This is a genomic window from Actinopolymorpha alba DSM 45243, assembly GCF_000373925.1.
Taxonomy (GTDB): Bacteria; Actinomycetota; Actinomycetes; order Propionibacteriales; family Actinopolymorphaceae; genus Actinopolymorpha; species Actinopolymorpha alba.
Genome location: NZ_KB892785.1, coordinates 1 through 47934, shown reverse-complemented (window position 1 = coordinate 47934; position 47934 = coordinate 1). Strand labels below are relative to the sequence as shown.

The 47934-nt window shown below is 69.0% G+C and carries 43 protein-coding genes and 1 pseudogene; 22 read left to right on the top strand and 22 right to left on the bottom strand.

Annotated features, from left to right (window positions below):
* Positions 1–56 precede the first annotated feature (56 nt).
* Together B141_RS43375 and B141_RS0128985 are read left to right on the top strand one after the other, a co-directional pair.
* Positions 57–701: a sigma-70 family RNA polymerase sigma factor gene (locus B141_RS43375; RefSeq protein ID WP_474775231.1), complete on the top strand. Its 645-nt coding sequence runs from the start codon at positions 57–59 to the stop codon at positions 699–701.
* A gap of 204 nt (positions 702–905) precedes the next feature.
* The gene (locus B141_RS0128985) at positions 906–1388 is read left to right on the top strand and encodes a carboxymuconolactone decarboxylase family protein (protein ID WP_020578696.1); all 483 of its coding nucleotides are present in this window, start codon (positions 906–908) and stop codon (positions 1386–1388) included.
* Positions 1389–1428: 40 nt separating this feature from the next.
* Here B141_RS0128985 and B141_RS0128980 read toward each other — a convergent pair whose 3' ends face one another.
* Together B141_RS0128980 and B141_RS0128975 are read right to left on the bottom strand one after the other, a co-directional pair.
* Entirely contained in the window at positions 1429–1614 is a 186-nt protein-coding gene (locus tag B141_RS0128980; protein ID WP_020578695.1) for a PspC domain-containing protein, read from the bottom strand.
* 183 nt (positions 1615–1797) lie between these two features.
* Entirely contained in the window at positions 1798–3462 is a 1665-nt protein-coding gene (locus B141_RS0128975; RefSeq protein WP_020578694.1) for a penicillin-binding transpeptidase domain-containing protein, read from the bottom strand.
* Between the two features lie 147 nt (positions 3463–3609).
* On the opposite strand from B141_RS0128975, the gene B141_RS0128970 reads away from it, so the two are divergent.
* Both B141_RS0128970 and B141_RS0128965 read left to right on the top strand, forming a co-directional pair.
* A complete protein-coding gene (locus B141_RS0128970; RefSeq protein WP_020578693.1) occupies positions 3610–4569 on the top strand; it encodes a LysR family transcriptional regulator in 960 nt (319 codons plus the stop codon).
* Positions 4566–5489, top strand: a complete 924-nt coding sequence (locus tag B141_RS0128965; RefSeq protein ID WP_020578692.1) for a serine hydrolase — start codon at positions 4566–4568, stop codon at positions 5487–5489. Before B141_RS0128970 ends, B141_RS0128965 begins: the two co-directional genes overlap by 4 nt.
* 46 nt (positions 5490–5535) lie before the next feature.
* On the opposite strand, the gene B141_RS0128960 is transcribed toward B141_RS0128965, so the two are convergent.
* Genes B141_RS0128960 through deoC form a run of 4 tightly spaced genes read right to left on the bottom strand, consistent with a single transcriptional unit; the run spans position 5536 to position 10092 of the window.
* Complete coding sequence (locus tag B141_RS0128960) at positions 5536–6798, bottom strand: hypothetical protein (RefSeq protein WP_020578691.1); 1263 nt, start codon at positions 6796–6798, stop codon at positions 5536–5538.
* A gap of 4 nt (positions 6799–6802) precedes the next feature.
* Positions 6803–7669, bottom strand: a complete 867-nt coding sequence (locus tag B141_RS0128955; protein WP_020578690.1) for an aldehyde dehydrogenase family protein — start codon at positions 7667–7669, stop codon at positions 6803–6805.
* Positions 7666–9111, bottom strand: a complete 1446-nt coding sequence (locus B141_RS0128950; protein WP_020578689.1) for an aldehyde dehydrogenase family protein — start codon at positions 9109–9111, stop codon at positions 7666–7668. The genes B141_RS0128955 and B141_RS0128950 overlap by 4 nt, the downstream gene beginning before the upstream one ends.
* 3 nt (positions 9112–9114) lie before the next feature.
* Positions 9115–10092: a deoxyribose-phosphate aldolase gene (gene deoC / locus B141_RS0128945; RefSeq protein ID WP_020578688.1), complete on the bottom strand. Its 978-nt coding sequence runs from the start codon at positions 10090–10092 to the stop codon at positions 9115–9117.
* 90 nt (positions 10093–10182) lie between these two features.
* Between deoC and B141_RS46285 the strand changes: the two genes are divergently transcribed.
* The 3 genes from B141_RS46285 (at position 10183) to B141_RS0128930 (ending at position 12545) form a co-directional block, all read left to right on the top strand.
* Positions 10183–10815, top strand: coding sequence for a hypothetical protein (locus tag B141_RS46285; RefSeq protein WP_020578687.1), 633 nt, complete (start codon positions 10183–10185; stop codon positions 10813–10815).
* Between the two features lie 223 nt (positions 10816–11038).
* Positions 11039–11827 (top strand): SDR family oxidoreductase, encoded by a 789-nt coding sequence (locus tag B141_RS0128935; protein WP_020578686.1) that lies wholly within the window; start codon positions 11039–11041, stop codon positions 11825–11827.
* A 16-nt stretch (positions 11828–11843) separates the two neighbouring features.
* A complete protein-coding gene (locus B141_RS0128930) occupies positions 11844–12545 on the top strand; it encodes a TetR/AcrR family transcriptional regulator (RefSeq protein WP_020578685.1) in 702 nt (233 codons plus the stop codon).
* Positions 12546–12589: 44 nt separating this feature from the next.
* Here the strand turns inward: B141_RS0128930 and B141_RS43365 are convergent, their stop codons facing one another.
* Positions 12590–13102, bottom strand: a complete 513-nt coding sequence (locus tag B141_RS43365; RefSeq protein ID WP_020578684.1) for a MarR family winged helix-turn-helix transcriptional regulator — start codon at positions 13100–13102, stop codon at positions 12590–12592.
* A 127-nt stretch (positions 13103–13229) separates the two neighbouring features.
* Here B141_RS43365 and B141_RS0128920 point away from each other — a divergent pair, with 127 nt between their 5' ends.
* The gene (locus B141_RS0128920) at positions 13230–13793 is read left to right on the top strand and encodes a carboxymuconolactone decarboxylase family protein (protein WP_020578683.1); all 564 of its coding nucleotides are present in this window, start codon (positions 13230–13232) and stop codon (positions 13791–13793) included.
* A 51-nt stretch (positions 13794–13844) separates the two neighbouring features.
* Here B141_RS0128920 and B141_RS0128915 read toward each other — a convergent pair whose 3' ends face one another.
* Together B141_RS0128915 and B141_RS0128910 are read right to left on the bottom strand one after the other, a co-directional pair.
* A complete protein-coding gene (locus B141_RS0128915) occupies positions 13845–15494 on the bottom strand; it encodes a phospho-sugar mutase (RefSeq protein ID WP_020578682.1) in 1650 nt (549 codons plus the stop codon).
* A 9-nt stretch (positions 15495–15503) separates the two neighbouring features.
* On the bottom strand, positions 15504–16388 hold the full coding sequence (locus B141_RS0128910; RefSeq protein WP_020578681.1) for a LysR family transcriptional regulator: 885 nt from the start codon (positions 16386–16388) through the stop codon (positions 15504–15506).
* A gap of 153 nt (positions 16389–16541) precedes the next feature.
* Between B141_RS0128910 and B141_RS0128905 the strand changes: the two genes are divergently transcribed.
* Complete coding sequence (locus B141_RS0128905) at positions 16542–17561, top strand: aldo/keto reductase (RefSeq protein WP_020578680.1); 1020 nt, start codon at positions 16542–16544, stop codon at positions 17559–17561.
* A 157-nt stretch (positions 17562–17718) separates the two neighbouring features.
* On the opposite strand, the gene B141_RS0128900 is transcribed toward B141_RS0128905, so the two are convergent.
* The 3 genes from B141_RS0128900 to B141_RS0128890 form a co-directional block, all read right to left on the bottom strand.
* The gene (locus B141_RS0128900; protein ID WP_020578679.1) at positions 17719–18525 is read right to left on the bottom strand and encodes a purine-nucleoside phosphorylase; all 807 of its coding nucleotides are present in this window, start codon (positions 18523–18525) and stop codon (positions 17719–17721) included.
* A gap of 50 nt (positions 18526–18575) precedes the next feature.
* Positions 18576–19559 (bottom strand): helix-turn-helix domain-containing protein, encoded by a 984-nt coding sequence (locus B141_RS0128895; protein ID WP_020578678.1) that lies wholly within the window; start codon positions 19557–19559, stop codon positions 18576–18578.
* Positions 19560–19664: 105 nt separating this feature from the next.
* Positions 19665–20117, bottom strand: a complete 453-nt coding sequence (locus B141_RS0128890; RefSeq protein WP_020578677.1) for a gamma-glutamylcyclotransferase family protein — start codon at positions 20115–20117, stop codon at positions 19665–19667.
* Between the two features lie 52 nt (positions 20118–20169).
* On the opposite strand from B141_RS0128890, the gene B141_RS0128885 reads away from it, so the two are divergent.
* Positions 20170–21576, top strand: coding sequence for an NAD(P)H-quinone dehydrogenase (locus tag B141_RS0128885; RefSeq protein ID WP_020578676.1), 1407 nt, complete (start codon positions 20170–20172; stop codon positions 21574–21576).
* A 472-nt stretch (positions 21577–22048) separates the two neighbouring features.
* Here B141_RS0128885 and B141_RS0128880 read toward each other — a convergent pair whose 3' ends face one another.
* The 3 genes from B141_RS0128880 to B141_RS43360 all read right to left on the bottom strand — a co-directional run bounded on the left by B141_RS0128880 (position 22049) and on the right by B141_RS43360 (position 25066).
* Positions 22049–22486 carry an SPW repeat protein gene (locus B141_RS0128880; protein WP_020578675.1) on the bottom strand — a complete coding sequence of 146 codons (438 nt, stop codon included), beginning with the start codon at positions 22484–22486 and terminating at the stop codon, positions 22049–22051.
* Between the two features lie 783 nt (positions 22487–23269).
* Positions 23270–24103 (bottom strand): hypothetical protein, encoded by an 834-nt coding sequence (locus tag B141_RS0128875; protein WP_020578674.1) that lies wholly within the window; start codon positions 24101–24103, stop codon positions 23270–23272.
* Positions 24104–24115: 12 nt separating this feature from the next.
* On the bottom strand, positions 24116–25066 hold the full coding sequence (locus tag B141_RS43360; protein WP_020578673.1) for a DMT family transporter: 951 nt from the start codon (positions 25064–25066) through the stop codon (positions 24116–24118).
* A gap of 123 nt (positions 25067–25189) precedes the next feature.
* On the opposite strand from B141_RS43360, the gene B141_RS0128865 reads away from it, so the two are divergent.
* Positions 25190–26110, top strand: coding sequence for a LysR family transcriptional regulator (locus B141_RS0128865; protein ID WP_020578672.1), 921 nt, complete (start codon positions 25190–25192; stop codon positions 26108–26110).
* Between the two features lie 158 nt (positions 26111–26268).
* Here B141_RS0128865 and B141_RS50420 read toward each other — a convergent pair whose 3' ends face one another.
* Positions 26269–26472 (bottom strand): hypothetical protein, encoded by a 204-nt coding sequence (locus tag B141_RS50420; protein ID WP_169512983.1) that lies wholly within the window; start codon positions 26470–26472, stop codon positions 26269–26271.
* Here B141_RS50420 and B141_RS0128860 point away from each other — a divergent pair.
* On the top strand, positions 26450–30133 hold the full coding sequence (locus tag B141_RS0128860) for a S8 family peptidase (protein ID WP_020578670.1): 3684 nt from the start codon (positions 26450–26452) through the stop codon (positions 30131–30133). The two genes, B141_RS50420 and B141_RS0128860, sit on opposite strands and share 23 nt — an antisense overlap.
* 247 nt (positions 30134–30380) lie before the next feature.
* On the opposite strand, the gene B141_RS0128855 is transcribed toward B141_RS0128860, so the two are convergent.
* From B141_RS0128855 to B141_RS0128825, 5 genes are all read right to left on the bottom strand, one after another.
* On the bottom strand, positions 30381–32138 hold the full coding sequence (locus B141_RS0128855) for an acetyl/propionyl/methylcrotonyl-CoA carboxylase subunit alpha (protein ID WP_020578669.1): 1758 nt from the start codon (positions 32136–32138) through the stop codon (positions 30381–30383).
* Between the two features lie 100 nt (positions 32139–32238).
* Positions 32239–34350, bottom strand: a complete 2112-nt coding sequence (locus B141_RS43355) for a vWA domain-containing protein (protein ID WP_020578668.1) — start codon at positions 34348–34350, stop codon at positions 32239–32241.
* A 91-nt stretch (positions 34351–34441) separates the two neighbouring features.
* Entirely contained in the window at positions 34442–35230 is a 789-nt protein-coding gene (locus B141_RS43350) for a class I SAM-dependent methyltransferase (RefSeq protein WP_020578667.1), read from the bottom strand.
* A gap of 410 nt (positions 35231–35640) precedes the next feature.
* A complete protein-coding gene (locus tag B141_RS0128840) occupies positions 35641–37881 on the bottom strand; it encodes a heavy metal translocating P-type ATPase (RefSeq protein WP_020578666.1) in 2241 nt (746 codons plus the stop codon).
* Positions 37882–38480: 599 nt separating this feature from the next.
* Entirely contained in the window at positions 38481–38894 is a 414-nt protein-coding gene (locus B141_RS0128825; RefSeq protein WP_020578663.1) for a MerR family transcriptional regulator, read from the bottom strand.
* A gap of 92 nt (positions 38895–38986) precedes the next feature.
* Between B141_RS0128825 and B141_RS0128820 the strand changes: the two genes are divergently transcribed.
* From B141_RS0128820 to B141_RS51795, 5 genes and pseudogenes are all read left to right on the top strand, one after another.
* Positions 38987–40144 carry an acyl-CoA dehydrogenase family protein gene (locus B141_RS0128820; protein WP_020578662.1) on the top strand — a complete coding sequence of 386 codons (1158 nt, stop codon included), beginning with the start codon at positions 38987–38989 and terminating at the stop codon, positions 40142–40144.
* 23 nt (positions 40145–40167) lie between these two features.
* Positions 40168–41715: an acyl-CoA carboxylase subunit beta gene (locus B141_RS0128815; RefSeq protein ID WP_020578661.1), complete on the top strand. Its 1548-nt coding sequence runs from the start codon at positions 40168–40170 to the stop codon at positions 41713–41715.
* 88 nt (positions 41716–41803) lie between these two features.
* Positions 41804–42064, top strand: a complete 261-nt coding sequence (locus B141_RS49810) for a GNAT family N-acetyltransferase (protein ID WP_202805957.1) — start codon at positions 41804–41806, stop codon at positions 42062–42064.
* A gap of 144 nt (positions 42065–42208) precedes the next feature.
* A pseudogene (locus tag B141_RS52995) lies at positions 42209–42781 on the top strand (DUF222 domain-containing protein); the annotation flags it as partial.
* Positions 42782–42916: 135 nt separating this feature from the next.
* Positions 42917–43384 carry an HNH endonuclease signature motif containing protein gene (locus tag B141_RS51795; RefSeq protein WP_237742837.1) on the top strand — a complete coding sequence of 156 codons (468 nt, stop codon included), beginning with the start codon at positions 42917–42919 and terminating at the stop codon, positions 43382–43384.
* Between the two features lie 86 nt (positions 43385–43470).
* On the opposite strand, the gene B141_RS49805 is transcribed toward B141_RS51795, so the two are convergent.
* On the bottom strand, positions 43471–43968 hold the full coding sequence (locus B141_RS49805; protein ID WP_020578658.1) for a hypothetical protein: 498 nt from the start codon (positions 43966–43968) through the stop codon (positions 43471–43473).
* Here B141_RS49805 and B141_RS49800 point away from each other — a divergent pair.
* The 5 genes from B141_RS49800 (at position 43859) to B141_RS49795 (ending at position 47401) form a co-directional block, all read left to right on the top strand.
* Positions 43859–44494: a phosphotransferase gene (locus B141_RS49800; RefSeq protein WP_474775230.1), complete on the top strand. Its 636-nt coding sequence runs from the start codon at positions 43859–43861 to the stop codon at positions 44492–44494. The genes B141_RS49805 and B141_RS49800 overlap by 110 nt on opposite strands.
* A 147-nt stretch (positions 44495–44641) precedes the next feature.
* Positions 44642–45457 carry a sugar phosphate isomerase/epimerase family protein gene (locus B141_RS0128790; protein WP_020578656.1) on the top strand — a complete coding sequence of 272 codons (816 nt, stop codon included), beginning with the start codon at positions 44642–44644 and terminating at the stop codon, positions 45455–45457.
* An 84-nt stretch (positions 45458–45541) separates the two neighbouring features.
* Positions 45542–46402, top strand: coding sequence for a fumarylacetoacetate hydrolase family protein (locus B141_RS0128785; RefSeq protein WP_020578655.1), 861 nt, complete (start codon positions 45542–45544; stop codon positions 46400–46402).
* 21 nt (positions 46403–46423) lie between these two features.
* The gene (locus B141_RS0128780; RefSeq protein WP_020578654.1) at positions 46424–47176 is read left to right on the top strand and encodes an SDR family NAD(P)-dependent oxidoreductase; all 753 of its coding nucleotides are present in this window, start codon (positions 46424–46426) and stop codon (positions 47174–47176) included.
* 21 nt (positions 47177–47197) lie between these two features.
* A complete protein-coding gene (locus B141_RS49795; protein WP_157181374.1) occupies positions 47198–47401 on the top strand; it encodes a hypothetical protein in 204 nt (67 codons plus the stop codon).
* The last annotated feature ends 533 nt before the right edge of the window (positions 47402–47934 follow it).

Below are 47934 nucleotides of genomic sequence, written 5' to 3'. Positions count from 1 at the left end.
CGGCGACCGAGACTTTCATCGCCCACCGCAACCTGCTCTTCACCGTCGCCTACGAGATGCTCGGGTCGGCGGCGGATGCCGAAGACGTCCTTCAGGAAACCTGGCTGCGGTGGGTCANGGTCGACGTGGGGCAGGTGCGNGACCAGCGTGCCTACCTGGTCCGGATCACGACCAGGCAGTCGCTCAACCGGCTGCGCACCATGAAGCGCCGCAAGGAGGCGTACGTCGGGCCCTGGCTGCCCGAACCGCTGCTCACCGCACCGGACGTGGCCGAGGACGTCGAGCTCGCCGAGAGCGTGTCGATGGCGCTCATGCTCGTCCTCGAAACACTGTCGCCGACCGAGCGTGCCGTCTTCGTGCTGCGCGAGGCCTTCGATGTCAGCTACGACGAGATCGCGGCCGCTGTCGACAAGAGCCCCGCGGCCGTCCGCCAGATCGCGCACCGCGCCCGCCAGCACGTCGAAGCCCGCCGCCCTCGCCAGGTGGTGTCCCAGAGCCAGACCCGGGCAGCTCTGGAGTCGTTCCAGCGGGCGATCGAAACCAGGGATCTCCAGGGCCGGTCATCGGTGCCGAGAAGGTGGTCCGCATGTTCTTCGGTGGGCTCGGCAAGGTCGAAGGCACCCTCACCGTTGACCCCACCGTGGTCAACGGCAACCCGGCACTCCTCGTACGCCTGGACGGCGAACTCGACGGCATCATGACGATCCGAATCGAGGACGCCCGCATCTCCGGCCTCTACTACGTCCGCAACCCAAAGAAGCTGACCCGCATCGAATCCGAGACCCCACTCACCCGGCGATGAACTCCGTCACATAGTGCGGAACCGTTCTGTCACAAAACCCCGGGGCCCGGCGTCTTGTGGGGGACAGAGAGGTGTAACCACCAACAGCGACAAGGAGTGCACTATGGAAGCTCGCCTGAACCTCCTCGACAATCCCGTCGTAGCCAAGTCCCTGAAGCACATCTTCTCAGCGGGCAAGGCGGTCGCGGATTCGACGCTTCCGGCGGCGACGCAGCAGCTGGTGGCGCTCCGCGCCAGTCAGATCAATGGTTGCGGCGTCTGCGTCGACATGCACACCAAGGAAGCCGCGCACGCCGGGGAGTCCTCGATGCGCCTCAACCTGGTCGTGGCCTGGCGGGAGGCCAGGGTGTTCACCGACGCCGAGCGCGCTGCTTTGGAACTGACGGAGCAGGGTACCCGTATCGCGGATGCGGCCGGTGGGGTCACGGACGAGGTCTGGGCGAATGCCGCCAAGCACCATGACGAAGCCCAACTCGCTGCCCTGGTGTTGCTCATCGCCATCATGAACACCGTCAACCGCCTCAACGTCATCGTCCAGCAGCCCGTCGGCGACTACCAGCCCGGCCAGCACATCCATTTCGGATAACGAGGAGTACCTCGCCGTGTCCGCTGGTGCCGCCTCGCAGTCAGCGTTCTTCCTTGGGGATCAGGATCCACAGCGCGAGGTAGATGACGAACTGCGGGCCCGGCAGGATGCAGGAGAGTACGAACGCCAGCCGCACCAGGGTGACGGGTAGGCCGAAGCGGTCGGCAAGGCCAGCGCAGACTCCGGCGATCATCTTGCCCTTGCGGGGACGAACCAGACGGGCCACGACGAGTGTCCTTTCGCTTGAGGTTCCTGTCGAAAAGGACGAAGGAGATCGTTCAGGTGCTCCCGTTCGATGCCCAACTCCGAGCTTACTCAGGGATCGATCAGGGGTCGGCCGGGATCTCCCTGACCCGCTGGCCTCTGACCTGCCACCCCTTGACCCGCCGCCGTGGTTCGCGGCGTAGGCCTATCCGGGGTCCGGAGCGCCAGTCCCGGCAAGCTTCCTCAGGAACGCCGCCGCGATCGGCCCGGCGTCGGCGCCTCCGGATCCACCATCCTCGAGCTGGACCGCCCAGGCGAGGTCGCTGGTCTCCTGGTAGCCGATCATCCAGGCGTGGGTCCGGGGCGGAACCTCCGCGCCGTACTCGGCGGTGCCGGTCTTGGCGTGCGGCCTGCCGGGGAGGTCGCGCAGTGCGTCGCCGGCGCCGCTGGTGACGACCGAACGCATCATCGACCGGAGATCGCTGACCACCTTCGGGGCAAGGGCCCTGGGCGCTTTGTACGGATGGTCGACGGCCTCGGGCACGAGCCGGGGCTGGACGAACCGGCCCGACTTCACCGTGGCCGCGACGGACGCCATCACCAGTGGCGAGGCGAGGTTCCGGCCCTGGCCGATCATGGCGGCCGCCTTGTCGTTGACGTTGGTGTTCACGGGTACGGATCCGTCGTAGCTGCTCGCCCCGGTGTCCCATGCGCCGCCGATTCCGAAGGCGGTCGCGGTCTTGGCGAGGGTGTCGTCGTCGAGCTGGTTCCGGGCCCGGACGAACGCGGTGTTGCAGGATCGGGCGAACGCGTCGCGGAACGTCGCCCCCTTGGGCAGCACGAACTCGTTCTGGTTCGCGAAGCGATAGCCGTTCACCCATTCGAACCTGGGGCAGTCGAGGACATCCGAGGGGCGCAGACCGGCTTCGAGGAGAGCGGCGGCGGTCACCACCTTGAACGTCGATCCCGGCGGGTACTTGCCGACGAGCGCACGGTTGAGGCCGCCCGGCCGGTTCGCGACGGCCAGGATATCGCCGGTGGAGGGCTTGATCGCGACGATCGACGCTGGCGTCTGGGCCCCTTCGAGCGCTGCGGCGGCCGCACGCTGCACGTTGGGGTCGATCGTGGTGCGCACGTCCTTACCCGCACGGGTGCCGGCTGTCTGCAGCGGCTTCAGCGCGTCTCCGGTGTTCCGGTCGGTGATCGCGATCGCGTACGCCGGTCCGGACCCGGCGAGTTGTTCGTTGTAACGCTTCTCGAGGCCGGACACGCCCGCGCCGGACCGCTCGTCGACCCCGCCGACGAGTGTGGCCGCGGTGAGAACCTCGCCGTTACGGTCGAGGATGGATCCGCGGTCCGACATCTTCGTGACCGCGAGCGTCTGGCCGGGTTTCAACGCCGGATGGATCATCGACGACATGAACTCGACGAGCCGCGTGCCGGAGGTCTCGACGATCCGCGCCTTCGAGTCGTACGCGTATGCACCGACGCGCGGGACCTTCATCCGTACGGTGAACGGAACGACGACGGAGCCTTTGTCCCCCTCGTCGGCTTTCCCTGTGCCGACCTCGATCCGGAAGTCCTCCGGCTCGAGGTTTCGGTTGACGGAGGCGAGGAGTGACGCCGCACGGTCGGGGGTGTCGGTGAGCTTCCCCGCCGCCGCCCAGTCGCCGGCCTGCCAGGCCCTCGTGAAGGCACGCAGCTGCTGTTCGCCGCGCGCCACCGAGGCCTGTTCCTCTGCTCGTCTCGGCTCCGCGATGACCAGTCGATAGCCGACCACGCCGCCGACGACCAGCATCGCCATCGCGACGATGCCCACGATGGCTCGGAACCACTGTCTGCGACGCCGCGCCGAGTGGTACTCCGTCACTTGCTCAACTCCCACGACACTGGGTTGGCTCGGGTCATCGACTCTCCAAACGTGAGTGGCTCGGTGCCGGCCAGGCAACCAGGCGATCAGCGGTTATGTCAAAGAGGCAATTTTCATGAGTCCATGCCTTTCTGATATGAGTGCGGTATGGACCTGCTCGCGCACTTGGCGGCTTACGTGACCGTCTGTGAGGAACGCAACTTCTCCCGCGCGGCCGAGCGGCTCGGCATCGCGCAACCGCTGCTGAGCCGGCGGATCAAGACGCTGGAGCAGCATTTTGGCGGCGAGCTCTTCGACCGGACTCGTCGTCAGATCGAGACCAGCAACCTCGGCGTACTCCTTCTTCCGCATGCGAAGGACGTCCTGAGCCGCGCCGAGCATCTGCGTGACCTCGCGCGCTCGGCACGGGAGACGGCGGTACGCGCGATCGGCGTACCACCCGACTGCGAGCCGGCCGCGCTTGCCCGCGTCATCCGCGCGGGCGCCGAGCACGGCATCGTGGTCAGCATCCAGGAGCTTCCGGCGGACGTACGTGCGGCCAGGCTGGATGACGGGTCACTCGCCTTCGCGGTGCTGCGCCTCCCGCCGGAGACCGCCCCGCTCGGCGTACCCCTCGGGCTCGCCTCCGCGGAGACGCTGGCCACGACTGCCCGCGGGCGTCCCGTCCACCTGGAGGACCTCCGCCCCCGGCGCGGCGCCGACCATGGCCCGCGACCGGCCGTCCTGATCTCGCCCGAGGACGCTCCCTTCGCCGCGGACCGGCTCCGCAAGGCCGCGGCCCGGGCCGGCCTGCCCGAGGATCGGATCCGCACGACGTCGTCGACCGCCACGGCGTTGGCCGAGACACTCGCCGGAAACGGCATGCTGCTATGCACCGAACAGTTCGCGCGGCGACACCAGGTTTCCTGGGTGCCCTTGGCCGATGCCACCCTGCACCGGGGCTACGAGCTCGCCGCCGCGCCCAGCCGTCACGGTGCCGGCGTACCGCCCGACTGGCTGGCCACCCTCCTCGCGGCCGCGCTCGGCACCACGACGCGGGCCGCTTCGAACGCACCCGCGGCCGGCCACACCGACGATGCCCGCGCCCAGCTGGCGGCCCGCGGATGAGCACCCGACTGGCGTACGTCGCCAGCGATCCCGCCCTCTTGGCGGTCGCCGAATCGGTGGCCGCCGACTGGGAACGGGTAGGCGCGCGCGGGCATCTCCTCGCTCGCAACATCGACACCGGCGAGGAGTTCGGCTTCGACGCCGACACTCTGGTGCCACTCGCGTCGGTGATCAAGGTCGCGATAGCGCTGGCGGTCCTGGACCGGACAGCCGCGGGCACGCTCGACCCCGCGTACCAGGTGACCATCTCGCCCGGGACGCGCAGCCTCGGTCCCACCGGGCTCGGCGCCTTCCGCTACCCGGCGACCCTCGCGGTCGGCGACCTCGTCCACCAGATGCTCACCGTCAGCGACAACGCTGCCGGCGACACCCTGCTCGACCTGGTGGGCATCGACGAAGTAAACCGGAGCCTCCGCGCCTGGAACTGTCCCGGCATCCGGATCCGCCACCGCCTGCACCGGTATTACGAATGCGCCGCCGGCGCTGCCGGCAACGACTTCGGGATCGCTCTGGGGCTCGCGATTCAGGATGACCGGTCCGGGAGCCACACCATCGAGATCCTCGACACCGCGCACGCCAATGTCGGCAGCGCGACGGCCCTGGTCGACCTGCTGCAACGGGTCTGGCTGGACCAGATCTCCCAGCCATCGGCGACCGCGGAGCTCCGGCGCATCATGGCCCTGCAGGTCTTCACCCAACGGCTGTCCAGCGACCTGCGCACCGACACCGTGCGGGTCAGCGGAAAGACCGGCACGTTCCTGCACCTGCGCCACGAGATCGGCGTCGTGGAAACGGACTCGGACGACCGGATCGTGATCGCCGCACTCACCAGATCGACCCGGCGGGCATCGATCGCCGCCGACATCGACCTGGCGATCGGGGCCGCCGCCCGATCGGCGTTTGAGGCCCTACGCCGCTAGGGCGTGTTTCCGAATCACGCCTGGTTGGTCCGTTTCCTGGAGCCGCTCAGCGTTCGTGGTGGTGGATGTCGAGGTGGGCGGTGAGGGCCGGCACGACCGCGTGCCAGCCTTCCGACGCAGCGGTGAGGTCGGCGGTGGCCAGGGCTCGCGCCGCGCCCGGGCGGTCCTGCGCGAGGTCGATCGCGCAGGAGACCACGAACGCTCCGGCCGGCGCGGTTGGCTTCAGGAGGTCGGTCACGTCGGTCCAGCGGCCCCACGCGGCCAGCCGGGTGAGCTCCGTCCAGGCGCTCACCAGCTGATCGGCGCTCGCTTGGTCCATCGTCGCCGTGATCGAGTCCGCGATCTCCACGAGGTCGAAGATGCAGTCGTCATGCGGGGTGAGGCTGACGTCGGAGCGGGCCGCGACGCCGGCCAACTCGACGTCGGGGATCCGGCCGGCCTGGCCGGCGGTCAGGTCGCTGCGCAGCTGGTCGAGGTCGGTCCAGACCGACACCTTGGGTGCGCCGCCGTCGCCGTTCGCCGTGCCGAGGTACGCCGGACGGCCGTCGGTGAGCGCCGTACTGCGGATCGTGTAGACCCCCTCCTCGGCCAGCCCCAGCCAGATCGTCACGGCGTCGGCGGTGTCTTCGAGGGGAGTGGGTCCGTCGGAGTCGGAGTCGTCGATGCTGGTCGACGAGGCCATGGGCGACGTGCCCGGTCCGGCCGGCCCGGACGCTCCGGACCCGTTGGGGGGATCGTCAGGAAGCGTGGGCGTGATCAGCCGGCTGGAGACCTCCGACAGGCACGACGACCAGTGCGCGTCCAGGAGTTCGACGACGTGCTGGCGGTGATGAGCGGCCCGGAAGATCGACAGGACCTCGTCGCCGGAGGCGAGCTTGCTGACATCCTCGTCGTCACGGAGCGCCTGGGCGTGCTCGTTGTCGATGTCGAGGTAGTCGAGCAGGTCGAGCATCAGGGCGAGGGTCGACCCGAGGGCGGCCTGCTCGTCAGAGTCCAGGTGGCCGTCGGCGATCTCGGGCAGCTGGGTCATGTCGTAGAGGCAGAGCCGCCTGGAGTATTCCTCCGTCGTCCAGATCCGCAGGTTCTTCATGTGCGGGCTCGGCGTGAGGTCGCTTGGCGTACCTGAGTCGACGAAGGTGACGAGATCGTCCAGCGTGCTGAAGCCGTAGACCTTCCCATGCGCGCCGAGGAACCCGGACGAGCCGTCGTCGGCGGTGTACCAGCCGGGCTGGTAGAGCGTGAAGCGGGTCCCGGTCGACAGCCGAAGCTCGAGGGGGACGATCGGGTCGGAAACGAATTCTGTGGTCACGGTCCTAAATCCCGATGGGGTGCCAGACGGTCTTGGTCTCGAGGTACGCCGTGAGCCGGTCAAGGCCCGGGTCTGCCGTCCAGTCGGGACGTCGCACCGGTGGCCGGGTCACACGCTTGAGATTATCGGCCGCCGCCCGCTCGAGGTCGGCTGCCTGGGCTTGGTCGTCGACGCCGGTGAGGTCGAGCGCGTTGACGTCCATGTGGCTGGCGAGCCAGGGCGCGACCTCGGCGGCGTTCCCGGTGAGGATGTTGATGACGCCACCCGGCAGGTCGCTGGTCGCGAGGACCTCCGCGAGCGTGATCGCCGGCAGGGGGTGACGCTCGCTGGCGAGGACTACGCAGGTGTTGCCGGTGACGATGACGGGTGCGACGACGCTGACCAGCCCGAGCAGGCTGGAGTCCTGAGGCGCGACGACGGCGACGACGCCGGTCGGCTCGGGTACGGAGAAGTCGAAGTAGGGGCCGGCGACCGGGTTGGACGCACCGACGACCTGTGCGACCTTGTCGGCCCAGCCGGCGTACCAGACCCAGCGGTCGATGCTCTCGTCAACGACGCCTTGCGCCCGGTCGCGGTCGAGCCCTTCGCCCGCGGCGACCTCGTCGACGAACTGCGACCGCCGACCCTCGAGCATCTCCGCGATGCGGTAGAGGATCTGGCCGCGGTTGTGCGCCGTCCTGCCCGACCAGCCACCGAACGCCTTGCGGGCCGCGACCACGGCGTCGCGGGCGTCCTTGCGGGACGCGAGTGCGGCATTGGCGAGGAACGCGCCTTCGGCGTCGTACACGGCATAACTCCGACCGGACTCGCTGCGCGGGAAGGCCCCGCCGACAAAGAGTTTGTACGTCTTGCGCACGGCAAGTCGAGTCATGCTCGCGCTCCCGAGAGGTAGGCGCTCAGCCCGTGCCGTCCGCCCTCGCGGCCGTAGCCGGACTCCTTGAAGCCACCGAACGGCGAGGCCGGGTCGAACTGGTTGAACGTGTTGGCCCACACGACACCGGCGCGGAGCTTGTCGGCCATCCAGAGGATGCGGGAACCCTTGTCGGTCCACACGCCCGCCGACAGGCCGTACGGCGTGTTGTTGGCCTTCTCGACCGCCTCGGCCGGCGTACGGAACGTGAGGACTGACAGCACCGGCCCGAAGATCTCCTCCCGGGCGATGCGGTGGGCCTGGGAGACGCCGGTGAAGATCGTCGGCGGGAACCAGTAGCCGTGCTCGGGCAGCTCGCACGGCGCGGACCAGCGGTCGGCGCCCTCGGATTCACCGACGTCGCTCAGCATCCGAATCTTCGCCAGCTGCTGGGGGGAGTTGATGGCGCCGACGTCGGTGTTCTTGTCGAGCGGGTCGCCGACGCGCAGCGTGCCCATCCGGCGCTTGAGGCGGCTCAGGACGTCGGTGTAGATGCTCTCTTGGACGAGCAGCCGCGATCCCGCGCAGCACACGTGTCCCTGGTTGAAGAAGATGCCGTTGACGATGCCCTCGACCGCCTGGTCGAGCGGGGCGTCCTCGAAGACGATGTTGGCGGCCTTGCCACCGAGTTCGAGGGTGACGTGCTTGTGGGTGCCGGCCACCGAGCGCGCGATCGCCTTGCCCACCTCGGTCGAGCCGGTGAAGGCCACCTTGTCAACGCCGTCATGCGTGACCAGCGCCTGCCCGGTCTCGCCGTCGCCCGTGAGGATGTTGACCACGCCGGGCGGCAGCTCGGCCTGCTGACAGATCTCCGCGAACACCAACGCCGTAAGGGGCGTCGTCTCCGCCGGCTTGAGGACGACGGTGTTGCCGCAGGCGAGCGCGGGCGCGATCTTCCAGGCCAGCATGAGGAGTGGGAAGTTCCACGGGATGACCTGGGCGGCGACCCCGAGTGGCCGTGGATCGGCGCCGAGTCCGGCGTACTGGAGCTTGTCGGCCCACCCGGCGTAGTAGAAGAAGTGCGCGGCCACCAGGGGGATGTCCACGTCGCGGGACTCACGGATCGGCTTGCCGTTGTCGAGGGACTCCAGGACCGCGAGCTCACGTGCGCGTTCCTGGATGATCCGCGCGATCCGGTAGAGGTACTTCGCGCGTTCCCGGCCCGGCATCGGTGACCAGATGCGGTCGTATGCCTGGCGTGCGGCCGCCACGGCACGGTCGACGTCCTCCTCGCCGGCCTGCGCCACCTCGGCGAGAACCTCTTCGCTGGCAGGGCTCACGGTCTTGAACCGCCGGCCGTCGGTGGGCTCGACGAACTCGCCGTTGATGAACAGGCTGTACGCCGACCTGACTCGCGCGACGTCGCGCGACTCTGGTGCTGGTGCGTACTCGAACGTGGGCATGGCCTAGTCCAAGGTGAAGTAGTCGGGACCGGCGTACCTGCCGGTGCGCAGCTTGGTGCGCTGCATGAGCAGGTCGTTGAGCAGGCTGGACGCGCCGAAACGGAACCAGTCGGGGTCGAGCCAGTCCTCGCCGGCGGTCTCGTTGACGAGAACCAGATAACGGATCGCGTCCTTGGCCGTGCGGATGCCGCCGGCCGGCTTCACACCGACCTGGCGTCCGGTGGCCTCGCGGAAGTCGCGGACGGCTTCGAGCATCACGAGCGTCACCGGCAGCGTCGCCGCGGGGGAGACCTTGCCCGTGCTGGTCTTGATGAAGTCGGCGCCGGCCAGCATCGCGAGCCATGACGCGCGGCGGACGTTGTCGTACGTCACCAGTTCGCCGGTTTCGAGGATGACCTTCAGGTGGGCGTTCGGGCCGCCGCTGGGCGAGACGCAGGCGCGTTTGATCGCGACGATCTCCTCGAACACCTCGGAGTAGCCACCAGCGAGGAACGCGCCACGGTCGATGACCATGTCGATCTCGTCCGCGCCCGCCGCCACCGCGTCGGCCGTCTCACGGACCTTGACGTCGAGGCTCGACCGGCCGGAAGGGAACGCCGTGGCCACGCTGGCAAGGTGGACCGGGCTGCCTGTCAAGGCGTCCTTGGCAACCGGAACCAGGTCGGGATAGACGCAGATCGCCGCGACCGGTGGGCAGGTCGGGTCGGCCGGGTCAGGGTGTGCCGCCTTCGCACACAATGCGCGTACCTTGCCCGGAGTGTCCTGACCTTCCAGCGTGGTGAGGTCGATCATGCGGATCGCGAGGTCGAGCGCGAACGCCTTCGCGCTCGTCTTGATGGAGCGGGTCGCAAGCGTCGCCACGCGAGCCTCGGCGCCCACCTGGTCGACGCCGGGCAGCCCGGCAAGGAACCTTCGCAGGCTCGCGTCAGACGAGGTGATCTCTGCGATCTGGCTTCCCGCGGGCGCGGCCGTCGTACTCACCGGGACAGTGTAGGGCGTCGCCCGGAGGGCCTTACCTGGCTCGTGGTCAAGAGGGCACAATCGGGGTTTCATGACGTCAGGAGGCTGCCAGTGACACGGCTCGGGCAGGGCAACGCCGGAAGATCGCGCAAGGTCATCGAGAGCTTCGCGCCAACCGCCGGGCGGGTCCTTGGGGTACTCACCATGGCGATCGGTGCCCTGATCCTCGGGGACGTCGTGGTCGAGTGGCGGACCTGGAACGGCCTCGCCACCGCTGGGATCGTCGTGGCCGTCTGCACCCTGATCTGGCTGAGCCTGGTGCGCCCCTCCGTCGTCGCCTACGAGGACGAACTCGTCCTCCGCAACATCCTCAGCGACGTACACATCCCGTGGCATCTGGTCAGGTCGGCACGGATCGCGCCGGTGCTCGCCATCGCGACCGAGGACGCGTCGTATCGCTCCGCCGCCGTTTCCGTGACCGGCGCCGACCGCCGCGCGATGCGGCGGTCCCAGCGGAACGCCGTCGAATCCGCACAGGTGGGCCGGCCGCAGAGTCCCGGCGAAGCCGATCTGGGCAGCCGGTCGCCGGCTGACTACACCACGCATCGGATCGAGACGTTGGCCGCGCAGTACGCCGAGAAGTCCAAGGACAAGGCTCAGGTGGTACGCACCTGGCGGCGGGTCGAGTTCGCCATCGTGGGCGCGGCGGTCCTCGTCACCACCGTCGCGGCCCTGCTCGGCTGAGCGGCGGTCAGAAGGGCGTGCCGGCTTCTTCTCTCGTGAGGCCTGCGCTGCTTGGGCTCGTGCGGCTGGTGGGGTAGTCGGCTTCGCATTTCCCGGCTACGCGCTCGCAGCCGGGCTTTGCCAAGGACGTCGCGGTCCTCCCCTCCGGGGTGCCTGGCGAGAATAAACCGACTGTCGGTCTATGATTCGATCGTGGGTCACAGCCCGACGGCGAGGAGTTGCGATGAGGGTGTTGATCACGGGCGGCACCGGCGTCCTCGGCCGGGAACTGGCGAAGCGGCTCCGCGACCGGGCGGAGGTGCGGATCCTGACCCGCTCGCATCGCGCCGAGCCGGGGTTCGTGCGGGGCGACCTCGAAACCGGCGAGAGCTTGGCCGAGGCCATCGCGGGCGTCGACGCGATCGCGCACTGTGCGAGCGCGGTCGACTACCGGCGTCCGTGGCGCGACGTAGCGCAGACCCGCCGACTCCTGGAGGCGCTGGGCGATGCGCGCCCGCATCTCGTGTACGTCTCGATCGTCGGCGCGGACAAGGTGCCGGTCGGGTTCCTTCGGGCGAAGCTGGAATCGGAGCAGGTGATCGAGGCGTCCGGATCGGCGTGGACCGTGCTGCGGGCCACCGAGTTCCACGACCTCATTCTGAGATTCCTGACGCCGATGGCGAGGGGGCCGGTCGCCGTCGTGCCCCGAGGAGCGTTGCTCCAGCCGGTCGAGGTCGGTGAGGTCGCCGATCGAGTCGCGGGGCTCGTCATGGGACCGCCGGCGGGCCGGGTGCGCGACCTCGGCGGGCCGCAGGTCGTGCCGATGGAGGAGCTGATGCGTACGTACCTGAAGGTCGCGGGCCGCCGTCGCCGAGTGCTCGCGATTCCGCTGCCGGGGCGACTGGGCGCCATCGCCGGAGTCGGCGATGACCTGGTTGCCGCCGACGGCGACCGGGGCGAGATGACCTTTGAGGAGTATCTGCGCTCCCGCACCGGCGTCGACGGCTCCATCGCCCATCGCTACAGCGAATGACGACGGGGGCGACGAGATGGCACGGACGGTGGACGTAGCGGCTCATGAGCGGCGTCGCAACGAGTTCCTGGACGCCGCTCAGCGGCTGATCGAGTCCCGCGGGTACGAGCAGATGAGTGTCCAGGACGTCCTGAGCGAGACGGGCGCCTCACGGGGCGCGTTCTATCACTACTTCGGATCCAAGCACGACCTGCTGTCGGCCGTGGTCGACCGGTTCTCCGACACCATCGCCGCGTTGCTCGACCCCATCACCTCAGACTCGGCACTGTCCCCGATGGAGCAACTGCGCCTGGTCTTCGCCGAACTGTCGGCCCCGGGGAGCCTTGAGCGCGAGGAACTCGCGGCCACGCTGGGAGTCTGGTACTCGGACGGCAACGTCCTCGTCCGGCAGCAGTTCCGCAGGGCGATCATCGACCGGCTGGCCCGCCTCCTGACGCGCGTCATCGCGCGAGGTGCGCGGAACGGCGTATTCGCGGTCCCCGATCCCGATCGAGCCGGCCTGATCCTGGCCACCCTGCTCCAGGACCTCAACGACGCACTCGCCGACGAGCTCTTCGTGCCCCGCTCCCACCCCGTCGACCCGCACGCCGTCGAACGCATCGTGGACGCCCACACGTGGGCTGTGGAACGAATCCTGGGTTTACCCGACGGCTCAACGGCACTCATCGACGCGACGACGTTGCTGTCCGTGGCCGATCCGGACCCCGGCCGCTCGTAGCACCCCGCACGACCGCGCCCCGCTCGCCGAGCCGCCTCTGGGTCTCAGGTGCCGAACCATCCGGCCACATCGAGTCGGAACCCGCTCGCTGGAACGACCGCACGGAGGTCTGCCTCGAGGTCGCGTACGCGTTTCGCGCCGAGCGCCTTGACCCAGCGCGCGCGAAGGTCTTCGAAGATCGTTGCCGATCGGCGGAGGGCGTCGAGTCCGTGCGGTGTGAGCTGGATCAGCTTGCGGCGGGCGTCTGACTTGTCGTCGACGCGTACGACGTAGCCGAGGTGTTCGAGGCGGTCCACGGTCTTGCCGGCGGCCTGTTTGGAGACGCCGAGCCGCCGGCCGAGTTCGGTGGCGGTGACGCCCTCGCGGCCGATCGCCTGCATGGCGAAGCCGTACGCCGGGCGTACGTCCGGATGTCCCTGACGGGCCAGTTCGGTGTGCAACTCGTCAATGAGTGAACGGAAGCCCGCGAACAGTAGGAGCGGGAGTTCGAAGGCCGGCCCGTCCTGGAGGTCGCCCGTTTGGCGGCCCCCAGTCTGGCGGCCTCTGGATTCAGGCATTGCACAACCCGACAACCTGGTTTACGGTTTGGTCAACCACGTTGTCGATTCTACGGGCGCGGTCCCCAGCTGAGGGCAGCGGGCGGCCGCGTTGAGAAACCCCTTACGAGAAACGAGAAAAGCCGTCATGCCTGAGCAGCAGTTCGTCGACCACACCCTCCAGACCGCTCCAGCCGAGTCGCGGAGAGCCATGGAAGCGACGACGAAACGTCTGGGGTACCTCCCCGCGCCCGTCGCGCGGCTCGCGTCGTCACCGCAACTGCTCGAGGGTTTCCTGAAGGTCAGCGGGCTCTTCGAGGCGACCAGTCTGGACGCCCTCTCGCGAGAGGTGCTCATCATGACCATGGCGACCCGCAATGGCTGCCACGTCTGTGTCGCCATGCATTCCGCCAGGCTGGCGGCGCTCGGAGCGAGTCCGGACCTCATCACCGCCCTGCGTCAACAGCAACCCCTGACAGATGCGCGGCTCGAGGCTCTGCGGGTCTTCACCCTCGAGGTCGTCGCGGCGGCTGGCGCGGTCGGCGACGGTCCCTTGGAGACGTTCCTGGCGCATGGCTACACCAGCCGGAACGCCCTCGAGGTCGTCCTCGGCATTGGTGCGTACACGCTGTCGACGCTGGCCAACCGGATGACCGGGGCGCCGCTGGACGACCAGCTTCAAGCGTTCGCCTGGGACCCGTCCGCGGCCTGAAAAAAAGTTCCCCGCGGACTCGGTCCGCGGGTCCCATACGGGGGACGACCCCTAGCCGATCAGCGTCTGGATGTCTGCGCGCAACACCTCGATGGCGGAGTCCGCGCCGGCGCGCGCCTCGCGGAGGTCCCCATCAACCGGAACGACGACCTCCAGGTAGCACTTCAGCTTGGGTTCGGTACCACTCGGCCGGATGACCACCCGGGCACGGTCGGCGAGAACGAACCGGAGCCCTTCGGTCGGCGGCAACCCGTCGGTCGGCCGAGCCAGGTCGTCCACCCGCTCGACCACCCGCCCACCAAGCGTGGTGGGCGCCTCGCTCCGCAGGCGTCGCAGCGTCGCGTCGATCAACGACAGGTCGCTCACCCGCACCGAGTGCTGCGCCGTCGCGTGCACGCCGTACTCCAGTGCCAGGTCGTCGAGCAGGTCGAGCAGGGTGCGGCCGTCCGCCTTGAGCGACGCGGCGAGTCCGGCCAGGCGAACCAGCGCGGAGATACCGTCCTTGTCCCGCACGGCCTCCGGGTCTACGCAGTACCCGAGCGCCTCCTCGTAGCCGAACGCGAGTCCAGGCACCCGCCCGATCCACTTGAAGCCGGTGAGCGTCTCGGCGTACGGCAGCTCGTGCCGGCCCGCGATGGACGACAGCAGGGTGGACGAGACGATCGTCGTCGCGAGAATACCGTTGGCTCCGGACTGGAGCAGGTGAACGGCGAGCAGGGCGCCCACCTCGTCGCCCGACAGTCGTCGCCAGCCGCCGCCGGAGGAGGACGTGGAGGGTACGGCGACCGCACACCGGTCGGCGTCGGGATCGTTCGCGAGTACGACGTCCGCCCCGCTCGACCGGCCAAGCTCCAGGGCGAGGTCCATCGCACCGGGTTCCTCGGGGTTGGGGAACGGCGTGGTCGGGAAGTCAGGGTCCGGCTCGGCCTGGGCTTCGACGATCGCCGGCGGCTCGAAGCCGGCACGGGCCAGGGCCGCCTGAACGACGGCCCCGCCGACCCCGTGCAACGGCGTGTAGGCGATCCGCAGGTCACGCGGCCCGGGGGCGGGCAACGACGCGACCCGCGCGAGGTACGCCTCGACGATCTCCTCGCCCAGGGTCTCCCAGCTCTCGCCGCGGGGCACGCTCGCGAGCGGCCCGACGGCATCGATCGCGGCGGCGATCTCGGTGTCGGCCGGCGGCACGATCTGCGAGCCGTCGCCGAGATAGACCTTGTAGCCGTTGTCCTGACGGGGATTGTGGGAGGCGGTCACCATGACACCGCCCACGCAGGCGAGTTCGCGGATCGCGAACGCCAGCACAGGCGTGGGTAGCGCCCGGGGGAGCAGCAGCGGTCGCAGGCCGGCGCCGGCGAGGACCGCCGCGGTGTCGGCCGCGAAGACCTCGGAGTTGTGCCGGGCGTCGTAGCCGACGACGACCGCGCCGCCGGCCTGCCCGTGCGCGGTGAGGTACGCAGCCAGACCGGCAGCGGCCCGGATGACGACCACGCGGTTCATCCGGTTGGGTCCGGCACCGAGCGCGCCGCGCAGCCCCGCCGTACCAAACCGCAGCGTCCCGGCGAACCTGTCGGCGAGATCGGCGAGGGCGCCGGCATCGGCGCGCTCCGCGGCGGTGACGACGGCGGCCAACTCAGCCCGGGTCCGCGGGTCGGGATCCTCAGCCAGCCAGGCACGGGCGCGTTCGATCAGGTGCGACGACACCGCGCAAAGCTACCGGATCGCTGGTCTGAGGGCCGGATCGGCGAGCAGGGCCTGCGCGGCGGCGCTCGGACGCCGTCCCGCCGCGACGGCCAGCGCGATCCGCCACTCGGGCACCGGCGCCCGCAGCGGCACGAACCGCGCGCGGGTCTTCTTGCCCGTGAAGCTCTGGGGCACCAGCGCGACACCGAGCCCCGCGCCCACCAGATTGAGCAGGGAGTGGACGTCGTTGACCTCGAGCGCGACCCGGCGTTCGATGTGGCTGGCGGCCAGCGCCCGGTCTGTCACGTCCCGGGTGATCCACCCAGGGTGGAAGTCGACGAACGTCTCCTCCTTCAGCTCGGCAAGGTCGATGCTCGGCTGGTCGGTGAGGGGATGGGCCGGACCGCAGGCCAGCACCATCGGCTCGCAGGCGAGCGGCGTCAGAGTCAACCCGGGCACGTCGTTCGGTGGCTCGGACACGATCGCGACGTCCATGTCACCAGCCCGCACCTGCGCGAGGAGCTCGGGTGAGCCACCCTGCCGGAGGCGGATCTCGACTCCCGGGTGGGCTTGGTGGAACCGCGCCAGGAGATCCGGCACGCTGAGCGCTCCGAGGCACTGGAGGGAGCCCACCACCAGCCGGCCGCTGAGGAGTCCCCGCACCGCGGCGACGGCCTCCCGGGCGGCGGCGACGTCGCTCAGCGTGTGCCGTGCCTCGACGAGCAGTGCCCGGCCGGCATCGGTGAGCTCGACGTTGCGGGTGTTACGGATGAACAGCTCCGCGCCGAGCTCGCGTTCGAGCGTACGGATGGAGGCCGACAGCCCGGACTGCGCCACGTGCAGGCGCTGGGCGGCCCGGGTGAAGTGGCGCTCCTCCGCGACCGTGACGAAGTACTCGAGCTGGCGAAACTCCATACCTGACCACCGCCCATGCCGTCATCCGTGCGGGTAACCTCTGCGTGCCATCGATCGCGATAGCTGATCGGTGGCATCGTGTTCTGCTGTTGGACAGCTTAATCGGCGTACGGAAGGCTGGACACCCGCAGCGATCCCTCGACGGAGGTCCGTATGGAGTACCGCACCCTGGGCAGCACCGGCACCATCGTTTCCTCGCTCTGCCTGGGCACGATGACGTTCGGGAGCGAGAGCGACGAGACCGTCTCCCACGCGCAGCTCGACCGGTTCGTGGAGCAGGGTGGCACGTTCATCGACACCGCCAACGTCTACTCGAGCGGCGTGTCAGAGGAGATCATCGGGCGCTGGCTCGCCGTCCGCCCGGACGTCCGCGACCAGGTGGTGCTCGCCACCAAGGGTCGATTCTCCCGGACCGGGGTACGCAACGAGCTCGGCCTGTCCCGGCTCCACCTGACGAAGGCGCTGGACGCGAGCCTCAAGCGGCTCGGGGTCGAGACGATCGACCTCTACCAGGCGCATGCCTGGGACCCGCTGACGCCGATCGAGGAGGCGCTGCGGTTCTTCGACGACGCCGTACGCGCCGGCAAGATCCACTACGTCGGAGTGAGCAACTTCGTCGGCTGGCAACTCCAGAAAGCCGCCCTGCTCACCCAGCACCTCGGCCTGGCGCCGATCGTCACGCTGCAGCCTCAGTACAACCTGCTCCAGCGCAGCATCGAACTCGAGCTGACCGCCGTCTGCGAGAACGAAGGCATCGGCATCCTGCCCTGGTCGCCGCTGGCGGGTGGCTGGCTCACCGGCAAGTACACGCGCGACACCCTGCCGACCGGCGCGACCCGGCTCGGCGAGAACCCCGAGCGCGGCATGGAAGGCTACGCCCGGCGGAACGCCGAGGAGCGCACCTGGCGGGTCATCGACACCGTACGCAAGGTGGCTGAGGGCAGGGACGTCTCGATGGCGCAGGTGGCGCTGGCCTGGCTGGTCGATCGGCCCGCCGTGACCTCGGTCATCCTCGGCGCCCGCACCATCGAGCAGTTGGACGACAACCTCGGCGCCGCCGGACTGCACCTGTCGGCGGAGGAGACGGAGCTGCTGACCGAGGCGAGCACGCCGTTGGTTGACGACTATCCGTACGGCGTTCCGGGCGTCAACCAGCGCGGCCGTTCGCTTTAGGCCGTGTCCCGTAGATCAGGCTTTCCCGGTGCGGGCCGACCCCCGGAATGATCACGTTTGCGTGATCATTCGCCACGAAGCGCGCCAAATTTGCCGTGTCTCGTGGGGAATGACCACGCAAACGTGATCATTCCCGCGTCCCCGCCACGGCCGATGCTCAGAGGCGGTCGAGGAAGGCGGTGAGCAGCTGGCCCATGCGGATGGCAGAGGTCCGGCCCGTCTCCAGGACCTCCTCGTGGTCGAGCGGATCGTCGGAGATCCCGGCCGCGAGGTTGGTGACGAGCGAGAGTCCGAGGACCTCGGCCCCGCCTTCGCGGGCGGCGATCGCCTCCAGCGCGGTGGACATGCCCACCAGGTCGGCGCCGATCGTCCGCAGGTAGCGGATCTCGGCGGGTGTCTCGTAGTGCGGGCCGGGCAACTGCGCGTAGACGCCCTCGTCGAGGGCGGGTTCGATGTCTCGGCACAGGTCGCGCAGGCGGCGCGCGTACAGATCGGTCAGATCGACGAAGCGCGGCCCGGTGAGCGGTGACGCGCTGGTGAGGTTCAGGTGATCGCTGATGAGGACCGGTGTGCCCGGCGCCCAGGCGTCACGGAGGCCGCCGCAGCCGTTGGTGAGGATGACCACCCGGCAGCCGGCAGCCAGGGCGGTACGGACACCGTGGACGGTCGCCGCGACACCGTGCCCTTCGTACAGATGGGTACGCCCGAGGAAGACCAGCACCCGCCGGCCGTCGGCGCTGATGCTGCGCACCTGACCGGCGTGTCCCGCGACGGCGGGAGGGGCGAAGCCGGGCAGATCGGTGACGGCCACCTGGGAGACCGGCTCACCGAGCAGGTCGGCGGCCGGGCCCCATCCGGAGCCGAGCACCACGGCGACGTCGTGCTGGGGGACTCCGGTGAGTTTGGCGAGCCGCTCAGCCGCCAGGGCGGCCGCGGCGTAGGGGTCGGGTCGTACATCCGTCACGGCCGCGACCCTACCCGCAGCCCGAACCCCGCCCGCGCGCCCCGTCCGGGTCAGAGCCAGCCGAGCTCCTTGGCCCGCCAGCCGAGCTGCAGCCGCGAGCGCGCACCACCCACGGACATCAGGTGGTGTACCCGGCGGACCACGGTGCGCCGGCTGATCCGCAGCCGGGCGCCCACCGCCTCGTCCGTCATGCCGGCCACGAGGAGGGAGAGCAGTTGCCGGTCCACGTCGCTGATCTCGCCGGGAGCCTCGACCTGGTGCTCGGGCGTGACCACCAGCGGGCTCGCGGCGTTCCACACGCTCTCGAACAGCGCGATCAGCGCGTCGAGGAGGCCGCACGGGTGGACGAGGACCGCGGTGTCCTGGGCGGCGTCCGACCACGACAGCGGCAGGAGGGCCAGCTTCCGGTCGGCGACCGCCAGCTTGATCGGAACCGTCGCGGCCAGGCGAGCCTGCTCACCGGCCAGCAGGTGCTCGGCGATGCTGGCCACGAGCTCAGGTGTGGCGAGAGCCTCCTCGGCGTACACCCCGCGGTAGGTGATGCCCGAGCTGAGCAGCGAGACCTCGACGTCGTTGAGGTCGGTGTGGGAGCCCGCGTACGGCGGCGCGTCGAGGACGAGCACCTCGGTCCGTGCGGCGCGTTGGACCCGGTCGAACGCGTGCTGGACGGCCGCGCGCCCCTGCACGATCTCGATGAGTTCCTCCGTACGCCGCCGGGTCGGCTCCGGACGGGCGAGGGCGGCGAGGATGTTCACGCTGTCGCGGACGCGGGAGAGTTCGTCGTGCCGGCGTTCGATCAACTGCGCCACCGCCACGTGGGGTGGTACGGCAACGTACGCCTCGTGCGGTGGCGGTGTGCGATGTGCCAGGCCCTTGCGCTGGAGTTCGCCGACGAGCTGGGCGACGCGGGATCCGCTGAGCCCGAGCCGGTCGGCGAGCTCGCCGCGGGTGGCGGGACCGTCACGGAGGAGTGAGGTGTACGCCTTCTCCTCGGTCGAGCTCACCCCGGCGGACGTGAGTAGGCCACTCTCCATCGGAACCTCCCCGGGGTCTCGGGCGGGGGTTGGCGGACCAGAGCCAGGGCACGCAAAGACGCCATGGCGGTGCGATCCGGGCCCGACGCTGACGCCCGGATCGGCTCAGAGGCCGGTGCTGCGGCAGGGACGCCGGCGCAGGTCCGCGGTGTAGTCGTCGGGGGCGCCCGCCGACTCCGCGGCTTCGGCGAGGATGCCCAGGTAGCGCGCGGACGGCAGTCCGCCTTCGAAGGCGTCGAGGACGTAGCTGGTCGCGGGGACGTCGCCGTCGAGGGTCTGCACCCGCACCCGGACCTTGCGGTAGAGCCCGAAGGTGGCGCCCTCCCAGTCGTCGAGGGTGCCTTCGTCGGCCGGCGCGACGTCGTACAACGCGACGAAGACCTGGGACTTCGGGTCTTCGACGACGGTGGGCAGCGCGCCCTCCCAGCCGTGGTCTTCTCCGCCGAACGTGAGCCGCCAGCCCACCAGCCAGCCAGTCCCGCGCAGCGGCGAGTGGGGGCAGCGCTCGGCCATGTCGCGCGGGCTCAGGTTGGACGCATAGGCGGCGTACAAGGTCACGGGGCCCTAGGGTAACGGGCGCGTCTGTGGCCGTGGGGGAGAATGGGGCACCGTGACTCGTGTCGTGATTGTTGGAGGCGGCCCCGGCGGCTACGAAGCCGCCCTGGTAGCCGCCCAACTCGGTGCTGATGTGTGCGTTGTCGACCGCGACGGCCTCGGTGGGTCGGCGGTCCTCACTGACTGCGTGCCGAGCAAGACCCTGGTGGCGACCGCGGAGGCCATCACACAAGTACGCGAATCGGGCGAACTCGGCCTGCGGGTCGCCGGCGCCTCGCCCGACAGCGGTGACATAAGCGTCGCCGTCGCGAAGGTCAACGCCCGGGTCAAGGCGCTCGTGCGCGCGCAGTCGGAGGACGTCGAACGCCAGCTCCAGCGCGAGGACATCCGGGTCCTGCACGGCACCGGCCGGCTCGACGGGCCTGATCGGGTGATCGCGCACCTCTCCGACGGCGATCTGGAGGTGTTGGACGCGGACGTGATCCTCCTCGCGACCGGCGCGCATCCCCGGGTGCTGCCGGACGCCCAGCCCGACGGCGAGCGGATCCTGACCTGGGAGCAGGTCTACGACCTCGACGAGCTACCCGAGCGGATGATCGTGGTCGGCTCGGGGGTGACCGGCGCGGAGTTCGCCGGCGCCTACAACGCCCTCGGCTGCGACGTCGTCCTCGTCTCCAGCCGCGACCGGGTGTTGCCGAGTGAGGATGCCGACGCGGCGACCGTGATCGAGGATGTCTTCACCCGGCGCGGCATGACGGTGCTCTCCCGCTCGCGGGCCGACAAGGTCCAACGCGTGGGCGACGGGGTCGTGGTGACCCTCACCGACGGGCGGGTGGTCGAAGGCTCGCACTGCCTGCTCGCGGTCGGGTCCGTGCCCAACACCGCCGGCATCGGGTTGGAGAAGGCGGGGGTCGCGGTCGACGGGCAGGGCTTCATCGAGGTCGACAAGGTCTCCCGCACGAGCGCGCGCGGCATCTACGCGGCCGGTGACTGCACCGGTGTCCTCATGCTCGCCTCGGTCGCGGCGATGCAGGGCCGGATCGCGATGTGGCACGCCCTCGGCGACGCCGTCCAGCCCTTGGACCTCGAACTCGTCTCCGCCACTGTCTTCACCGCGCCCGAGATCGCCACGGTCGGCTGGTCCCAGGCGGACATCGACAGCGGGCGGGTGCAGGCGGTCGGTGTCAAGCTTCCCCTGGCAGGCAACCCGCGGGCGAAGATGCAGGGCATCCACGAGGGGTTCGTGAAACTCTTCTGCCGCCCGGGCACCGGCATCGTCGTGGGTGGCGTCGTAGTGGCGCCGAGGGCGAGCGAGTTGATCCACCCGGTGTCACTCGCCATCTCCGGTCGGCTGACGGTTGACCAGGTGGCGCACGCGTTCACCGTCTATCCATCACTGACCGGTTCGATCGCGGAGTCGGCCCGGCGCCTCCACCTTCGCGACCAGTCGCCCGATCGCTGACGGGTCATTCCGCTCTGGGCGTCTCTGGTGGTCTGCGTGTGTCCGCCTGTCTGCGCGTGTCTTGATGCATGGCGCGCGGTGTGGTCGGGGAAGGGTACGAATGTCTCCGGCCGCCGAAACGGATTCTCAACCCAGGCGGCACACAAACAACTTTGGAGAGCCCTCCGTGAGAGAACTAATCGCCTCGGCTCGCCGGCGCGCCATAAGTATTACGATTCTCGTGCTCGTCGCGCTCGGGTTGTTTGGAATGACATTCCTCGCGAAGGTTTCACCGGCCGTCGGTGAAACCGATCTGTGGGAACCCACAACCTCTTCCAGTGCCAGCGTTCAGGTGACCACGTCCGGCGGCACGGAGGTACCGCTAAGCGGATCCGAATATCCGCACAGCTAGCGAACGCATTCACCGGCGGGCCGGGCGGGGTGTAACACAATTACACCCCGCATATCGGTCCGGCTTTTGTGTCCTCTCGGATCAGGCGGTCTTACGGTTTCTGCGCCTCAGCCCCATGCCGAGCACCGCGAGGCCGCACAGCGTCACGACCGCGCCGCCCAGGACATTGGCGAGAACGACCCGCGTCGTGTGGCTCGCCAGGTAGACGGCCCAGGGTGCGATGATCGTCCACACTCCAAGAATCGGCACGACCCAGCTCAGTCCGTGAGTTGTCCGAAACGTCGAGGCGAACCCCATTGCGAGCACGGCGACGGCGAGCCCGACCACCAGGTTGTTGATGGTGATGGTCGTTGATGTGTTGAAGCCGACAATCCAAGGTGAGAGTGCCACGAAAAGCCCTGCCAAAACGGTCAGTCCGGCAGCAGCCTGGACAGCCGTCGACTCGCCGATTCTTTCGTACCGGCCGCGGAGTTCGGCAATGTCAGGATGCTCCTCGATCCGGAGCCTTTCCGTCGACATTCGACTACCTCCCCTTGCGTGGAAGGCCATTCTGGTCAAGTGAAATCGGCCATTCCCCTTGACCGTAAAACCTCCAGACCCGCCCTGGCTATGCCCGACAGGGGGTTGCGTGCGGGGAGTTATTTTTGTCGGCCGGGGAATTGGTCAGGAAAGGGTAAGAACTGAGGGGTATTTTCTGGAATGTCCGGCCCCCATCTTCCGGAATGCGGTCTGTGATCTGTACGCGGGTAACCGCCCAAGGCTTGGCGCCCCGGACGGGACCCCGTGCTGGTTGAACCTTCATGCCTTCAGGTCCGCCCACGATATGGGACGTGAGGCGCGAAGTCGATCAACGGCGGCGGAACCGGACACCCGCAGCGGCGAACGCCCGAAACCAGGACCGTTGATCAACTTCGCGGATGGATGCTCGGGCCGCGGGGAGGAAGAGTCTCGTCGCCAGGTGGCCAATGGGGCAAGACGGTGGAGCATTTCCCTATGCGGAGCACCGGCAAAGCTCCACTGCTTCGGGCCCGCGTCCCCGCGACGGCCGGTTGTCTCACGCGGACGGCTGGCGGCTGGTTCAAGATCAACCTGCGGAACCGTCCAGCGCCATGATCACGAAGGCTCTCATCGACGGGTTGCCGTGCCCCGTGCCGCGCGGGGGACTTGGTGGAGGTCCCCTTGGACCCTCACGCGGCAGCGCGGCGACCAGGAGTTTGGAACAAGCCTCCCGGTGAACTCCGGTACAACCGCTAGTCCACCGCGAGCAGGTGCGACGACAGACGCCGTGGAGAGCCAGGCGGCTCAGAACCCGAAGTCGCCGCCACCGAAGTCGCCGCCGCCCAAATCTCCGCCGCCAAAGTCGCCGCCGTCGCCACCAGCGTCACCGCCGTCGCCACCGTCACCGGCATCGCCAGCGTCGCCGCCATCTCCGCCGTCACCGGAGTCGTCCGCGTATCCGCCGTCGCCGTACCCGCCCCACATGCCGCCCATCATCGAGCCCATGAGGAACGCCGGCAGCAGGCCGGACGTCGCGAAGCCGGCGAAGTAGCCCTGCATCCAGGGCGCGTAGGCGGGGCCGCCCTGCCAGTAGGGCACCCGCTCACCGTCGACCATGACCTTGCGGATGTCGGGCTCGGCGCCCGCTCTGACCCGCTCGGCGTCCGCGGCGCAGACCGGGACGGTGCGGTAGGCACCTCCGCCCGGAGCCCATTCGACGTCCTCGGCCGACGGGCCGTGCTGAGGGTTGAAGAAGCATGGTGGCCGGCGCTGGGGGAGCGGCTCGCCCTTGATCCGGGCCCGCACACAGGCGACGGCGTACTTGCCGTCCTCGAGGATCGAGGTGATGTGCTTGATGTCCTCGGGCTTCTGGGCCTCGTCGAGCGACTTCTTGGCGGTGTCGTACTCGTCGAGGGCGCGCTCGTAGTCCTGACGCGCCGCCTCGTCGAGGTCATGCCCCGCGACGTCGACGTCGAGCCGCTGGAGCTCTTCGCCGAACTTCGTGACGTCCTCGGCGGCGAAGGCCTTGACCTTCGCCAGATCGGCAGCTTCCAGCTCCCGACGCTGTGTCTGTGCTCGACGGTTGGCGACGAACGCCACGACGGCGATGATGACAACCGCGACGAGTAGGAACTCCACGCTCGGCCTCCCTTAGCCTGCCCCTAGCCTAGGGGACGCTTGAGCATACGGGTCGTGTTCCCCAGTCGCAGGATTTGTTCCGTTTGTGGAGTCCAATCCTGCCTTTCGCCGCTTGCGAGGGCCTCGTGCACATGTCCAGGACCCCAGCAGGATGAGGCCAAGACCCACGAACGTCCCGATTCCGAGCGGCTCGTCGAGCAGGAGAGCGCCGTAGGCCACGGAGAACGTCGGGGCGAGGTACGACACCAGGCTGGCCCGCTGCGGTCCGACGTCGGCGATCAGCCGGTTGTAGAGCACGAACGCTCCGCCGGTGCAGGCGACCGCGAGGACGGCGAGGGCGAGGACCGGTGTCGACCCGGGCATCCGCGTCGGGAGTCCGGCCATCGCGAACGGCGCGAGCAGGACGGCTGAGGTCGACATCGTCGCGCCGGTCAGCGCCACCGGGTCGACTCCCTGCATCCAGCGCCGGACCGCCGCACCGCCCACGGCGTACAACACCGCGGCCGCCAGCACCATCGTCGCGCCGCCGAGGTGGACGTCCGCGCCGGTCCCGATGCCGCCAAGCAGGATCGCGACCCCGGCCAGACCAATCAGCGTCCCGCCGACGGCGCGGCCGCCAGGCCGTCCAAGACCGAGCGCCGGCGCGAGCACCACCAGCCACAGGGGTTGCGTCGCGATCAGCGTGCCCGCGAGGCCGGAGTCGATGTGTAGCTCGCCGGCACTGATGAGGACGAACGGCAGGACGACCTGGGGCAGTGCGATCAATGGAAGGTACTTCCACCGGCCGGCCAGTGACGCCCGTCGCACCCACAGGATCGGCAGGAGTAGGAGCGCGGCGCCCGCGGCACGGACGAAGACGAGGAAGACCGGCCCGACCCCCTCCAGCGCGAGGCTGATGAAGAGGTACGACGAGCCCCAGAGGGCCGAGAGCACGAGGAGTTGGGCCAGGGAACGACGTGGCATGCCCCCACCCTGCTCATGGATACGACCGGTTGCTGGCGGAAATCGGACCATGCGCTCCACTGTGCCGGCCGGTCCTCTGTAGGAGAACTACGGATCTGCGGACCAGGTTGTTAGCGTGCCTTCATGCTCGACGTGAATCGGCTCCGCGTCCTTCACGAGGTCGCCCGCGCCGGTAGCTTCTCGGCCGCTGCCCGCGCTCTGCACATCACACCCTCCGCCGTCTCCCAGCAGGTCGCCGCGCTCGAACGCTCGGTCGGGCTTCCTGTCGTGATCCGGAGCCCGCGGGGCGTCCGCCTCACCGAGCCGGGCCGGCTGTTGGCGGAGGCCACCGCGAGCATGGTGGCCGGCCTCACCCAGGTCGAACGCCAGGTCGCCGCGTACGTCGACGGTGTCGTGGGGCGGCTCGCGGTCGCGACGTTCCCTAGTGCTGGGCAGTCGCTGCTGCCCTGGGCGCTGGCGCCGCTGACCGGTCGGGCCGATGTCGAGCTGACCTTCCGTGAGGCGGAGACCGAGGACGCCCTCTCGCTCGTCCGTGACGGCGCGGCCGACCTCGCGCTCGTCTACCACTTCTTCACGCCGGCCGCCCCAGAGGAGTGGCTCCGCGACCTCGACTACACCCCACTCCTGGAGGAGGAGATGTTCGCGGCTCTCCCGGAGCGCCACGAACTGGCCGGGGCCGACGAGATCCCGTTGACCGCGCTCGCCGGCGAAGCCTGGCTGAAGGGGACCGGCGACTGCGGGCGCCAGGTCGAGCAGTTCTTCCTCTCCGCGGGCATCCAGGCCCGGACCGCCTGCCGCAGCGGCGACTACACGTTCGTCCAGACGCTGGTGGCTGGAGGCGTGGGCGTCGCGCTCATCCCCTCGCTCGCACTGGCCCCGCACATCGACGGCATCCGCTTTGTCCGGGTGTCGCCAGCGCTGAGGAGGTATGTCGGCGTCGTCCGTAGGAAGGAACGCTGGCAGCCGCCCCTGGTGCGGGAACTCCTCGGTCTGCTGCGTGAGGCGGCTGGTTCGCTCGACCTTCCCGGCCTGAGCCAGCTCTGACCGGGAAGGCCGACGCTGGCCTGACCAGGTTTGTGATCATTTCGTGACCAACCTTTCACCTTCCATGTCGGTCATAAAAGCAACGGGCGCAGTGAGGCGCGCGTAAATACTTTGCGACCGCCGCGGCGGCGTGGGTGGGGGTAGGGGATGGCGAGATCTCAGGCACGGTTGATTCGTGTCATCGCGGCGGCGGTTGCCGTGGCCGCGATCGCGGGTGGGATGGGCGCGGGACCGGCGGGAGCATCCGCCCCCACATGGACGGCGGCACCGGCGAGCCAGGCGACCACGTCGCAACCGGCGGCCCGCTCTGCGGCGACCACCCGGTCGGCGACCGCGGGCATGCGCACCGTCACGTTGATCACCGGGGACACCGTCCAGATCGGGCCGGGCAAGCCTGGCCGCGAACGCATCACGTTCGTGCCGCGGCGGGGGAGTAGCTCAGACTCCGCGCAGATTCTGCGCCGCCCGGACCGGACGTACGTCGTACCCCACGCGGCCCGGCCCTACCTCCAGGCCAAGCGCCTGGATCCGGCGTTGTTCGACGTCACCACGCTGGTGGCGCAGGGGTACGACGACCAGCGGGCCCGGACGCTTCCGCTGCTGGTGCAGTACGCCGGTCCGCTGGCGCAGGCGACTGCCCGGGCTCAGGCGACCACACTCCCAGGCGTCCGCAAGGGGCGGGTGCTCACGAGCATCGGCGCGGCCGCCGTACGCCAGGACCGGCGTACCCCGGAGACGTTCTGGGAGTCGGTGAACGACGACCGGCCGGCGGTACGGCAGGGCGAGGCACAGGCCCGCCTCGCGAACGGCGTCTCCTACATCTGGCTCGACCAGAAGATGCACGCCAGGCTGGACCGGAGCGCGCGGCAGATCGGTGCGCCGACCGCGTGGGCGAAGGGGCTCAAGGGCAATGGCGTGAAGATCGCGGTCAACGACACCGGGATCGACCCCACCCATCCTGACCTCAAGGGCAGGATCGCCGCGGCCAAGAACTTCTCCGAGTCACCGGACGTCGACGACCACTACGGTCACGGCACGCACGTCGCGTCGATCGCGGCTGGCACGGGCGCCGGGCAGTCCGGGAAGTACACCGGGATCGCCCCGGCCGCGCAGCTGATCTCGGCGAAGGTGCTCGACGACTACGGCTACGGCTACTGGTCAAGCATCATCGCCGGCATGGAGTGGTCGGTTGGCGCGGGGGCGAAGGTCGTCAACCTGAGTTTGGGTGGTGGACCCAGCGACGGCAACGATCCGGTCGACCAGGCGGTCAACCGCCTCACCGCGCAGACCGGGGCGTTGTTCGTGATCGCGGCGGGCAACGACGGGGACATTCCCGGCTCGGTGTCGAGCCCGGCCACCGCGGACGCGGCGCTCGCCGTGGGGGCGGTCGAGCGTGACGACAACCTGGCGGACTTCTCCAGCATCGGTCCGCGCAAGATCAACGGCGGCATCAAGCCGGAGATCACCGCGCCCGGCGTCGAGATCGTCGCCGCGCGGGCGGCCGGCAGCGACCTCGGCGAACTCGTCGGCGAGAAGTACATGGCACTGAGTGGTACGTCGATGGCGACACCCCACGTCGCGGGCGCCGCGGCCATCCTCGCTCAGCAGCACCCGGACTGGAAGGCCGAGCAGATCAAGGCCGCCCTCATGACGACCGCGAAGCCGAACAGGTCGCTGAGCGTCTACCAGCAGGGTGCCGGCCGGGTCGACGTCGGCCGGGCGGTGACGGCAACGCTGCGGGCGGATGCCGGCAAGCTGGAGTTCGGCTACTTCCGCTGGCCGCACACCAACCTCGCTCCGGTGGCCAAGACGGTCACCTACACCAACGACGCGGCGGCACCCGTCACCCTCGACCTCAGCGCGGCGGCCTCCTCGCCGGACGGCCCGGTGCCGGCGGCCGCGCTCGCCCTCAGCACCCGCAAGCTCACCGTGCCGGCGAAGGGCAAGGCCGCCGTACGCCTGACCGTCGACCCGCGCACGCTCGCCGTTGCGAACTACGGCGGTGCGCTCACGGCGAAGGTGGCCGCGACCGGTGCGACGATCGCGACGCCGATCGGGTGGTACATCGAGCCGGAGATGTACGACGTCACGGTGCGCGGCATCAACCGCGACGGCCAGCCTGCCAACGAGTACCTCGACGTGCTCGATGTCGATGACGGGGAGTGGTACGACCAGTCGTTCACCGTCCTCGAAGACGGCAAGGTCACTCTCCGGCTTCCGCCGGGTGCGTACAGCTTCGGCTCGACGTTCATGCTCGAGGCGACCGACACGAGCCCCGCGCGGTTCAGCCTCGTCAGCGCGCCGGACGTCAACGTCACCAAGGACGTGACGGTGGTCCTCGACGCGCGGAAGGCGGTGCCCGTCACGACCACGGTGAAGGGTGCGCCGGACAGCACCTCGCGAGAGAGCACCTTCGGCTATACCCGAGTCGCCGAAAGCGAGTTGAACGGCAGCCAACTCGGTGTCTCCGTACTCGACGCGGACAAGAACAGCTTCTTCGCCACGCCGACCGCTCCGGTCCGGCACGGGCAGTTCGAGTTCATCACCGGGGCCCGGCTCGAGGCGCCGCCGATCAGGGCGAGCGTCGTGGGCCGGCCCGCGTTCGACCTGCCGACGAGCTACTACGACACGTCGAACCGCCTCGACGGGACCCGCCGACTTCCGCTGGTCGACCTGGGGTCCGCCCGACCCGCCAACCTGGCCGGCGTACCCGCCAGCCTGGTTCCCAAGGGATTCGTGGCCCTCGTCCGCCGCGATCCCGCGGTCGCGTCGGGCAAGCAGGCGGCCGCCGCGGTGAAGGCGGGAGCCCGGGTGGTGCTGTTCTACGACGAAACCCGGGCCGGCGTCACAGCGGAATGGCTGTGGCCCGAGGTGTCGGTGCCCGTGCTCGGAACCAGCCGGACCGCGGCGCGGGCGTTGCGGGATCTCCTCGCGGGCGGGTCCGTCCAGGTGCAGCTGACCGGCATCGCACCCACGCCGTACGTCTACGACCTGCTGGTGCCGGCGTCCGGGCGGATTCCCGACAGGCCGCAGTGGACCTTCGACCAGAGCGCCTTCGCGCGGGTCGACGTGGGCTTCGGTGCGCACGCGCCGGTCAATCTGACGTCGGAGACGCGTAACGGCTGGACCAGGCTGGGGTCGCAGGTCGGTGGTTGGCTGCTGCCGACGTTCCGGTCGCCATCCGAACGGACCGACTATGTCCTCGCCAACCAGACGACCTGGGCGCAGATGGTGCTTCCGTACAACTTCTCGGACTCTGAGAACGGCGGGATCGTCGAGCTGGACGACCGCAACCGCAGCTACCGGCCCGGAACCCGGCAGTCGGTACGTTTCGGGTACGCGGTCGCCACGTCGTCCCTGCCGAACTACGAGAGCTGGAATTCCGAGGTCACGAGGTACGGCGGCGAGGGGATCTGGGTCGCTCTCAACGGGTTCGTCAACGATCCGGCACTGGATCAGTTAGGCCGAACTGACCACGAGGCCTACCAGATGGGGCTTTACCGCAACGGCAAGCTGCTCGGCCGAGTGCCCGATCGGTACGCGTTCTTCGACGTCCCGGCCGGTGCTGCGACGTTCCGGTTGGAGCTCGACGCCGCCCGGGTGGAGAAGTGGTGGACGTATTCCACGAAGGTGAAGTCGGCATGGACGTTCCGCTCGGCCGGGGTCGACGCTGAGGAGGGCGAGCATCTACCGCTGCTGCTGGTCGACTACGGCGTCCCGGCGGCCGACGCGTCCAGTCGGGTGCGCGTGGGGCAGCCGCACGCGATCACCCTGGGCGTACGGCACCAACCGGGCGCGGCCGTCGCACGGATCGCGGGCGTCACCCTGGAACTGTCGTACGACGACGGCAAGACCTGGCGAAGTGCGCCGGTCACGGCCACCACCAAGAACCGCTACACCGCCACGGTCACGCACCCGACCTCGCGGCTGGGGAGCGCGGTCACCCTGCGGGTCACGGCGCGCGACGCCAACGGCAACCGGCTCACCCAGACGGTGACGCGGGCGTTCGGGCTGAAGCGGTAGGGGGCGCGGGGCAGCGGGGCGCCGGCGTTGGACCGGTGCCCCGCGTGGCCCCGCTGCTGCGAGCGGCTTATTCAAAACACCATGCGGGGTCCAGGTCCCCTCGGTTGAGACCCCAAATGATCACGTTTACGTGGTCATTACCTGCTTCGCATGGTGTCGGTGCCATGCAAGGCATGCAATGACCACGTATACGTGGTCATTCGGACCCTCACACGGCAGCGCGGCGACCAGGGGGTTGCGCGACCCCTCAGTCCTTGATCTCGCAGAGCACCGCGCCGGCGGTGACGCTCGTGCCGACCTGTGCGGTGAGGCCCGAGACCTTGCCGGACTTGTGCGCGTTGACCGGCTGCTCCATCTTCATCGCCTCCAGGACGACCACCAGGTCGCCGGCCTCGACCGTCTGGCCTTCCTCCACGGCCACCTTGACCAGCGTGCCCTGCATGGGGGAGGTCAGCGTGTCGCCGGACGCGGTGGCCATGGCCTTGCCGCCGGCACTGCGTCGGGGCGGCCGGCGGTTGCCCGTCGTCGCGCCCGCCGAACCCAGGTCGGCCGGAAGGACCACCTCGAGGCGCTTGCCGTCGACCTCGACCGTGACGCGTTCCCGAGCGGCGGGCTCGGCCGCCTCGGGCACCCCGGCGTACGGCGCGATCGGAGTGTCGAACTCCGTCTCGATCCAGCGGGTGTGCACCCCGAAGGCCCCCTGGGCGGCGGTGAACGCGGGATCCTCCACGACCGCCTGGTGGAACGGAATCACCGTCGGCATGCCCTCGACCACGAACTCCGCCAGCGCCCGGCGCGCGCGCTCGAGCGCCTGCGTACGGTCGCGGCCGGTGACGATCAGCTTGGCGATCAGCGAGTCGAACACCGTGGGAACGGTCTCACCCTGGTCGTAGCCGCCATCCAACCGGACGCCGGGCCCGTACGGCGGGTGCCAGCGGGTCAGCGTGCCGGCGGCGGGAAGGAAGCCGCGACCGGCGTCCTCTGCGTTGATCCGGAACTCGATGGAGTGCCCGCGCAGCGGCGGGTCGTCGTAGCCGAGGGGTTCGCCGGCCGCGATCCGGAACTGCTCGCGGACCAGGTCGATCCCGGTGACCTCCTCGGTGACCGGGTGCTCCACCTGGAGGCGGGTGTTGACCTCGAGGAAGCTGATCGTGCCGTCCTGCCCGACGAGGAACTCGCAGGTGCCGGCGCCGACATAGCCCGCCTCGGCGAGAATCGCCTTGCTGGCTTGGTAGAGCGTGCGGATCTGCTGGTCATCGAGGAACGGCGCGGGTGCCTCCTCGACCAGCTTCTGGTGCCGGCGTTGCAGGGAGCAATCCCGGGTTGACACCACGACCACGTTGCCGTGCTGGTCGGCCAGGCACTGCGTCTCGACGTGTCGCGGGCGGTCGAGGTAGCGCTCGACGAAGCACTCGCCGCGTCCGAACGCCGTCACTGCCTCGCGGACGGCTGAGTCGAAAAGTTCAGGAATCTCCTCGAGGGTGCGGGCCACCTTGAGCCCGCGGCCGCCACCGCCGTACGCCGCCTTGATCGCGACCGGCAGCCCATGCTCGCGAGCGAACGCCACCACCTCGTCGGCACCGGCGACAGGGTTTGGTGTGCCGGCGACGAGCGGCGCCCCGACGTTCTGCGCGATGTGGCGGGCCTTGACCTTGTCCCCGAGCGCGTCGATGGCCTCCGGGGGAGGGCCGATCCAGACCAGGCCGGCGGCCAGGACCGCGCGGGCGAAGTCGGCGTTCTCAGCGAGGAAGCCGTAACCGGGGTGGACCGCATCGGCCCCGGTCCGCCGGGCGACGTCGAGGAGCTTGTCGATCGCGAGGTAGCTCTCGCCAGGGGCGGTGCCGCCCAGTGCGTACGCCTCATCGGCGACCCGCACGTGCAGCGCGTCCCGGTCGGGGTCGGCGTACACCGCGACGCTGGCCAGGCCGGTGTCCTGGCACGCCCGCGCGATGCGTACGGCGATCTCTCCGCGGTTGGCGATGAGCACCTTGCTGATGGTTGACACGCTCTCGGCTCCTCCCTCAGAGGTCGTACGGCGATCGTCATGGGCGGTCAAGCCGCCCGACGCAGCCCCTTCCCGCACGACCTTCCAGACTTCCCGGAGTCTAGTGTCCTGTGTCAGAGGTCCCTTGTTGCCGTGGGCGCCGTCGCCGTACCGCTCGCCCGATCGAGACCACGGTGAGGATCACCACGATGCCGCTGAGTACCGCGACGGCGATCAGGCGGGGCCGGGAGATCGAGGCGAGGAACGGGAGCGCGGTGTCGGACTGACCAGACGCCGGCCCGTTTGTGGAGGACCCGTCGTTGCCGGGACCGCTGTCCGGCTGGGGTTCGGCGGCCGCGGCTGGCCCGCTGGCGGTGACGGCCTGGAACCGCGTCGGTCCGCCGTCGGGTCCGGGTACGAGGATCGAGTCCCCGCCGGCGTAGCGCGGCGCACCCATCCCGGCCGTACCCTCCACGCCGATCGCCACTTCGACGGGGAGGAGATAGGACTCGTCGTCACGGTCGGCGGCGAGGGAGATCGCGACAAAATAGTCGCCTGGTAGAGCGACGCTCTTCTGGGACTCGCTGCCGGCGTCGCGGTTGACGTATCTCACCTCGACCGCCATGGTGCGGGCTTCGGCGTCGGCATGGTCGTCGAGGAAGGTTTGGTTCTTGCCGGCGACGTTGCTGAGTGCCGCCTGCGCCTTCCCCCGCACCGGGCTGATCATCCGGATGTCGAGTACCTGCGGGTTGTCGGTGAGTGCGGCGAGCTTCGGCGACGGCTTGGGTGCGCGGACGGCTGCCTCCAACCGCTGGCCCCACTGGAGGCGCACCTTGAAGAACTGCACCTCCCCTGGAAAGAGGGAGGAGGTGTACCGCCCGGCGTCGACGAGTGGCGCGTCGGAGAAGGACGCGCCCGCGGTGATCTCGGTCGTGTTACCCGCTGGCAGGTTGGTCCACGTCGGCCGGCCATCCGCCTCCGGAGGCAGGCCGTCCTTGGACGTGACGGGGGGTTCCTCGATCACCACGATCTCGACGGGTACGCCGCCGAGGGTGTCCTCGGCCGCGTCGACCGCGCCGGGGCGGTTGGACTGCGAGAGCGCCACCACCAGTTCGGTGGCGTCCTGGCAGGCCGATTGGTAGGAAGTGAACTGATCCCAACTCGAGGTCGCGGCGGTGACGACGGGGTTGGTCCGGGTGTAGCTGACCTCGGTACCCAACCCGTAGCCGCAGCTACCGCCCTGCGAAGTTTTCGTCTCCAGGCGGATCGAGGACACCGCGTTCCCCGGTGCCGGCCGGGCGCTCGCCCCGATGTGCAGGGTGGAGGCCTTGATCGTGCGCCGTACCCGGTAGAACTTCGTCTCCTCCCGCCGCGGTGCGCTGTCGACGTACTGCCCGGCGGTCAGAGTCGGCCCGGCCTCGGGCTCCGGCGCGCCGCTGACCGCCCGGCCGCTGACCCGGAAGGGGCGGAACGCCCGCACCGAGAGCCGGTGGAGGCTGGCCGCGAGCGTCTCGGCGTCGCTGGTTTCGTAGAACGTCCCGCTGCCGGCGTCGGCGATGCAGCGGAGCTGGTCACGGGCCTCGCGGTTGATCCGGAAGCCCACGACGTCGATCTTGAGGTTGATACCGAGTCCGGCGATCTGGCGCGCGGTCGCGCACGGGTTGGGGTCGCAGGTCTCCTCTCCGTCGGAGACCAGCAGGATCGTGCGCTTGCCGGTGGTTCCAAGGTCTTTGGCCGCCTGCTGCAGGCTGTAAGAGATCGGGGTTTCGCCGTACGGGCGGAATCCTTCGACGGCCCTTGTCAAGGCGTCCTTGTCAGCGGGACCGATGGGTACGGCGAGCTGGGTGTCGCGGCAGGCTCCGGGGGCGTTGCGGTCGTAGATCGTGGCGCCGTACACCCGCAGCCCGACCTCGCCGGCGGCGGGCAGGCGGGGAATGAGCCGGCGGAACGCGCCCCTGGCGGCCTCGATCTTGGTCGTGCCGTCGTCGTCCAGGTCCTTCATCGAACCAGATGAGTCGAACAGCAGCAGGAGCTTGTGTGAGGCGTCGCCCTCGTTGGTCCGTGCGGCCTGCGCCTGGGGCGGTGGCGCGGCTGACACCGGGGTGAGGGCGGTCGCAGGACTGGCGGCGGCTGGAGCAGCCGACGCCGATGCGACCGATCCGCCGGCGACCAGGCCGGTGAGGACGGCGAAGGAACCACATACCGCGAGGAGTCTGGGCGGCCAGGTCGACATCGCTCTCCAGATGTGGAGTACCAATGAGCACGACGAGACCTGTGGAGCTTGCCAGACTTTGTGGCGGAATGGCTACAGAACGTCCGTTAGGTCACACCTCCTTCGGTCGGCGAGGGCGGTCGGCGGGCGCGGTTGGCGTGGTCGGCGCCCAGCCGACGAGCACCGCGAACCGCAGGTTCTGGTACGCACAGAAGGCGTCGACCAGGCCCGCCTCGGTCACCCAGTCCAGCTGTGCGGCCACCGTCGCCGGCCGGTCGAAGGCCATCCGCACCCGGGCCGCCGCCACCTCCTGGTCGTCCGAGCCGAATGCGCGGGCGTCGGCCTCCCACAGGGAGTCGTACATCCGGTCCAGGCGGGGCGTGGGTCCCGCGACCTGCTCGGCGTTCACGAAGACCCCGCCCGGGGCGAGGATGCCGCGCACCCGCCGGTAGAGGTCACGCTTGCCCGGGTCGTCGACGTGGTGGATGGCGAGCGCCGAGATCACGGCGTCGAACTGCCCGTCGGGCAGGGGGTCCGCCAGGTCCTGGTGCCGAAGGTCAGCTGCGATGCCGAGGCCGCTCAGCGCGCGCCCGGCCGCGTCGAGCATCGGGGCGGCGGAGTCGACCAGCGTCAACGACACCTTCGGTCGTACGCCGGCGACCAGAGCTGCGAACAACCCCGTGCCGGCACCCAGGTCCAGCACCCGGGGTGCCTCCGGCAGATCGAGCGTGACGAACCTGAGCGCCGTCCGATAGAAGTCGTCGAAGCAGGGGACCAATCGCCGCCGGCTCGCGTCGTACGTCGTGGCGGCGGCACCGAACGCCTCGGCGACCGTCTTGTGCTGCGCGGTCTCTTGACGATGCGCGGCTGTCTTGTTATGTGAGACGTCAATCTCGCTCATTGGACGAACCTACTCCTGAGCTTGTTCCGACAACCCTGCGGCTCCCATAAAGGTGGTCGCACGCGGCATCTCCCCGCGAAGCATGCGGTGTGGGTTGTGGGGGCGAAGTTGATCAAGGGTCCCGAATTCGGACACCCACTGCCAGGAGCGCCCGTTGTGTGGACCGTTGATCAACTTCGCCGAAGCGCTGCAATCGGGTCACAGCGACCTGTCAATCACGAGGGTTCTGAATAGGCCTCTATGCGGCTTACTCAAACTCGTGGCCCTGGCCTCTCTTCGGAGAACATTGTGAAGACTTTGGGGTCCCATAGCACCCCAAAGTCTTCACAATCCGATCTCCGCGCGGGACCTTCGGACAAGTCGCGGCCCGCCTCAGCTCGCGGCCCGCCCCAGCTCGCGGCTCGCCTCAGTCAGCGCGAGGACGGGAGCAGGCGGACGCGGCGGAGGAGTTGGGCGTTCAGCGCGACGATGATCGTCGAGAGCGACATGAGCACCGCACCGACGGCTGGGCTGAGACTGACGCCCGCCCACGCCAGCGCTCCGGCCGCGAGCGGGATGGCGAGGATGTTGTAGCCCGCGGCCCAGCCGAGGTTCTGGAGCATCTTGCGGTACGACGCCTTCGACAGCCTGATCACGCCGGCCACCGCCTGCGGATCGGAGCTCGCGAGGACGACATCAGCGGACTCGATGGCGACGTCGGTTCCGGCGCCGATCGCGATGCCGACATCGGCACGGGCCAGAGCCGGTGCGTCGTTAACCCCGTCACCGACCATCGCGACGGTGAGGCCGCGATCCTGGAGTTCGGCGACGGCGCGGTCCTTGTCCGCGGGCAACACCTCGGCGAACACCTCGTCCACGTTGGGCTGGAAGCCCAGATCGGACGCGACTGCCTGGGCCACCTGGCGAGCGTCCCCGGTGATCATCGCGATCTTCTTCACGCCCAGGGCTCGGAGTTGGTTGATGGCTTCCCGCGCCTCCGGTCGTACCTCGTCCTCGAGAGCGAACGCGCCCAGAACGCTGGTGCCCGTGCTACCCGTGTTACCCGTGCTGCCCGGATTGGTGCTGTTGCCGTCCAGGCGCAGGAGATAGAGCACCGCCGCGCCCCGCTGGGACCAGGTCCGTGTCTCGTCGAGCAGTCCGTCGGGCACCGTCACATCGGTTTCCCGCAGGAGGGCGGGGCCGCCGACGGCGTACGTCGAGCCGTCAACCCTGGCTTGCACCCCGCGCCCGGTGAGGGAACGGAAGTTGGTCGCGCGGGCTGGTTTGCCACGCTCGGCTGCGGCGGTCACGATCGCGCGGGCCAACGGGTGTTCGCTGTCGGACTCGACACCAGCGGCCAGGTGGAGTACGTCGTTCTCGCTCATGCCGTCCGCCGCAGCGACAGCGGCGACCCGGTGCTGGCCCTTGGTCAAGGTGCCGGTCTTGTCGAAGAGAACCGCGTCGACGGTCCGCATCCGCTCCAGTGCCAACCTGTCCTTGACAAGGATTCCCGACTTGGCGGCGACCGCGGTGGACAGTGAGATCACCAGCGGGATGGCCAGACCGAGGGCGTGGGGGCAGGCGATGACGAGGACTGTGACGGTACGTACGACAGACTCGTCGGGGTTACCCAACACCCACCAGGCAAGGAACGTCAGCACACCGGCCGCGCTCGCGACGTAGAAGAGCAGCGCCGCGAACCGGTCAGCCAGCACCTGCGCGCGGCCGCGCGACGCCTGCGCCTGGGCGACCAGCCGCTGGATCCCGGCGAGCGCGGTGTCCTCACCCACGGCGTCAATCCGGACCCGGATCGCCGAGTCGGTCGCGACCGTCCCCGCGACCACGCGGTCACGCGTACCCCGAAAGACCGGACGGGACTCGCCCGTGATCATCGACTCGTCGACCTCGGCGCCGCCGTCGACGATGTGGCCGTCTGCGGGGATGCGGGCACCCGGGCGAACGAGGACCACATCGCCTACCGTGAGATCGGTGACGCTGACGCGTTCGGTGCCGTGCTTGGTAACGCGTTCGGCATCATCAGGCAGGAGCGCGGCGAGGGCCGCAAGGGCGCCTTGCGCCTGGCCGATCGCCTTCATCTCCTGCCAGTGGCCGAGCAACATGATGCTGACCAGCGCCGCGAGCTCCCACCAGAACTCCAGGTTGAAGAACCCAAGGCTGGTGGCCAGCGAGGCGACGTACGCGACAACGATCGCCATCGAGATCAGCAACATCATGCCTGGCGCGCGGTCCCGGACCTCCGAGACGCCGCCGGCGAGGAACGGCCAGCCACCGTAGAAGAAAACGACCGAGCCAAGAACCGGCCCGACCCACATGATGCCGGGGAAGTCGAGGGTGTAGCCGAACCACCCCATCACCATGTGGCTCGTGAGCACGATCGGGATGGTGAGGATCAGGCTCAGCCAGAACCTCCGCCGGAACATCTCCGGGTCATGGCCGGCGTGCTTGTCGTGGCCGGCGTGGGCATCGTGATTCGCGTGGCCGGCGCTTGCGTGGCCGGTAGGGCTTGATGCGTGGCCGGCGGGACTGGCATGGTCGGGGTGGGCGGGGCCGGTGTGAGCGGCCTGCGCTTCCTGGCCCTCGGCATGGCCTCGCTGACCGTGGGCGTGCTGATGCTCTGCCGCGTGTTCGTGCCCTGTCGGGGTTTCGCGCATGAGCCCTCTCCGTTCTCGACAACTCCTACACCATACCCCCAGGGGGTAGCGACCTGTCCAATCGTGGCGGGGCTCGATCTATGCCCGGCCGGCTCAGAAGATCCGCGCGACGGGGGAGAGCTTTGTGCTGGGCGAGGATGAACCGACCACAAATCTGTCCAGATGCCGCTTGATGAACCCACTGGAAGCTCGTGATGACCCGGTCGAGATCATTTCGGGGAAGTGGCCCACGTTCCGCGCGAAGCGTGGGCCACTTCCCCGAAATGATCTCGAAACTTGCGGCCTAGTTCGTGATCAACTTCGCCAAGGGGTTGCCCGATGCCTCAGCATCCGGATGGGCAGGTCGTACGCCATGCGAGACGAGCGCGATCTCACGCGGCAAGTCCCCACCTCGCACGGCAAATTCGCCGGCGCCGAGCCGCTCGGTGCTTGTGGTCGCGTTCGGCTTCTTGTTCGCTGCGCGGGCGGCGGTGCTCGTGCCTTGCTTGCCGACCGCTTCGCTCACTCGGCGCCGAGCCGCTGGGTGCTTGTGGTCGCGTTCGGCTTCTCGTTCGCTGCGCGGGCGGCGGTGCTCGTACCTCGCTTGCCGACCGCTTCGCTCACTCGGCGCCGAGCCGCTCCACTTCCTCGCGGCAGCGGCGCTCCACCCCGGCGAGTTCGCGGAGGGTCTTGTCGATGTCGCGGCGCCGCTGCAGGAGTTCCTTCCGGCGAACGCCGATCTGCTCCAGCAGATATCGGAGTTGCCCCAACTCGCCGGGTTCGGCGTCGTACATGTCGATGATCGTGGCGATCTCCTGCAGCGAGAAGCCGAGCCGCTTCCCGCGCAGGATCAGTCCCAGGCGCACATGGTCGCGCGGATGAAACACCCGCTGGCTGCCGCGTCGCTCGGGGGAGAGCAGGCCCTGGTCCTCGTAGAAGCGGATGGTCCGCAACGTCACCGCGTAATCCGCCGCGAGTTCGGTGATCGTCCAGATGCGGGGTCCGGCTGTGCCGATGTCCTTTCCCTCGCCCATGTCCTTCCCCTTGCTCGTGCCCATTCTCTTGCGCCAGTCGCCCGGTCAGGCTTACGTTTACGTAAGCGTAAGCCCGAGCGTTACGGGGGTCCATGATGACGGCCTTCGAGCTATCCCCTGAGCATGAGGAATTTCGTCAGGTCGTACGCGAGTTCGCGCGCGCCGAGATCGCGCCGTACGCCGCGGACTGGGACGAACACCACCACTTTCCCGTCGACACGGTGCGGGCCATGGGCAAGCTGGGGTTGTTCGGCCTGATCGTCCCTGAGGAGTACGGCGGCGCCGGCGGCGACTTCACCAGCGTCTGCGTGGCGATCGAGGAGATCGGCCGGGTCGACCAGTCGTTGGGTGTGACCCTCGAGGCGGGGGTGGGTCTGGGCATCGGCCCGATCCTGCGCTGGGGCACCGACGAACAGAAACGTCGTTGGCTTCCCGACCTTGCGGCTGGGCATGCCCTCGCCGGGTTCGGGCTCACCGAGCCGGAGGCTGGCTCGGACGCCGGCGCGACGAGGACCCGCGCGGCACTCGAAGGCGACCAGTGGGTGATCAACGGCGCCAAGCAGTTCATCACCAACTCGGGTACGCCGATCACGTCGCTCGTGACTGTCACCGCCCGCACCGGTGACGACGAAATCTCCGCGATCATCGTCCCGACGGGCACGCCGGGCTTCGTCGTCGAACCCTCGTACCGCAAGCTCGGCTGGCACGCGTCCGACACCCATCCGCTCACGTTCGACAACTGCCGGGTCCCCGCCGACCACCTGCTGGGGGAGCGGGGCGCGGGGTTCAAGCAGTTCCTCGCCGCGCTCGACGAGGGCCGGATCGCCCTTGCCGCATTGGCGGTTGGGCTCGCGCAAGGCTGCCTTGACGAGGCGGTGGAGTACGCCAGCACCCGGAGTTCGTTCGGCCGGCCGATCGGTGCGCGGCAGGGTGTCGCGTTCCAGATCGCTGATCTGAAGGTGGCGGTGGAGGCCGGCAGGCTCCTTACCTACAAGGCGGCGGCCGCCAAGGACGCGGGCCGGCCGGCGGCCGAGGTCAAACAGGCCGCCGCGATGGCCAAGCTCTTCGCCAGCGAGGCGGCGATGGCGGCGGCGCGGACGGCGACCCAGGTCTTCGGAGGGTACGGCTTCATGGAGGAGTACCCCGTCGCCCGCTTCTACCGGGACGCGAAGATCCTCGAGATCGGCGAGGGAACGAGCGAGATCCAGCGCATGCTGATCGCCCGTGGCCTCGGCCTCCCGGTTGAGTAACCTGGCCCGAGAAAGTAGGCGTCATGGACGATTCCGGGCACCAGCGCAAGGATCATGTCAAGGCGGTCGCCGCGGCGAAGGATGCGACACTGCGGCCGTCCGGCAGGGGCGCGGCCAAGCTCGCGAGCCAGGGAAAGCTGTACGTCCGCGACCGGATCGGGTTGCTCGTCGACCCGGACACGTTCGTCGAGGACGGCCAGTTCGCCAACGCGCTCGCAGACGGGCTGCCGGCCGACGGCGTGGTGACCGGGCGCGCCCTGGTCGACGGCCGACCGGTCCTGGTGGTGGCCAACGACCCGACGGTGAAGGCGGGTTCGTGGGGTGCCCGCACGGTGGAGAAGATCGTGCGTACGACTGAGATCGCCCTCCGCGATGAGCTCCCGATCTTCTGGTTCATCGACTCGGCGGGCGCTCGCATCACCGACCAGGTGGAGCTTTTCCCGGGGCGGCGCGGGGCCGGCCGGATCTTCGCCAACCAGGTGGCCCTTTCGGGCAAGGTGGCGCAGATCTGCTGCCTTTTCGGGCCGTCGGCGGCGGGCGGGGCATACATCCCGTCGTTCTGCGACATCGTGATCATGGTCGAAGGAAACGCGTCGATGTATCTCGGCTCGCCGCGGATGGCCGAGATGGTCGTGGGCGAGAAGGTCTCCCTGGAGGAGATGGGCGGCGCCCGGATGCACGCGTCAATCTCGGGTTGCGGTGACCTGCTCGCGGCTGACGACGCCGAGGCGATCGAGATCGCGAAGGCGTACTTCTCCTACCTGCCGTCGAACTGGCGTGAGCAGCCGCCGTCGTACGCCGCCCACCCGCCGGCCAGGGAGTTCACCGCCGATCTGGTGCCGGAGCAGGACAGTGTGGGGTACGACATGCACGCGGTGCTCGACGCGCTGCTCGACGCCGACACGTTCTTCGAGGTGAAACCGCTGTTCGCACCGGAGCTGGTCGTCGGGTTCGGTTGTCTGGAAGGCCAGGTCGTCGGCGTCCTCGCCAACAACCCCGCGGTGAAGGGTGGGGTGTTGTTCGTGGACAGCGCGGACAAGGCCGCGCGATTCATCTGGCTGTGCGACGCGTTCAACGTCCCGCTGCTCTACCTCGCTGACGTACCCGGCTTCATGATCGGTAGCGAGGTCGAGCGCCAGGGCATCATCCGGGCCGGCGCCAAGATGATCACGGCGGTGGCCGAGGCGACGGTGCCCACGGTGTCGGTCATCGTACGAAAGGCTTACGGCGCGGGGCTTTACGCGATGTGCGGTCCTGGATTCTCACCCGATGCGTGCATCGCTCTGCCCACGGCCAAGATCGCGGTGATGGGCCCGGAGGCGGCGATCAACGCGGTCTACTTCAACAAGCTCGCGGAAATCTCCGACCCGGCGGAGCGGGAGGCTTATGTCGCGGCCCTGCGGGAGGAGTACGAGGACGACATCGACATCCTCCGCCTTGCCTCCGACCTCGTGATCGACGCCATTGTCGAGCCGCACGAACTCCGCACCCAGATCGTCGCCCGGCTTGCCGCCGCGCAGACGAAGGACCGGCGCGGGCCGGACAAGAGGCATGGGGTGCCACCGGTCTGAGCTGGTAGCGCCGCGGCGTGCGGGAGCCGTTGGTGCGCCCCGCGATATCCCGTTGCCTTACGCCGTTGGCCTTGGGGATCGTGTGGACGTGAAACGATGCGAGTACGCGGGTTCGGTCGAACTCCGGGCGATGCAGTCCCTTCCGGTCGGTACGCATCCCGACCACCGGCGGCGAGGACTCGCGCGGGCTGTGTGTACGGCGGTGCTGCACGCCTTCGCGGCGGCTGGTGGTGAACGGGTTGTGGTGTGCTCCCGGGGCGACGCCGCGCATCCGGTGCCCAAACTGGTGTATGAGTCGATGGGCTTCATACCCCAGGCGCGCACTATGACCTATTCCCGCTCGGCGTAAAGCGCCCGCGTCGGGGGAGTCGAGGTGGCGGAGGATTGTCGGCTTCTTTACCGAGGACTCTCTGTCACGTCAGGGTTACGCCGGTGGCAGTCTTCTGCCCGGTCGCTGGCTGGTTTGCCAGTGCCGGATTCGGGTGCGGCCGCGATGGAACAGGCGGATCGGTTGATGCGCGTGGCCGATCTGATCGGGCTTTCCGTCGACTTTCGGGTCGGAGTGGTCGATCGGCTGGGTGAAGCCAAAGCGGCCGGATATTCTTCGACGTCGGCCTGGTTGCGCTCGGGTGGGCGAATGAATTCTCGTGCCGCGTCGAGTCATCGCCAAAATGGACGGCAGTTCCATCGTCTTTCGGCGACGGCCGCGGCGGCGGCTGGGGAACTGTCGTACGGCATGGCGACCGCGATCGCCGCCGCGGTCAAGGTGCTCACCGACGATGCGGATGCGCGAATCGCCGAAGAGACCTTGCTGAACCTCGCCCGCGATGAATTCTCGACGGTGGAGAAGGTCTCCCGCGCCGGCAAATATCTGCGGCAGGTCCTGAACCCAGACGGCCACCTGCGGGATGAGGAAAGGGCGCACCGGGATCGGTACCTCACTGCCCGCCTGGACGAGGATGGCAGTATCTCCGGCTCCTTTAAATTGCCTCCAGAGGCCGCCGCTCGGCTCCAGGCATTGCTGGATGCGTACGCCCGCAAGAGCGGCGCCGATGACACCCGCACCCAGTCGCAGCGAAACGCCGATGTCCTGATCCAGCTGTTGGTGCAGGCCGTCACCGCCGAACTCCTCGTCATCGTCAATGCCGAAACCCTTCCCGATGATGTCGATGCACAGGAAGCCCCGGCGGATTGTGATGGCATGGACGACGATCAGGTTCGTGAGCGCGGGCAACCCGACGACCGCGAGGAACCAGATGATCGCGGGGAACCCGGGGAACCCGACGAGCGCGGGCAACCCGGCGATGGTGGTGAGCCGCGCGTCGGTGACAGCGCCGCTGATCGAAGGAAACGCTGGTGGGGAGGCCGCGATGTCGCGGCGATACTCGACCTTGGTTCGGCCGTACGCCTCGCACCACGTTGGATGCGTCGCGCCATCCTCGCCACGTACGACATTTGCGCCTACGACAGCTGCCCGGTTCCGGCGAAGTGGTGCGAACTCGACCACGTGCGGCCCTGGTCCAGCCACCGCAGCACCCGACTCGAGGACATCGCACCGGCCTGCGACCACCACAACCGCGACCGGGCGAAGAACCCACACAGGTACGAAATCCGCCGCCGAGCAGACGGCCGCTGGCACCTCACCACGACCGAGCGCTACCGCAGATAGAAAGAAGCGCGACCGCCGGGATAATCGCTCGCGATGACGGGCGTGGGGGCCCCAAGATCCCTCCCATGGATGGCTCCCGTTTGCGGTCATGGTGGCGTTCTGACCTGGATGACCCCGACTTCCTCCAGAGCGAGCATCCAGACGTACGGCGCATCGTCGACGACATCGCGCCGGGATCTCTGGTGTCCGACCTCGGCGGATGGACGAGCACCAACCTGCACCTGCACTCGGTCGGGCTCGTTCTCCGCATCCACCAGCGCTTCATCACCCGCCGCCGGGTCGCTGCTCTCCAAGACGTCCGCCGCCAGCTTCTGGACCGGGGCCTCCTCGTGGCCGAACCGCAGACGTGGCGAGGGGAGTGGGTGCTCACCTGCCGCGGACGCCAGGCGGAGTTGGAAACCTTCGTTCCCCACAGTGGCCGCGAAGCGTCCTGGGCGGTCACCCTGTGGACGTTTGCGGCGATGGGTCGGCTTCATCACGCCCTGGCCCGGGTCGAGGTCGACGTACCCTGGCCGCTCGACTCGCAGTACGGCACACCGGGATCCCTGCGCCGCTGGATGTCCGCCACCGAGGGCGCCGTGCAAGCACCACCCAGAAACCCTGGAGGTGGCCAGGTTTGCCAGCGGGCTGGTCCGATCGCTGCGGACCCAGTGGATCCCCGCGTTGCGCCTTCCTTGTCAGGTCGTCCACGGAGACATCAATCTGGCCAACATCGGTCGAACCCCAGACGGAGAAACCGTCTATCTCGACTTCGGGTGTGCGGCAAACCGCCCACGCATTCACGATCTGGCCGCCGCGTTGTTCTATGCCGTGGTGGGTCCTGGTGACCAGGGGGCTCCGGAAGAATTCGCGTGGGACCGCCTACCCGAGCTGATCAGTACGTACGAGGAGGCCAGCCGCAGCAGGCTCACTCCCGTCGAGCGTCAGGCGCTCGGGCCTTACCTGGCAGCGGTCCCGCTCTCCGTCGCCGCACGCGCCGGTTATCTCCCGGATCCGACCGTCCTGCGTTATCGGGAACGCCGAGCTGGCCTACGAATCAGCGAGTGGGTGCTCGCCAACCAACGCGCCGTCGCCGGAGAGACTGGAGCCACTCATTTTTCGGCGAAATGAGCCACCTCACCAGGATCTGTCGCTGTCCTCTCGCGGACGTGGCGTCTCATGCACTGGGACGCTGTTCGGGTGCGCAGAGCGCTCAGGCAGGATGGGCGGGACTGGCTGTCAGCAGCACCCTGCTCACCACGACGGAGCGTGAAAGATATGGCGACACCCCTCGCCCTGCAGCTATACACCGTGCGGAACGCACTCGCCGAGGACCGCGCCGCGGCGCTGGCCCGCGCCGCCGAGCAGGGCTTCCGAGCCGTCGAGGCATTCGGTATCGGTAACCCCCAGCGCGACGTGGCCGAACGGCTGGCCGACGCCCGGGAGTTCCGAGCCCAGCTGGATGACAACGGCCTGAAGGTCATCGCCGTACACGGCTCGGTGTCCTCAGACGACTCCGCTGACGCCGTCTATGACGAGCTGGAGATCCTCGGCACCGACCGCCTCATCGCGCCGGTCCCGGCGTCCGTCGCGGGCGTCGGCTCGGGGATGGGCGTGGAGATCCTGAGCACGGCGGGTGGCGTGAAGCAGCTTGCCGACGGGCTCAACGCCGCCGCCGAGCGGGCCGCGGCGCGTGGCGTCAAGATCGGCTACCACAACCACGACTTCGAATGGAGCCCCGTCGAGGACGGCACGCCGGCCTACGACGTCCTGGTGAGCCACCTCGACCCCCGGGTGTTCCTCGAGCTCGATGTCTACTGGGCACACACCGCGGGACTGACCCCGGCCGAGGTCATCACGTCGTACGTCGACCGGGTCTACACCCTGCACGTCAAGGACGGCCCGGGTGTGCGCGGCCAGCTGCAGACCGCCGTCGGCGAGGGGTCGGTCGAAAACGCGGCCGCCATCGGGGCGGGTAAGAACGTCGCCTACCACGTCGTGGAGCTCGACGAGGCGCCCGGCGACCCGTTCGACGTGGCCCGGGCCGGCGCCGACTGGCTGATCGCGAACGGCTACTCCACCTGGTCGCTCTGACCCGTTCAGCCGCCGGAAGCGAATGTGGCCGCCTGAAGCGACGAGGATGCCGAGGGCGAGGACCGTGTCAAGGAGGATTCGCACGTGCAGCTGTTGCGTCTGGGGGCGCCTGGTGAAGAGCGCCCCGCCGTCCGCGCTGAGGATGGCACGGTTTTCGACCTCTCGCCGCTGACCGGTGACATCGACGGTCGCTTCCTCGCCGGTGGCGGGATCGGCGCGGTGCGCGAGGCTCTCGCCGCCGGCCGGTTGTCGCCGCTGGACGATCCCGGTGACGGCACCGGCCTGCGGGTCGGCGCGCCGATCGCCAAGCCGGGCGCGGTGATCTGCATCGGCCAGAACTACGCCGCCCACGCGGCCGAGTCAGGCGCCGCGCCACCCAAGACGCCGATCATCTTCTTCAAGCACCCCAACACCGTGGTCGGGCCCTACGACGACGTCCTGATCCCGCGGGGGTCGGTCAAGACCGACTGGGAAGTCGAGCTGGGTGTGGTGATCGGCAAGACCGCGCGCTACCTCGAGTCCCCGGAGGAGGCGCTGGACCACGTCGCGGGATACGTGGTCTCCAACGACGTCTCCGAACGCACCTTCCAGGTCGAGCAGTCCGGCGGCCAGTGGTCGAAGGGCAAGTGTGCGGAGACCTTCAACCCCCTCGGCCCCTGGCTGGTCCCGGCCGACGAGGTGCGCCCGCAGGAGCTCGGGCTGCGGTCGTTCGTCAACGACGATCCCCGCCAGGAGTCCACGACCGCCGACATGATCTTCGACGTGGCGTACCTCGTCTGGCACCTCTCGCAGTACCTCGTCCTCGATCCGGGCGATCTGCTCAACACCGGCACTCCGCAGGGCGTGGCCTTGTCTGGACGCTTCCCGTTCCTGAAGGCCGGCGACGTGATGGAGATCGAGATCGGCGGGCTGGGCCGGCAGCGCCAAGCCCTGGTCCAGGCCTGACCGCGGGAGATAGGTGCTGACATGGGTGACTTCGACGGGCTGGTCGCGGCTGTCACCGGGGGCGCTTCCGGGATTGGTCTCGCGGCGGCCCAGCTGCTCGCCGACCGGGGCGCTCAGGTGGCCTGCCTCGATCTGAACGCCGCTGACGTGAAGGATCCGTTGTACGGCGTCGCCTGCGACGTCACCGACGGCAGGTCTGTGCAAGCCGCGGTTGACGCGGTGGTGGAACGCTTCGGGCGCCTGGACATCGTGGTCAACAACGCCGGCATCGGTGCCCAGGGCACGGTCGCGGACAACGACGACGCCGAATGGCACCGGGTCCTTGACGTCAATGTGGTCGGCATCGCCCGGGTGAGCCGGGCCGCGCTGCCACACCTACGCCAGTCCGGAGCGGCCGCGATCGTCAACACCTGCTCGATCGCCGCGACCGCCGGCATCCCGCAACGCGCCCTTTACAGTGCGTCGAAGGGCGCGGTTCGCGCGCTGACGTTCGCGATGGCGGCCGACCACGTACCCGACGGCATCCGCGTCAACTGCGTCAACCCCGGAACGGCGGACACCCCGTGGGTGGCGCGCCTGCTGGCGAAGGCGGATGACCCGGAGGCGGAACGGAAGGCGCTCGAAGCCCGCCAGCCGATGGGCCGGCTGGTGTCGGCCGACGAGGTGGCGCAGGCGATCGCCTACCTCGCTTCGCCGGCGGCCGGATCCAGCACCGGCGTGGAGGTCTGCGTCGACGGAGGCATGCAGAACCTCCGCCTTCGCCCCCGCGGGTAGGACCCCTCAACGGCGACCTCATTGGGTCGGGGGCTCGTCCAGCAGGGGCATCTCTACCGGCTACGACCGCCGACCGCGGATGGGTTGACGGCGGTGGAGTACGTCGCGCGGGACGGCTCGGAGGTGGTCGTGATCGCGTGGCTGCACAGGCCGATCTTCGAGCCAGCCGTCCGGTACGCCAGCCAGAATGTGGACGGCTCGAGGGTGAGCTCCGCCGAGCCTTGAGTAGATGACCAGCTTCAGGTCGAAAGTGGTCATCTACTCAAGGTTCAATCCGCGACCCGGTATCCGCGAAACAAGCGAGAGGCCACGAGTTTTGAATGAGCGCGGCAGCCTGGTGATGAGCGGGTCATCTGTGATCGTGAAGATTCTGGGGTGCTATGGAGCCTGTCGCGTAACTGGGGGTTGCGGGCTGTCAAGGATGTTGGGCCGGCGTGTTCCGTCGGCTTGTCGGCCGGGAGCCGCGGTCGGAGGACGATTGACGGCGGTGTCTTGGGTTCGCCGATTGGGGTGCGGAAGCATTTCCTGGTTCGGGTTTCGCGGGCTTCTTTCGTCCGATCCTGATTTACTTCGGGTTGATCTTCGGGCATAGTCTGTTTATGGTTTTTGTGGACGTTGACCACAGTGATGGGGAATTGTTTTCGATCTCCTCGGACATGCGGGAATGGCTGCCCGATGACCATGTGGCGTGGGAGATTGTGTCGCTGGTCGGCGAGGCGGACCTGTCGGCTTTCTATGAGGCGTATCGCGCGGACGGT

Coding starts and splice junctions, on each gene's coding strand:
- B141_RS0128930 (WP_020578685.1), top strand. CDS start 11,844: ATGGCACGGACGGTGGACGTAGCGGCTCATGAGCGGCGTCGCAACGAG.
- B141_RS0128780 (WP_020578654.1), top strand. CDS start 46,424: ATGGGTGACTTCGACGGGCTGGTCGCGGCTGTCACCGGGGGCGCTTCC.
- B141_RS0128955 (WP_020578690.1), bottom strand. CDS start 7,669: ATGACTCGACTTGCCGTGCGCAAGACGTACAAACTCTTTGTCGGCGGG.
- B141_RS0128970 (WP_020578693.1), top strand. CDS start 3,610: ATGGACCTGCTCGCGCACTTGGCGGCTTACGTGACCGTCTGTGAGGAA.
- B141_RS0128935 (WP_020578686.1), top strand. CDS start 11,039: ATGAGGGTGTTGATCACGGGCGGCACCGGCGTCCTCGGCCGGGAACTG.
- B141_RS0128865 (WP_020578672.1), top strand. CDS start 25,190: ATGCTCGACGTGAATCGGCTCCGCGTCCTTCACGAGGTCGCCCGCGCC.
- B141_RS0128880 (WP_020578675.1), bottom strand. CDS start 22,486: ATGTCGACGGAAAGGCTCCGGATCGAGGAGCATCCTGACATTGCCGAA.
- B141_RS0128895 (WP_020578678.1), bottom strand. CDS start 19,559: ATGGAGAGTGGCCTACTCACGTCCGCCGGGGTGAGCTCGACCGAGGAG.
- B141_RS0128825 (WP_020578663.1), bottom strand. CDS start 38,894: ATGGGCGAGGGAAAGGACATCGGCACAGCCGGACCCCGCATCTGGACG.
- B141_RS0128965 (WP_020578692.1), top strand. CDS start 4,566: ATGAGCACCCGACTGGCGTACGTCGCCAGCGATCCCGCCCTCTTGGCG.
- B141_RS0128860 (WP_020578670.1), top strand. CDS start 26,450: ATGCGCACCGTCACGTTGATCACCGGGGACACCGTCCAGATCGGGCCG.
- B141_RS43350 (WP_020578667.1), bottom strand. CDS start 35,230: ATGAGCGAGATTGACGTCTCACATAACAAGACAGCCGCGCATCGTCAA.
- B141_RS43365 (WP_020578684.1), bottom strand. CDS start 13,102: ATGCCTGAATCCAGAGGCCGCCAGACTGGGGGCCGCCAAACGGGCGAC.
- B141_RS51795 (WP_237742837.1), top strand. CDS start 42,917: ATGGACGACGATCAGGTTCGTGAGCGCGGGCAACCCGACGACCGCGAG.
- B141_RS0128985 (WP_020578696.1), top strand. CDS start 906: ATGGAAGCTCGCCTGAACCTCCTCGACAATCCCGTCGTAGCCAAGTCC.
- B141_RS43355 (WP_020578668.1), bottom strand. CDS start 34,350: ATGTCGACCTGGCCGCCCAGACTCCTCGCGGTATGTGGTTCCTTCGCC.
- B141_RS0128820 (WP_020578662.1), top strand. CDS start 38,987: ATGATGACGGCCTTCGAGCTATCCCCTGAGCATGAGGAATTTCGTCAG.
- B141_RS0128910 (WP_020578681.1), bottom strand. CDS start 16,388: ATGGAGTTTCGCCAGCTCGAGTACTTCGTCACGGTCGCGGAGGAGCGC.
- B141_RS0128840 (WP_020578666.1), bottom strand. CDS start 37,881: ATGCGCGAAACCCCGACAGGGCACGAACACGCGGCAGAGCATCAGCAC.
- B141_RS0128815 (WP_020578661.1), top strand. CDS start 40,168: ATGGACGATTCCGGGCACCAGCGCAAGGATCATGTCAAGGCGGTCGCC.
- B141_RS0128905 (WP_020578680.1), top strand. CDS start 16,542: ATGGAGTACCGCACCCTGGGCAGCACCGGCACCATCGTTTCCTCGCTC.
- B141_RS0128950 (WP_020578689.1), bottom strand. CDS start 9,111: ATGCCCACGTTCGAGTACGCACCAGCACCAGAGTCGCGCGACGTCGCG.
- B141_RS0128920 (WP_020578683.1), top strand. CDS start 13,230: ATGCCTGAGCAGCAGTTCGTCGACCACACCCTCCAGACCGCTCCAGCC.
- B141_RS0128790 (WP_020578656.1), top strand. CDS start 44,642: ATGGCGACACCCCTCGCCCTGCAGCTATACACCGTGCGGAACGCACTC.
- B141_RS43360 (WP_020578673.1), bottom strand. CDS start 25,066: ATGCCACGTCGTTCCCTGGCCCAACTCCTCGTGCTCTCGGCCCTCTGG.